The sequence below is a fragment of the Streptomyces sp. NPDC088817 genome, from assembly GCF_044750345.1.
GTDB lineage: Bacteria > Actinomycetota > Actinomycetes > Streptomycetales > Streptomycetaceae > Streptomyces.
In genome coordinates this window covers 114578-170509 of sequence record NZ_JBIVJN010000011.1, presented here as the reverse complement: position 1 = coordinate 170509, position 55932 = coordinate 114578, and the positions used below count along the sequence as shown (strand labels likewise).

Here is a 55932-nt window from a genome sequence, read left to right as displayed (position 1 = left end):
GTGTACGCCGTCGGCGGCAACCGGGGCGCCGGCTACATCAGGGAGGCGGGCGACGCCGACACCACCGGGGCCGTGCTCACGCTGGACGACGGAACGATCGCCGTGGTCTCCAACAGCCGCCACAACGCCCGCGGTTACGACGTCCGCATGGAGCTGCACGGCTTCGAGGACTCGATCGCCGTCGGCCTGGACGACAAGCTGCCGGTGCGCTCCGTCGAACCCGGGGTGACCTTCCCCGCCGGCACCCCGCACGACTTCTTCATGGACCGCTTCGCCGCCGCCTACCGCGCCGAACTCACCGCGTTCACCGAGGTCGTGGCCGGCCGGCTGCCCTCCCCGTGCACGGTCGCGGACGCCCTGGAGGCCGGCTGGATCGCCGAGGCGTGCACCCTGTCCCTCCACGAACACCGTCCGGTACGTATCGAGGAGGTACGAACCGTCTGACCCAGCGGGCCTCGACGCGACCCCGGGGCTACGGGACCTCGGGGCTACGGGCCCGTGCTCGTCAGGGCCGCGCGTTCCCGGGCCGCGCGCACGGCCGCCGCGAGGGTGCTGATGTCGTAGGCGCCGTGGTGGCGGCGGCCGTTGACGAAGAAGGTCGGGGTGCCGGAGACGGCGCTGAGATCGGCCGACTCCACGTCGTCGGCCACCCGCTGCGCGCCCGCCCGCGCCCGCAGGTCCCGGCGGAAGCGGTCCACGTCGAGGCCGACCTGTCCGGCGTAGCGCAGGAGGTCCTTGGGGCTCAGGTCGCCCTGGTGGCTGATCAGGACGTCGTGCATCCGCCAGAAGCGGCCCTGGCGGGCGGCGGCCTCCGCGGCCTCGGCGGCGAGCTGCGCGTTCGGGTGGACGTCGGTCAGCGGCAGGTGCCGCCAGACATAGCGCACGTCGTCGCCGAAGTCGGTGAGCAGCTCCCGCACGACCGGCTCGGCGAGTCCGCAGTACGGGCACTCGTAGTCGCCGTACTCGACCAGCGTCACCGGGGCGTCGAGCGGCCCGCGGACGTGGTCGCGCTCGGGGTCGACGGGCTCACCGAGGTCGACGATGACCCGGCCGCGGCCCAGCAGCGCGCGGGCCCGGCTGCGCGGGGGCAGCAGGGAGAGGGCCCCGGTCACCAGCCAGGTGACGGCGAAGGAGCACAGGACGGTCGCCAGAATGCCGATCTTCGCCTCCTCCAACCGGGTCCCCCGGAAGGCGAGGGTGGCGATCAGCAGGGACACGGTGAAGCCCACCCCGGCCAGACCGCCGCCGGCGGCGATGGCGCCCCAGCCGATCGGCGGGCGCAGCCGGCCGCGGCTGAGCCGTACGGCGAGCCAGGTGGAGCCGGCGACGCCGATCGGCTTGCCGAGGACGTAGCCGAGCAGGATACCGAGGGTGACGGGTGAGGTGAAGGCGTCCGCGAGCCGGGCCGCGCCGAGCGGGAGACCGGCGTTGGCCAGCGCGAACAGCGGCACGATCAGATAGCTGGTCCAGGGGTGGAGCATGCGCTGGAGCCGCTCGTTGGGCGACAGCGCGGTGGCCAGGCCCCGGCGCAGGGTGCGTTCCAGCTCGGGTGTGGGCTGCTCGCGGAAGCGGCGGAAGAGCCGGCTGGCGCGTTCCAGGGCGTGCCGCCGGGCGGGGTGGGCGTAGGTGAGCAGGCCCATGACCAGCCCGCTGACCACCGGATCGACGCCGGAGCGCAGCAGCGCGCCCCACAGGACCAGGGCGACCAGCGCGTACACGGCGGAGATCCGTACGTCGGCCAGCCGCATCGCGATCAGCAGGGCGAGGACACCGAAGGCGGTGAGCAGGGCGGGCACGTAGAGGGTGCCGCTGTAGGCGAAGGCGATGACGGCGAGGGCGAGGAAGTCGTCGGCGACCGTGACGCCGAGCATGAAGACGCGCAGGCCGCCGGGGAGCCGGGAGCCGAAGACGGCGAGGATGCCGAGCGCGAACGCCGTGTCGGTGGACATGGCCGCGCCCCATCCCCGGGCGGTGACGTGGCCCGCGTTGAGGGCCAGGTAGATCGCCACGGGTACGGCCATGCCGCTGATCCCGGCGATCGCCGAGAGGGCGAGCCGTCTGCGCTCTCTCAGCTCCCCGATGTCGAACTCCCGGCGGGCCTCCAGGCCGACGACGAAGAAGAACAGCGCCATCAGCCCGCTGTTGATCCACTCCCGCAGTCCCAGGGAGACCCCGGTCGAGCCGACCATGAGGGACACGTGGGTGCGCCAGAACGACTCGTACGTGCCGGGTGCGGCGTTGGCCCACACCAGGGCCGCGACGGCGGCGGCGAGCAGTACCGCGGCGCTGCCGGTCTCGGTGCGCAGGAAGGCGCGCAGCGGGCCGTGCGCGCCGGCGCCGCAGGCGGTCTGCCCGCTCATGGGCGGTGGCGCCGTCGGTGTGGTCGGGTCCCGGGACACGTCGTCAGTTCCTGGAGTGGCCGGTCACCGGGCGGCCGCCCGGGGCGGCAGGTCGAAGACGTGCCCGGGGGTGACGATCTTCGTGATCGCCCGGCCGAGCAGGGCGCTGGGCTCGGTCCCCGTCTCGTCGATGTCGCTGTTGAGCAGGACGACGAGGGTCGTGCGCGCCGTGGGGAGGTGGACGGTGAGGGACTCGTAGCCCGGCAGGGAGCCGTTGTGGCCGATCCAGCCGCGCACGTCGAAGATGCCGAGACCGTATCCGGCGCCGGGGAACGAGGTCGGCTGTGTGGCGAGCCGCTGCTTCTGGGAGGCGGGGCTGATGAGCCTGGTGCCGTCGGGCAGGACGCCCGTGGCGACGGTGCGCGCCCAGACGCGCAGGTCGTCGAGGTTGGAGACCATCGCCCCGGCCGCCCAGGCCCAGGAGGGGTTCCAGTCGGCCGCGTCCCGCACCTCGCCGTTCGCGGTCTGGTTCGTGTAGCCCTGCGCGTGCGGGCGCGGGAAGCGCGCCCCGGCCGGGAAGAAGGTCTGGTCGAGTCCGGCCGGGCGCAGTACGTGGGTGGAGATGTAGTCCGCGAGCGGCCGGCCGCCGGCCTTTTCGACGACGAGGCCGAGCAGGACGAAGTTGGTGTTGCTGTAGTCGAACCTCCGGCCCGGCGGGAAGAGCGGGGGGTGTCTGAAGGCGTAAAAGAGCAGTTGCTGCGGGGTGACGTCCCGGCACGGATCGGAGGTCAGCGCCTTGCGGAAGTCCGCGTCCGCCGTGTAGTCGAACAGTCCGCTACGCATCCCGGCGAGCTGCCGCAGGGTGATCCTGTTCCCGTTCGGCACGCCGGTGACGTATTTGCCGACGGGGTCGTCCAGGCGCACCTTGTGCCGGTCCACGAGGTGCAGCAGCGCGGTCGCGGTGAAGGTCTTGGTCTCGCTGCCGATCCGCATGTACAGGTCGGGCGACATCTTCCGTCCGGTGCTCTTGTCGGCGACGCCGAAGGACTTGACGTACTCGCCCTGGTCCGGTGTCCACAGCCCCACGGTCACCCCGGGCACCCCCGCCTGCCGCATGACGCCCAGCACGGCCCGGTCGAGCTGCCGGACCACGTCGGGGCTCAGTCCGCGCACTCCGGTCGGTGACATGCCCGCGGGCGCGGTGGCCGTGACGGCGCCGGGGCGGGCGGCGGGACCGGCGGAGGCGGTCCCGCCGGCGAGCGGCACCACGAGGACTCCGACGGCGGTCGCGGTGACGACAGCCCGTCGCAGTCGTGGACACGCGTGGGTCATGCGCCGGCTCCAAGCGCCTGGGAACGAGCCGGCGGCCGTCCCGGACGAGCGGGGGGACGAGGGACACCGCCCTGCCTTCCACGGCGACCCACGCCGCCCCTCAGCTTAAAGGCGTCGCCACGGCCCCGCCTGTCGACCCCGCGGCACCCCCACGGCGCAGCCCTTCGGCAACGCGGCGAGGCGCGACCCCCGGGTCACGGGGCGCGACGCCGCCTGCCAGTGCTGCGACCGGAAAGGTTCACCGGCTCGCGACGCCCGGCACGGCACCGCCCTACGGTCACGAGGCAAGGCAGGACCCGCCGTCGTGGGTTACGCGCCGCGCCAGACGTTGGCGAAGGCCGCGTCCTCGATGGCTCGGCGCTGGCGGACGGCCTCCAGTTCCATCACGGCGTCGTGGACGGCGGCGAGGACGGTGAGGACGGCGTCGTCGGTGATGCCCGGCTCCGCCGCGGTCATCTCGTCACGGATGCCGACGGCCGCCGCGAGCGTGAGCAGCACCGGCTCGTCGGCCGCCCAGCGGTAGGACGCGCGGCGCCGTGCCCCGGTGTCGCTGAGGACCGTGCGGCCGCCACGGAAGGGCAGCCAGCGGCTGCGTTCCCAGGTGACCTGGCCCTCCCGTTCCAGAGTGGTCAGATAGGCCCTGGCCAGGCCGCGCCCGCGCCGCCAGAGCCAGTCCTCCAGGGTCTCGTACGGCACCTGGCGCACCAGCGACGAGGCGGCCTCCGCCAGCAGCGGGTCACCCACCTCCGGAAGGAGCCGCGGCACGATCCGGTCGCCGTCCAGCTCCAGCAGCTCGGCCCGCAGCAGGTCGTACGCCTCGGCGCCGGCCAGCGCCAGGGAGAGGTCCCCGCGCTCGGGCGGCCGGCTGGGTTCCACGTCCAGGGCGACGATCATCAGGTCACGCGCTGTGCTCATTACGCTCCCCGTCGAGGAGGTGCCCGCCCCCGCGCCACCGGCACGCAGAACGCGACGTTCCGTGCTTCCCGTACGCGCCGACTGTAGCGCGGCGCGCGAGGCGTACGGCGGGTGTCATCCGTACAGTGACGGGCGTTCGGGCAGCTCCACCGCCACCCGGCCGCCCCCGGTCAGGGAGCGGACGCCCGCCGCGCAGACCGCTGCGGCGGCGAAGCCGTCCCAGACGCCGGGGCCGGTGGGCGTGCCGTCGCGGACGGAGTCGACCCAGGTCTGCACCTCGCGGTCGTAGGCGTCCTCGAAGCGTTCGAGGTAGTCCTGGGCGATGGTGCCGCCCCAGCGGCCGTCCGCCTGGGTGACCATGGCGTGGCCGTCGCCGATGTGCGCCGTGCCGCGCTCGCAGACGGCCTCGGCCCGCACCTGGTAGCCGAAGCCGCAGTTGACGAAGACCTCCACGTCGGCGATGGCACCGCCGTCCGTTTCGAGGACGACGAACTGCGGGTCCTGGAGGCCACCGGCGTCGCGGGACGGGGCGGGGCGCAGGACCGTCACCGCGGTGATCTCCTGGCCGAGCAGCCAGCGGGTCGCGTCCACCTCGTGCGCGAGCGAGTCGCTGACGAGCAGGTCGCTGGTCCAGCCGGGCGGGGAGGCCACGTTGCGGTGGCGCTGGTGCAGCAGCAGCGGGCGGCCCAGCCGGCCGGTCCGCAGGAGCTGTTCGAGCCGGAGGTACTCGGCGTCGTAGCGCCGCATGAAGCCCACCTGGACGCGCCGCCGGCCGAGCCGCAGCTCGGCTTCGAGTACGCGCAGGGCGGAGGCCGGGTCGGGGGTGAGGGGCTTCTCGCACAGGACGGGCAGGTCGTGGGCGAGGGCGGCGAGCAGGGCCGCCTCGTGGGCCGGGCCGGGCGACGCCACGAGCACCGCGTCGACGTCGGTGGCGGCCAGCGCGGCGGCCGGGTCGGTGTACGCGGCGCAGTCGCCGGCGCGGGCCGCGACGGCCTCGGCGCGTTCCGCGTCGGCGTCCACGACGGCGCTCACCCTGGCGCCGCTGACGACCTCCTGGATCCGGCGCACATGGTCGGCGCCCATGCGGCCCACGCCGATGACGGCGACGTTCAGAGTCGCCGACCCCTGTGATCGGGCCATCGTGGTACTCCTCCTCGGCGTCCGGACGCCGTCCTTTCCAGGGCCTGGTGCCTGTCCCGGCGGGGTCAGGCGCCGCAGGACCGCAGGAACCGGCGTGTGCGCACCGCGATGGGCAGCGGCCTGTCCGGCTCGCACGGGTACATGTCCTGCTCGACGATCGCGAAGAGATCCACGCCGAGTCCCTGCGCGGCCGTCAGGACCGGTTCGAGGGCCGGTACTCCGGCCGGCGGCTCGCACATCACGCCCCGCTGGACCGCCGGCCCGAACGGCACCTCGTTCGCCACCACCTCGGCGAGGATCTCCGGGTCGACCTGCTTGAGGTGCAGGTAGCCGATGCGCTCGCCGTAGGTCTCGATGAGCTTGACGCTGTCGCCGCCGCAGTAGGCGTAGTGCCCGGTGTCCAGGCAGAGGTTGACGAGACCGGAGTCGGTGGAGTCGAGGAAGCGCTCGACGTGGGCCTCGGTGTCGATGTGGGTGTCGGCGTGCGGGTGGACGACGATGTCGAGGCCGTACGTCTCCCTGACCTGGCGGCCGAGCCGTTCCATGCCCCGGGTCAGGTGCGTCCACTGCTCGCCGGTCAGCTCCGGCGGCTCCAGGATCTCGGCGGTCTTGTCGTCGCGCCAGAAGGAGGGGATGACGACGAGGTGGCGTGCGCCGGTGGCCTGGGTGAGTCCGGCGACCTGGCTGACGTGTTCCCAGGTGGAGTCCCACACCGACGGACCGCGGTGCAGGCCGGTGAAGACGGTGCCCGCCGAGACCTTCAGGCCGCGCTCGGCCACCTCGTCGTTGAGCCGGGCCGGGTCGGTCGGCAGATACCCGTAGGGGCCGAGTTCGATCCAGGAGTAGCCGGCCTCGGCCACCTCGTCGAGGAAGCGTTCCCAGGGGACCTGCGCGGGGTCGTCGGGGAACCAGACACCCCAGGAGTCGGGGGCGGAGCCGACCCGGATGCGGTCCAGCACGGGGGCCATGTCATCAGTTCCCTTCGGTGGGTTCCGGTGCGGACGCGCTGGGCGCGGCGAGGGCCTCCGCCTCCGGGAGCTCCTCGGTGTCGACACCGCGGACCTGCGACAGTTCGTGCTTGAGGGCGGCGAGTTCGGTGCCGCCCGCCATGTGGTGGGTCAGTTGGTCGAGGCCGACCTCGCTACGGCCCGCGCTGAGTTCGAGGGTGCCCAGGCGCAGCACGCTGAAGTGGTCGCCGACCATGTAGGCGTGGTGGGGGTTGTGGGTGATGAAGATGACGCCGAGGCCGCGGTCGCGGGCGGCGGCGATGTACTTCAGCACGACACCGGACTGCTTGACGCCGAGGGCGGCGGTGGGCTCGTCCAGGATGAGGACGCGGGCCCCGAAGTGGACGGCGCGGGCGATGGCGACGCACTGGCGCTGGCCGCCGGAGAGCGTGCCGATGGGCTGTTCCAGGTCGTCCAGGACGATGCCCATGTTGCGCAGTTCCTCGTCCGCGGTCCGCTTCATCCGGGCGATGTCGAGGCGGCGTACGGGCCAGGGGCCCCGGGTCAGCTCGGAACCCAGGAAGAAGTTCCGCCACACGGGCATGAGCGGGACGGTCGCCAGGTCCTGGTAGACGGTGGCGATGCCCCGGGCGAGGGCGTCGCGCGGGCTGGAGAAGCGCACCGGCGCCCCGTCGACGAGGAACTCGCCCTCGGTGTGCTGGTGCAGCCCGGAGATGATCTTGATGAGGGTGGACTTGCCGGCGCCGTTGTCGCCGAGCACGCACGTGACGCGTCCGGGGTGGACGGCGAGGTCGACGCCGTGCAGGGCGCGGATGTTGCCGTAGGACTTGCCGGCGCCGCGCAGTTCGACGACGGGCCCGTCGTGCGCGGGCGGGGTGTCGGGGAGGACGGCTCCGTGGGCCGCCGCCTTGTCGCTGGTCATGTCGGTCACCTCCGGGTCGCCGTGCGCCGGACCCACAGATTGATGAGGACGGCGCCGAGCAGCATCACGCCGAGGAAGGCCTTGAACCAGTCGGGGTTCCAGCCCGCGTAGACGATGCCCTGGTTCACCATGCCGAACATGAAGGCGCCGAAGACGGGGCCGATGGCGGAACCGTAGCCGCCGGTGAGCAGGCAGCCGCCGATCACGGCGGCGGCGATGTAGATGAGCTCCTGGCCGACGCCCTCGCCGGACTGCACGGTGTTGAACGAGAACAGCTGGTGCATGCCCGCGAACCAGGCGCCGAAGCCGACCAGCATGAACAGGGTGATCTTGGTGAAGGTGACGGGCACGCCGACCGCGCGGGCGCTGTCCTTGTTGCCGCCGACCGCGAAGATCCAGTTGCCGTACTTGGTGCGCAGCAGGACCCAGGTGGCCAGTGCGGCGAAGACCAGCCACCACACCACGGTGATCTTCACCTGGACGCCGCCGACGTCGAAGGACGAGGCGAAGACGGCCCTGGCCTGTTCGAAGCCGTCCATGTCGCTGATGTCGTCGGTGGCCACGTTGCCGGTGACCAGTTTGGTGACGGCGAGGTTGACGCCCTGGAGGATCAGGAAGGTGCCGAGGGTGACCAGGAAGCTCGGCAGGCCGGTCTTCACCAGCAGCCAGCCGTTGAAGGCGCCGACGCCCAGGGACACCGCCAGGGCGACGATGACCCCCGCCCACACGTTCATGGTGAGCTGGTAGCTGAGCATGCTCGCGGTGAGCGCCGAGGTGATCACGGCGACACCGGAGGAGAGGTCGAACTCCCCGCCGATCATCAGCAGCGCCACCGGCAGGGCCATGATGCCGATGGTCGACGACTGGTAGAGGACCGTCGCCATGGAGCCGCCCTGGCGGACGGAGGGCGCGGCGACGAGGAAGAACACGAGCACGGCCACGGCGCCGAGGAAGACCCCGACCTCCGGGCGGGCCAGCAGCCGCAGCGCCAGCGGGCGCCGTACGGTGCGGCCGTCGGTCGGCCGGGAGCCGGGAGCCGGCGGTGCGCCCACCGCCGGCGCGGCCTGTGGGGACATGTCGCTCACCGGGTGCCCTTCGCGGCGAACCCCGCGATCTGCTCCACGTTGGACTTGTCGACGAAGGCCGGTCCGGTGAGCACCGGCTGCTCACCGCCGCCGCTGTAGTTGCCGTTGTTCTTGAACAGCCACAGGCCGTCCACGGCCAGGTAGCCCTGGAGGTAGGGCTGCTGGTCGACGGCGAACTCGATGTCGCCCTTCTTGACGGAGCCGGCCAGCTCCTTGTTGAGGTCGAAGGTGGCGACCTTGGCCTTGCTGCCCGCGTCGCCCACCGACTGCACCGCGGTCATCGCGACCGGGGCGCCGAGGGTGACGACGTGGTCGACGGAGCCGCTCTGCTTGAGCTTGGCGGTGATGGTGGACTTCACCGACGGCATGTCCGCGCCGTTGACGTAGAGGTTCTCGATGGAGCCCTGGAAGGTCTTCTTCACGCCGTCGCAGCGCTGGGTCAGGCCGACGTTGCCCTGCTCGTGGATCACGCAGACGGCCTTCTTGGCGCCGACCTCGTTCAGCTTCTTGCCGAAGGCCTCGCCCGCCACCGACTCGTCCTGGCCGAAGAACTCCAGCAGGTTGAGCTTCTTCCAGTCGTTCAGGCCGGAGTTGAGTCCGACCACGGGTATGCCGGCCTGCTCGGCCTTGGCCAGCACGCCCCGCATCGCGTCCGGCTTGGCGAGGGTGACGGCGATGCCGTCGACCTTCTGGTCGATCGCGTTCTGGACGAGGTTGGCCTGGCTGCCGGCGCTGGGGTCGGCGGAGTAGACGAGCTTGATGTTGTCCTTGGCGGCGGCCGCCTCCGCGCCCTTGCGGACGATGTCCCAGAAGGTGTCGCCGGGCGCCTGGTGGGTGACCAGCGCGACCGTCATCCGGGGCGTGTTGGCCTTGCCCGCGGCGCCGCTGCCGCCGTCACCGCCGTCCTCGGCCTTCTTTCCGCCCGAGCTGCTGGAGCAGCCGGCGAGGGCCAGGGCCGCCGCAGCGGTCACGGCCACAAGGGGGGCGACTCCGCGGAAGCGGCGAGAAGAGCGGTCCATCTTTCCTGCACCTCACTGTGGCTGGGGAAAAGCTCGGGTCGAACTCCTGGAACTCGTGGAAACCCGGGGGAAGTCCGACGTTGGTCCCGGATCCAATCCCCTGGCGGGCCCGCTGTCAATACTTTGTCAAGACATCTGTTCTACGACCTAGTCCGAATGTAAGAACAAAGCCTTGACAGTGCCGCCCTCCGGGTCCTACATCTGGGAGGGCGGCAGGCCAGGGGGATCCACGTCCCCGTCACAAGGTCCCTTGGGATCCGCACCCCAGCCCAGCTCGAGGAGCGTCGCGCATGGCAGAGCCCGTTGAGTCCGCTGAGTCCGCCCAGTCCTTCGACCTGATCACCATGGGACGCATCGGAGTCGATCTCTACCCCCTGCAGTCCGGCGTACCCCTGGCGCGCGTGGAGACCTTCGGCAAGTTCCTCGGCGGTTCCGCGGCCAACGTGGCCGTCGCCGCGGCCCGGCTCGGCCGCTCCAGCGCGGTGATCACCCGCACCGGGGACGACCCGTTCGGCGCGTATCTGCACGAGGCGCTGAAGGGCTTCGGCGTCGACGACCGCTGGGTCACTCCGGTCGCCGCGTACCCGACCCCGGTGACCTTCTGCGAGATCTTCCCGCCGGACGACTTCCCGCTGTACTTCTACCGCCGACCCAAGGCCCCCGACCTGGAGATCCACACCGGCGAACTGGACCTCGCGGCCATCCGCGCGGCCCGGATCTTCTGGATCACCGGCACCGGTCTGAGCCAGGAGCCGAGCCGTTCCGCCACGCTCGCCGCCCTGGCCGCGCGCGACAAGGCGGGCACCACCGTCTTCGACCTCGACTGGCGCCCGGCTCTCTGGAATGACACGGTCCGGCCGGATCCCGTCCAGGCCCGCCGGTACTACGCCGAGGCACTGCGGCACGCCACCGTGGCGGTCGGCAACGTCGACGAGTGCGAGATCGCCACCGGCGTGCGCGAACCGGAGGCGTGCGCCGAGGCGCTGCTGGCGGCCGGTGTGGAACTGGCCGTCGTCAAGCAGGGCCCCAAGGGCGTCCTCGCGGTGCACCGGGACGGCAGCCGGGCCGAGGTCCCGCCGGTACCCGTCGAGGTCGTCAACGGCCTCGGCGCGGGCGACGCGTTCGGCGGCTCGCTCTGCCACGGCCTGCTGTCCGGCTGGGACCTGACGACGACCGTGCGGCACGCCAACGCGGCCGGCGCCCTCGTCGCCTCCCGCCTCGCCTGCTCCTCCGCGATGCCCACCCGCGCGGAGGTCGACGACTTCCTCGCGCGAGCCACTGCCTGATCGGAGCCCCCTCTTGAGCCTCAGCATCCCCGACCTGACCGCGGTCCGCGCCCGGCACCCCGAGGCCGTCGCGGAGGCCGCCGCGCGCCGGGTGCGCCGCCCGCTGATCGGCGACAGCGGCCGGCTGATGATCGTGGCCGCCGACCATCCCGCGCGCGGCGCGCTCGGCGTCGGCGGCCGTGGACTCGCCATGGCCAACCGGGCCGAACTGCTCGAACGCCTGTGCGTCGCGTTGTCGCGGCCCGGCGTCGACGGGGTACTCGCCACCGCCGACGTCCTGGAGGACCTGCTGCTGCTCGGGGTGCTCGACGGCAAGGTCGTCATGGGCTCGATGAACCGCGGCGGCCTGTCCGGCGCCTCCTTCGAGATGGACGACCGCTTCACCGGGCACCGCCCCCGCGACATCGCCCGGCTCCGCTTCGACGCGGGCAAGCTGCTGCTGCGCATCGACTACGACGACCCCGGCTCACTGGCCACCATGGAGTCCACCGCCCGGGCCGTCGACGACATGGCGGAGCTGCGCCTGCCCGTCTTCGTCGAGCCGTTCATCGCGCGCCGCTCCGGCGGCAGGGTCGCCAACGACCTGTCCGCCGAGGCCGTCACCCGCTCCATCGCCATAGCGTCCGGCCTGGGCGGCACCTCCGCCTACACCTGGCTGAAACTTCCCGTCACCGAGGACCCGGACGACATGGCCGAGGTCCTGCGGACGTCCACGCTCCCGGCCGTACTGCTCGGCGGCGAGATCGGCGACGACCAGGAGGGCGCCTACGAACGCTGGCGCAAGGCGCTCAGGCTCCCCACCGTGCAGGGCATGGTCGTCGGCCGGTCGCTGCTGTACCCGGCCACGGGCAGTGTGGAGGACGCGGTCGACACGGCCGTGAGCCTGCTGTGACCGGTCCCCTCCGCAGCGGTCCCGCCCCTGCTCGTCCATGAATCCGCCGCGCTCCAGCCGCGACAAGGAGGCATTTCGTGACCAGCCCGCACCACCTCCCCGCCCGGAAGGCCGCAGGTGGGCCCTACGTGGTGGACGTGAGCCCGGAGTCCGCCGGCTGGGGCCACTCCGGTCTGCGCGTCCTGGAGCTGTCGCCGGGCGGCTCGCACACCTTCGACACCGGCGACAGCGAGTGGATCGTGCTGCCGCTGGCGGGCGGCTGCACGGTCGTGGCCGACTGCGACCTCGGCAGTGACACGTTCCGACTCACCGGCCGCGACAGCGTGTTCAGCGGCGTGAGCGACTTCGCGTACGTACCGCGCGACGCCCGCGCGACCGTCTCGTCCACCGGCGGCGGACGGTTCGCGCTCACCGGCGCCCGCTGCACCCGGCGCCTGCCCGCCCGCTACGGTCCGGCCTCCGGCGTACCGGTGGAGCTGCGCGGCACCGGCACCTGCTCCCGCCAGGTCAACAACTTCGGCGCGGCAGGCGTCTTCGAGTGCGACAGGCTGATCGCCGTGGAGGTGATCACCCCCGGCGGCAACTGGTCCTCCTTCCCGCCGCACAAGCACGACGAGCACCGGCCGGGCGAGGAATCGGTCCTGGAGGAGATCTACTACTTCGAGTTCGCCGCCCACGACGGCACTCCCGGCCTCGGCTACCAACGGGTCTCCCCGTCCGGTCCCGGCCGGGAGACGGACGTGCTGGCCGAGGTGCGCGGCGGCGACGTGGTCCTGATCCCGGACGGCTGGCACGGGCCGTCGATGGCCGTGCCCGGCCACCACATGTACTACCTCAACGTCATGGCAGGCCCGGACGACGAGCGCGCCTGGCTGATCTGCGACCACCCCGACCACGCGTGGATCCGCGGCACCTGGCCCGAGCAGCCCGTCGACCCCCGCCTGCCCCTGTACACCGCCCCTTCCCCGTGAGGTCACGATGAGCCACTCCACGATCCGCCTCACCGCGGCCCAGGCGCTGGTGCGGTTCCTCGCCGCCCAGTACACCGAGCGGGACGGCGTACGGCACCGGCTGATCGCCGGCACCTGGGGCATCTTCGGCCACGGCAACGTGGCCGGCCTCGGACAGGCCCTGATGGAGGCCGGCGAGGACGTCATGCCGTATCACCAGGGCCGCAACGAGCAGGCCATGGTGCACGCGGCGGTCGGGTACGCCCGGCAACGCGGCCGGCTCTCCACCCAGGCGGTCACGACGTCCATCGGCCCCGGCGCCACCAACCTCGTCACGGGTGCGGCCCTGGCCACGGTCAACCGTCTCCCGGTGCTCCTGCTCCCCGGCGACTACTTCGCCTCGCACTCCGCCGACCCGCTGCTCCAGCAGCTGGAGCACCCCGTCGAGGCGGACGTGTCGGTCAACGACACCCTGCGCCCGGTCTCCCGCTGGTTCGACCGGATCACCCGGCCCGAGGCCCTGATCCCCTCCGCCCTGAACGCCATGCGGGTGCTCACCGACCCGGCCGAGACCGGCGCGGTCACCCTCGCTCTGCCGCAGGACGTACAGGCGGAGGCCTTCGACTGGCCCGAGGAGTTCTTCGCCGAGCGGGTGTGGCGGGTACGGCGTCCCGCCCCCGACCCGGCCGAACTCGCCGACGCCGTACGGGCCGTGCGAGCCGCCCGGCGTCCGCTGGTCGTCGCGGGCGGCGGCGTCCACCACAGCGGGGCCGAGGACGCGCTGAAGGCGTTCGCCGACGCCACCGGCATCCCGGTCGCCTCCACCCAGGCGGGCAAGGGCTCGCTGCGCCACGACCACCCGGCCGACCTCGGCGGCATCGGCCACACCGGCACGGCCGTCAGTGACGACCTGGCCCGCGCCGCGGACCTGGTCATCGGCGTCGGCACCCGCTACACCGACTTCACCACGGCCTCCGGCACGCTCTTCCAGAACCCGGAGGTCCGTTTCGTCAACCTCAACGTGACCGCGTTCGACGCCCACAAGCTGGCGGCCACCACCCTCGTCTGCGACGCGCGCACCGGGCTCACGGCGCTCACCGAGGCACTGGCCGGCCACCGGGTGGACGCCGCGTACGAGGCCGCGTACCACGCCGGCAAGGAGCGCTGGGAACGGGTGGTCGAGGCGGCGTTCGGCGCCGGCGACGACAGCGTCGTACCCACCCAGAGCCAGGTGCTGGGCGCCCTGGACACGGTCGTGGGCGACGACGACGTGGTGATCAACGCGGCCGGCTCCCTCCCGGGCGACCTGCACAAACTGTGGCGGGCCCGCTCCCCGCGCCAGTACCACCTGGAGTACGGCTACTCCTGCATGGGCTACGAGATCCCGGCCGCGATCGGCGTGCAGCAGGCCGCGCCGGACACGCCGGTGTGGGCGCTGGTCGGCGACGGCACCTATCTGATGATGCCGACCGAGATCGTCACCGCCGTCCAGGAGGGCCTGCCCGTCAACGTGGTGCTGGTGCAGAACCACGGGTACGCCTCCATCGGCGGACTGTCGGAGTCGGTGGGCGCCGAGCGCTACGGCACCGCCTACCGCTACCGCGCCGCCGACGGCTCCTTCACCGGCGCTCCCCTTCCGGTGGACCTCGCCGCCAACGCCGCCAGCCTCGGCATGGAGGTGCTGCGCGCCAAGACGGTCGGCGAACTGCGCGCGGCACTCGCCGCGGCCCGTGCCTCCGACCGCCCGACGTGCGTCCACGTCGAGACCGACGTCGAGCGTGCCGCCCCGGCCGCTCCCCCGGCCGAGGCCTGGTGGGACGTGCCGGTGGCCGAGGTGGCCGCGCGCGAGCCCGCCGTCCGGGCCCGCGCGCGCTACGAGCGCGAGGCGGCCGCCCGCCGCCGTCATCTGTGACCGCGCTCGGCCGGTGCCGTACGCGCACGTGTCCCACCAGACCCGACCCGAAGGAGGTGACGCCGTGGCGACGACCGGTGACCGGTCACGTCCCGGGACCGTCTGCGCGCTCGATTCCCTGGACTTCGCCCTGGACCGGGGCAGTCCGGTGCCGCTGTACCACCAGTTCGCCCAGCAACTTGAGGCCGCGATCGAACGCGGACTGCTCACCCCGGGGAACCTCCTCGGCAACGAGATCGACCTGTCCGCCCGCCTGGGCCTGTCCCGCCCCACGGTCCGCCAGGCCATCCAGTCCCTGGTCGACAAGGGCCTGCTGGTGCGGCGGCGCGGGGTGGGCACCCAGGTGGTGCACAGCCGGGTCAGACGCCCCCTGGAGCTGAGCAGCCTCTACGACGACCTGGAGACGGCCGGGCAGGCCCCCAGCACGCTCGTACTGCGCAACGAGCGGGTGCCCGCGACCGCCGAGGTGGCCGCCGCCCTCGGGCTCGCGGAGGGCGCCGAGGTGACGGCGCTGGAACGGCTGCGGTTCACGCACGGCCGGCCGGTGGCGTACCTGTGCAACCACCTGCCGGCGGCCCTGCTCGAACCGGCCACCGCCCGGCTGGAGACGACGGGCCTGTACCGTGTGATGCGCTCGGCGGGCATCACCCTGCACAGCGCCCGCCAGACCATCGGCGCCCGCACGGCCACCACCGAGGAGGCCCCCCTCCTCGACGAACACCAGGGCGCCGCCCTCCTCACCATGCACCGCACGGCCTACGACGACACGGGCAGAGCGGTCGAATACGCCCACCACGTCTACCGCGCGTCCCGCTACACCTTCGACTTCGAGCTGCTGGCGCGGCCCTGAGCGAGCGATGGCCACCGAGGCGCACTCGTCGTCTACAGTGCGGTAGACAGTCCACGAGGTTGCAGTCGGCCATGGCGCGTGCCGGGCCGACCGCGGCAGGAGCGCACCGGAGATCGGAGGAGCATGCGCCGGAAGATCCTGGTCGTCGAAGACGACCACGCCCTGCGCGACGTCCTCCGCCGCAGCCTGTCCGACGAGGACTTCGACCCCGTCTGCGCCGCCGACGGCGCGACCGCCCTGCGCCTGGTCTCGGCGGACGTCTCGGCCGCCGTCCTCGACATCGGGCTGCCCGACGCCGACGGCCGGGACGTGTGCCAGGCGATGCGCGCCAACGGGTTCCGCGCCCCCATCGTCTTCCTCACCGCACGGCACCAGCTCACCGACCGGCTGGCCGGGTTCTCCGCCGGAGGCGACGACTACCTGCCCAAGCCGTTCCACCTCGCCGAGCTCGTCGCACGGCTGCGAGCGGCCCTGAAACGTGCCGGGCCGTCGACCTCCGTGACGGCCGGAGAGCTGGTCCTGGACCCGGTCGAGCACAGCGTGACCGTGCGTGGCGTCCACGCCGCCATGTCCCCGACCGAGTTCCGACTGCTCGCCGCGCTCGTCGCCGCGGACGGAAGCATCGTCCGCCGCCGTGATCTGGTCCGGGCGGCCTGGCCGGAAGGGGCGCAGGTCAGCGACAACACCCTGGACCAGTACCTGACCCGGTTGCGCCGCAAGCTGCGGACGGCCGGCAGCGGCCTGACCGTCGGCACGGCCCGCGGAATCGGGCACCGGCTGTCATGAAACGGCTTCCACGCCGTCCGGCTCCGCGCACGCTGCGCGGCCGGCTCTCGCTCGTGGCCCTGACCACCGCCGCGCTTCTGATGACCGTCCTGACCGTGGCCTTCAACGTGGTGACGGACCGGCATCTGGAACACCAGGCGGACCAGGAGCTGCGGTCCCGGGCGGCCGCCGTCGCCACGACCGTCGACACCAGTGGCCCGCGGATACGCGTCGTGGAATCCGCCAACGACGAGCTGCTCGACGCGAACGTGTGGATCTACGCCGGAACCCGGCTGCTCGAATGGCCGCCCTCCACCACGGCCCACAGCCCCCTGGCCAGAGCCGCCGTACGACTGGCGGCCGCGGGTGGACGCGCCTGCACGACCGTCCCGGTCCAGAACCAGCTGGACGTCCGGCTGTGCTCCCAGCCCGTATCCGGCCACCACGCCGCCGCCACCGTGGTCACCGCTCTGAACCTCGCCCCCTACCAGAGTTCCGCCGACACCCTGCTCCTGGCATCACTGGCCCTGGACGCCGTCATGCTCGCGTGCACCTACGGGCTGACACGCCTGGCCGTCGGCAGGGCGCTGCGCCCGGTGCGCACGATGACCGACCAGGCCACTCAGCGGAGCGCCGTCGCCTCCGACGAGCGCTTCGGCGTCGCGGAGCAGCCCGCCGAACTCGCCCGACTCGGTGCCTCGCTGGACGCGCTGCTGGACCGTATCCGCGCGGTGCTGCGCCATGAACGGCAGCTGACCGCGGAGCTGTCCCACGAGCTCCGCACCCCGCTCAGCCGCATCATCATGGAGCTGGACTGGTGGCGGTCCCGGCCGCGCTCCGCCGCCGAGACCCGGGCCACTCACGAGGTGATCGACGAGGCGGCCCAGTCCATGCGCACCATTTGCGACACCCTTCTGCACGAGGCCCGGGAGAACGCCGTGGCCCCCTCGGCGGTGCCGGGCACCGCCGAGGTCGTGCCTGTTCTGCGCTGCCTGGTCCAGGACCTCGGAACCGGGCCGGGAGTGAGGGCCTTCGTGGAAGCGACCGACCCGGACCTGAAGGCGGGGACCGCACCGGCCCTGCTCGAGCGGATCGTCAGTCCGCTGCTGGCCAACGCCGCTCGGTACGCGCACTCCCGCGTGACCGTCTCGGCGCGTCGCGAACAGGCAGCCGTACGCATCGACGTCACCGACGACGGCCCCGGCGTGCCCTCGGCCTTCGCGTCCCAGCTCTTCCAGCCCGGACGGCGCGCCGACCGTGCCGACGGACACGACGGCGCCGGACTGGGACTGCCGCTCGCCCGGCGCCTTGCCCGTGCCGTCGGCGGTGAGGTGTCCCACGACCCCGAGCACACGCCCGGGGCACGGTTCACCGTCAGCCTGCCGGCCGGCTGATCCCGCCCCCGGAGACTCCGGCGGCCGGCTCCGGCTGCTCGACCACGTCCCTGCGCGTCGCCGACAGGTACACCACCAGACCGAGGATGACCATCAGGAACAGCGCACTGGTCACGACGGTGCCCAGTCCGAGACCGCCGTCCGCGCTCGGCTGGGAGAGATAGTCCCCGATCGAGGCACCCAGTGGACGGGTCAGGATGTAGGCGATCCAGAAACTCCACACGGCGTTCAGGCCGAGCGCGAAGTGGGCGACGGCGACCGCGGCGATCGCCAGGGCGAACAGGGCGGCGGAGAGCCAGTAGCCGAGATCCATCCGCTCCGAGACGAGGTCGCCGGCGGCGGTGCCCAGGGCGAAGGTGAAGAGCACGGCCAGCCAGTAGAAGGCCTCACGGCTCCCGGTGTCGATGTGGTGGATGGACAGGGTCCGCTCACGCCGGTACCAGACGGCGAACACGACCGCCAGGGCGACGGCGAACACCGTGGTGCTCGTCTCCAGCGGAACTCCCATGTTGTCGGTGAGGTTGTCGCTGATCAACGTGCCGACGACACTGATCAGGGCCACCGCGAGCCAGTACACGCCGGCGCGATAGGCACGGGTGCGGAACTGCACCACCAGCACTACGGCCAGCAGGCCGCTCATCAGGACCGACACCCCGGTCAGGCCGAGACCGGCCTTCTCGTTCAGCAGGTCCGCCGCGGTCTCACCGACCGTCGTGCACAGCACCTTGATGATCCAGAAGTAGACGGTGACTTCGGGCACCTTGTTCCAGCGCGGGCGACGGCCGGGGGCGGCCGCCGGCGTCGCGGTGGTTTCGGAGGCTTCGTAGGTCATGGGGCCAAACCGTGCCACCGCTTCCCTGAACGCTTCCTTTACGCGCTGGGCCGGGGCGCCTCCCGGCACGCCGTGCGCGTCCGCCCTACTGGTTCCAGCTCTCGTCGTACGGGTCCTCCGGGGCCGGGACCGGCTTGGCGTCGACGACGTCGATGAACGGAATGATCCCGCCGCCGACCGGGTCCTTGGTCCGCTTGCCGGTGTAGGTGCCGGTGACCTGGAGCCAGGAGTCGGGTCGCAGGACGGGCGGCAGCTCGCCGGACAGGCCGATCTTGACCGGCTGGGCGTCGGCGGCACAGCAGTTGAGGGCCATGCGGACCAGATAGGGCGTGCCGCCGCGGTCGAGGGCGACGAACCCCGTGATCTCGACCTTCCGGTCGCCGAGGGTGCGTCCGTGCCCGTACGCGGCGCGTTCCGCGTAGTCCACCAGGGTGAGCTTGAGCGGATCGCCCGGCGGCAGGGCCGGATAGGCCAGGGGCGGCTGGAGGGCCGTTCCGGTGCGCATGGCGTCGTAGGAGCCGAGTGCGGGCGGGGCGGCCAGGATGAGGGCGAACAGGGGCAGTACGAGGAGCCAGGAGACCCGGGGCTCGCGGTGGCGGTCGCCGTCCCGGTGTCCGTCGCTCTCCTGCTGTCCTTCGTGCGTCTCCTCCGTGTGCCGCTGCCGGCCGGTGGTGGCCGGCCGGCGCAGTTCGTACCAGGCGGTGGCGGCGGCCGTGGCGATCAGGACGGCTCCGGCCGCGAGCAGCAGGGGCTGCAGCCCGGCTTTGACGTAGCGCAGGTAGAGGCTGGTGGTGGCGGTGTGCACCATCGCCCCGCCGATCAGGAACAGGAGGGCCGCCTGTGCCTGGCGGCTCACAGGAGCACCGCCCCGACCAGGACCGACACCAGGACGGCCAGTACGAAGGTGGCGGGAGCGAACCGCAGCGCGAAGGAGCGGCCGAAGGTGCCGGCCTGCATCGCGAACAGCTTCAGGTCGATCATCGGGCCGACCACGAGGAACGCCAGCCGGGCGGTGAGCGAGAACTGGGACAGCGACGCGGCGACGAACGCGTCCGCCTCCGAGCAGATCGACAGCAGCATCGCGAGGACCGAGAGCGCGAGGACGGCGACGGCCGGGTGGCCTGCCGCCGTCCGTAGCCAGCTCTCCGGTGCCACGGCCTTGAGCGTGGCCGCGGCCATGGCGCCGACGGCCAGGAACCCGCCGGCGTGCATCACGTCATGCCGTACGGAGCCCCAGAACGCCGCGCCTTTGCTCCTGCCCTCGTACGAGGCGCGGACCGGTGGCCGCAGCCAGTCGGCGCGGCCGAGACGCTGCCACAGCCAGCCCATCGCGCACGCCACGAGCAGGCTCGCCACGAAGCGGCCGAGGACCATCTCCGGGTTCCGCGGGAACGCGACGGCCGTGGCGGTCAGCACGATCGGGTTGATCGCGGGAGCGGACAGCAGGAAGGCCAGCGCCGCGGCGGGCGTGACCCCCCGGCGCACCAGCGCTCCGGCGACCGGCACCGAGGCGCATTCGCAACCGGGCAGGACCGCCCCGGCCACTCCGGCGACCGGCACCGCGAGGGTGGGCCGCTTCGGCAGCGCGCGGGCGAAGAACGACGGGGGGACGAACACCACGAGAGCCGCCGACAGCAGCACGCCGAGGACCAGGAAGGGAAGTGCCTGGACGACCACCGCGAGGAAGATGGTCATCCAGCTCTGCATCACCGGCGTGGCCAGCGCCCCGCGGATCGGGCCCTGCCCGACGACGAGCAGGAGCAGCAGCAGGGTCAGTCCCAGCGAGGAGTTGAGATTCCAGCCCTGAGGGGTCTCCTCGTCACTGCGGCCGTCGGCCGGGGCCGGAGGTGCTTTTACGGTCGTCACGGGCGAGGTTCCTCCGGGAGGTCGGGCGGCGCGGGTGGGTCCCCTCCCCTCCCCTACGTCGTGCCGCCTGCGGTGTCTCACCGCGGACCCGGGACTTTGCCGCTGTGTGACCCTTCCCCTACTGCTTCGGGGTGGCTTGGTGGGCGAGGAGCTTCCACGTGCCGTCCACCCGGGTCCACACTCCGAGCGAGCGATTGGCCAATTTCCTGCGTATTCCTCCCGCAGTCATTTCGATGTGGATTTCGCTGATGACCACCGCGGTACCACCGGCCACTTTCACACTCTCGATCACATGGTGGATTCGGTGGTACACGTAATGGTTGCTCTCGCACTTCTCGACAAACGAATCGAGCGTATCGAGGCTTCCGCTGGAGTGGGTGTAGGAGAGATCCGGGTGAGCGAGATCGGCGAAGCCGTCGATGTCGTGTTCCGCGATGCTGTCGAAACGGCGCCTCTCCAGATCACGGATGGTGTGCGCGTCGGTTGCAGTCACGTTCTTCCTCCGCATCGGGCCCGGCGTTGCGCCACATGCCGGTCTGCGTTGCCAGTGTGCAGGTGCGGCCGGCGGGAGTCGCGCCCATTTCGGACTAGTCAGATCTGCGGAGCACCCATCCCTCCAAACAGGCAGAAAAGACGAAGTCGTCAACCTTTCCCCCTCTCTACGATCCCGTAGCAGTAATGTGCTGGCTCTCGAAGGGAATCACCGGTGCTGAAGCGAGTCCTGCTTTCCGAGACCGATCTGCCCGACCGCTGGTACAACATCCTTCCCGATCTGCCCGCTCCCCTGCCGGGCCCGCTCAATCCGGTGACGATGGCACCGCTCCAGCCGGAGGATCTGGTCGACCTGCTCCCCCGGAAGGTGATCGAGCACGAGTTCACCCAGGACCGCTGGGTGGAGATCCCGGAGCGGGTGCGGGACGTCTACAAGATCTGGCGGCCTTCCCCGCTGGTCCGTGCGGAACGCCTGGAGCGCGCGCTCGACACACCGGCGCACATCTACTTCAAGTTCGAGGGCGTGTCCCCGTCGGGCTCCCACAAGCCGAACACCGCCGTCGTCCAGGCGTACTACGCCGCCGAGGAGGGCGTCCGCCGGCTGACCACGGAGACCGGGGCGGGCCAGTGGGGCTCCGCGCTGTCGTTCGCAGGTGCGCTGTTCGGGCTCGAAGTGAACGTCTACATGGTCCGCGCCTCCTTCGAGCAGAAGCCCTACCGCAAGTCGCTGATGCAGAGCTGGGGAGCCCAGGTCTATGCCTCTCCCACGCAGCGGACCGAAGCCGGGCGCCAGATCCTGGCCAAGGACCCGGACTCGCCCGGCAGCATCGGCATCGCCATCAGCGAGGCCGTCGCGGACGCGCTGAGCCGGGACGACACCAAGTTCGCGCTGGGCTCCATCATGAACAACGTGCTGCTGCACCAGACCGTGATCGGTCTGGAGGCGAAGAAGCAGATGGAGATCATGGGCGAGTACCCGGACGTGGTGATCGGCTGCGTCGGCGGCGGCTCCAACTACGCCGGGCTCGCCTACCCGTTCCTGCAGGACCGGCTCACCGGCGAACGCCCCGGGACCCGCTTCGTCGCTGCCGAGCCCGATGCCTGCCCGACCCTCACCCGGGGAAAGCTGGCGTACGACTACCCGGACACCACCGGCCTGACCCCGCCGCTGTACATGCACACCCTCGGGCACGACTTCATCCCCGGCTCGATCCACGCCGGCGGTCTGCGCTACCACGGTGACGCGCCCAGCCTGTGCCTGCTGAAGGAGCACGGTCTGGTCGAGGCCCGCGCCTTCCCGCAGACCGAGGTGTTCGACGCGGCGGTGCAGTTCGCGCGGAGCGAGGGCTTCGTCATCGCCCCCGAGTCGTCGCACGGGCTGAAGGCGGCGCTCGTCGAGGCGCTGGCCGCCCGTGAGGCGGGGGAGGAACGGGTCGTGCTGTTCAACATCTCCGGGCACGGCAACTTCGACCTGGCCGCCTTCGACTCCTTCTTGGCCGGGACGATGGAGAACCCGATGGTCACGGACGATCAGATCGCGGCGAGCCTGAGCGAACTCCCGTCGCCCGCCGCCTCGGCGTGAGGGGTGGTGACGACGCGCCCCGAGCTGCGGGGCACCTTCGGCGCGGTGTCCTCGACGCACTGGCTGGCCTCGGCGGCGGGCATGGCGACCCTGGACGCCGGCGGCAACGCCTTCGACGCCGCCGCCGCGACCGGCTTCGTCCTGCAGGTGGTCGAACCCCATCTGAACGGGCCCGGTGGTGATGTGCCGATCCTCTTCTTCGACGCCCCCGCGGGCCGCGCCCGGGTCATCTGCGGGCAGGGGCCGATGCCGCAGGCCGCGACGCCGGCAGCCTTCCGGGCCCTGGATCTGCCCCGGATCCCCGGCTCGGGACTGCTCCCGGCCACTGTGCCCGGGGCGTTCGGAGCCTGGCTGAGGCTGCTGGAAGAGCACGGCACGATGCGCCTCGGGCAGATCCTCCAGTACGCCATCGGCTACGCGGCGGACGGCTACCCGGTCCTGCCGAAGGCCGCCGAGGCCATCGGCGTCCTGACTGAGTTGTTCCGCGACGAGTGGGCGGAGTCCGGCCGCACGTACCTGGTGGACGGAGCGGCGCCCCGTCCCCGTTCCCGGCTGCGCAACCCGGCCCTGGCCGAGACCTTCCGGCGGATCCTCAAGGAGGCCGAGGCCGCGGGAGCCGACCGTGAGCAGCAGATACGCGCCGCTCACCGGGCCTTCTACGGCGGTTTCGTCGCCGAGGCCATCGACGCGCACCTGCGCACCGACATGCTGGATGCGACCGGACGCCGTCACCGGGGGCTGCTCACCGGCGACGACATGGCCCGCTGGGAGCCGCGTACGGAGGCCACGGCGAGCCGCGGCTACCGGGGCCTGGAAGTGCACAAGCCGGGCCCCTGGTCGCAGGGCCCGGTCTTCCTCCAGCAACTTGCGCTGCTGGAGGGATTCGACCTCGCGGCGATGGGACTGGACAGCGCCGACCACCTGCACACCGTGATCGAGTGCGCCAAGCTGGCGTACGCGGACAGGGAGGCCTGGTACGGAGACCCCGACTTCACGGACGTACCACTGGCCGCGCTGCTGTCCGACGGCTACGCCGCCGACCGCCGCCGACTGGTCGGCGAGTACGCCTCCGACACGCTGCGGCCCGGCACCCCGATGGTCCGACCACCGCGGATCCCACCGCTGGATCTGGCCGATCCGCCCGTCGGACCGTATTGGCAGGGGCAGTTGTACGACGGACTGCCCACGGTGGTCCCCCCGGTGGTGGCGGCGACCGAGGCGCGCGGCGACACCTGCTGTCTGACGGTCACCGACCGGCACGGCAACATGGTGGCCGCCACGCCCAGCGGCGGCTGGCTGAAGAGTTCCCCGGTGGTCCCCGGGCTCGGCTTCCCCCTGGGCACCCGGGGCCAGATGGCCTGGCTGGAGGAGGGCCACCCCAACTCCCTGGCACCGGGGAAGCGGCCCCGTACGACGCTGAGCCCCACCCTCGTCCTGGAGGAGGGCCGTGCGCGGCTCGCCTTCGGCACCCCGGGCGGAGACCAACAGGACCAGTGGACGCTGGGCTTCTTCCTGGCCCACGCCGATTTCGGACTCGACCTGCAACGCGCCACCGAGACGCTCGCCTTCCACTCCGAGCACGTCCCGTCCTCGTTCACGCCCCGCACGCACAGGCCGCTCGCCGTAAAGATCGAGAGCCGCTGCTCCGACACTGTCGCCTCGAACCTCGACCGTCGCGGGCACGTTCTCGTGTCCGTCCCGGACTGGTCACTGGGCAAGGTGTGCGCCGTGGGCATCGAACCGGGCGACGGCCTGCTGCTCGCCGCCGCCTCACCGCGCGGCGAGCAGGCCTATGCGGTCGCCCGATGAACCACCGGAAAGGATTCCCGAACCCGTGTCCCTCCCCGTGGACGAAACCATCCCGCCCGGCCGCGCCCCGCAGGTCGGACTGCACCACCTGGCGGTCGAGACGGCCGACCTGGACAACTGTGTCGCGTGGTACACCGAGTTCTTCGGCGGCGACGCCGCCTGGACCCTCGACACCTTCTCCGACCTGACCCGAGACCGCCTGCCCGGCATCACCCGGCTGACCGAGGTGGTGGCCGCCGGCACCCGGTTCCACGTATTCACCCGCTCGGCCCCCTATTCCCACCCGCATCCGGACACGCTCCAGTTCCAGCACGTGTGCATGACCGCCGCGACCGCCGAGGAGCTACGGCAGTGGCGGGACCGCTGGCAGCGGCTGTTCGCCTCCGGACGCTATGTCTTCGCCCGCCCCGAACCCCCGACGGAGATCGTCGTGGACTCCGACGGAGTGAGCAGCTTCTACGCCTACGACGTCAACGGGCTGGAGTACGAGTTCACCCACATACCGGCGGAGGCCGAGGGACGGTGAGCGCGCTGGACGGCAACTCGACCACCGGTCTGCTGGAAGCCGGCGTCGCCGAGTTCGGCGGCCGCGCCTACGGGCTCGAACCCCTGGTGCTGCCGCCCGCCCCGGTGCCCAGCAGCGGCGACGACCACCTGACGCGACGGTACGCGGAGCTCCTCGGCATGGGGCCCGGCACGGGTACCGAGCCCCCAGGTGCCCTGGGCGCCGCGGACTCCGCGGAGCAGTTGTTCTGGTTCCGGTGGATCACTGGTCACCAACTCAGCTTCATGCTCTGGCAGGAACTGGCGCGGCGGGCGGACGAGGCCGCGATCCCGGCGCCGCCGGACGAGGTGGCCGCGGCGGCCCGCCTGGTGCGCGGCTACTCGGCCATGCTGCTGTACACGGCGTCGTGCACCCGGGACGTCTACCACCGGATCATCAGGCCGAGCATGGCACTGCACCACCCGGCGTTCAGCGGAGCCTGGGCACGTGACTACGGCCCCGTACGGGGCCTGTTGCGCGGTCGGCTGCCCGCCGCCTGGGACGGCCGCGCCGACGCCCTGCTGGAGGAGTGCACGCTCAACGAGGTCGTGCACGAGGGTATCGCCGCGAAGCTGGTGCCCGACGCCCCCTCGTTGCTCCAGTCGGCGGCGGGCAACGGCCGCCCCCTGCCGCGCGATGTCCGGGCGGTCCTGTTCGACACGTACTTCCTCACTCTCCGGGCACCTTGCTCGCCCGCGGAGGTCGCCGCGCAACTCCTGCGCCGGGTACGGGTGGTGCGGGACGACTTGACGGTCAACGGCTTGTATCCGGCGACTACAACCAGCCGGGCCGAGAGGCCGGACGCGCTGCGGACCCCACGTGTCGAGGAGATCGAACGCGCTGTTCCACAGCTCCTCGGCAGCATCGCCCGGGACTCCGTACGGCGTTCCTCCTCGGAGTACCCCGGCCCTGTCCCGGCCCCCTCTCCGCCCCCCACCCGCGCTTTCGAGCACCCGTTGGAAGGAAGCGGCTCCCATGGCGCATGACGTGATCGTGGTCGGCGGCGGCATAGCGGGCTGTGCCGCCGCCGAGCGACTGGCCGGCCAGGGGCTGAGCGTACTGCTCCTGGAGCGCGGCGCACTGGCCGGCGGTGCCACCGGCCGCAACCAGGGCGGTCTGCTGCCGAGCCCGTTGCCCGCCTGCGCCGGCCTTTTCGCCGAGGCGGTCGGCTACTACGAGCGGAGCGAGCGGGAGAGCGAAGTACCCTTCCGGTTCCGTCCGCATGGCTATCTACTGGTCGCCGCGGACGCGGACGGCATGGACCGGGCCCGCAACCACGGTCACGCGCTGTCCCGGGCCGGGTTCCCGGCCCACGAGGTCGACCCGCGTGAACTGCGTGAACTGGAACCCGGCCTGGCCCCCGACCTGGCGGGCGCGGTGGTGGTCGAGGGGGCGTACGCCCTGCACCCGGTGCTGGCGGCCGCGGCGCTGGCCGGGCGGGCCGTCCGGGCGGGCGCCGAGATCCGCACGCACACCCCGGTCCGGGGGCTGACGACGGAGGGCGACCGGGTCACCGGTGTGGTGACGGACGGCGGGCCGCTGGCGGCGGGGGCAGTGGTGCTCGCGGCGGGGCCGTGGTCGCGGAGCCTGGCCCAGCAGGCCGGAAGCGATGTGCCGGTCTTCGGGGCGCGTGGCTGGCTGGTGCGCACGGCACCGGTCACGGGTGCGGTGTTCCGCCATACGCTCATGCAGTCCACCTGGCACGGTCCGGCCGGTCTCAAGCGCAACGGACCACCCCTGCTGGCCGACATCGCCGCTCCCGCGCCGGCGACGGACCCCCAGGTCGTCTTCTCGCTGCAGCCGTTGCCGAGCGGGGAGGTCGTGCTCGGTTCCAGCAGCGGCCCGGCGCTGCAACTCGACGACGTACGGAACGGCGAGGAGGCGGTGGCGCTGATCGCGGCAGCGGCTGCCCGGCATGCCCCGGTACTGGCCAAGACACCGGTGCGCGCGGCGTGGTCAGGGGTACGCCCGATGTCCCCCGACGGTCTGCCCGTCGTGGGCCCGGCGCCCGGTGCTCGGGGGCTGTGGCTGCTCACCGGGTTCGGCATAGACGGTATGCCGTTGGCACCGGGCACGGCCCGGCTGCTGGCGGAACACCTGGTGTCCGGCCACCACGCGGCGGACGCCGAGCCGTTCGCCCCGGAACGGTTCGACGAACGGGGGAACCGGGAGAGCTGACCGCGCGAGCACGCGAGAGGCGGTGTGGACCGGGAGTCCCGGTCCACACCGCCTCTCCTCGCGCGCCCACAAGCGGGCGGCCGGCTTCACCCGGCGGGGCGACAGGCCCGGATCACGAGGACAGTTCCTCAATCTTCGGGTTCACCAGCTCGACGAGTTGCGCGGCATCGATCCGTACGGTGCGGTCGGCGCGTCCGCTGCCGCAGTACACGATGCCCATGCGGGTCACCGACGCGTCGAAGACGATCACGACGCCCGGCAGGTCGCACACGGGGCTCGCTCCACCGGGTTCCATGCCCAGCAGGCTCAGCTCACCGGGTTCGGCCTGCCGGAGCTTGGCGCGGGACACGCCCGCCGCCCGGGCCAGCCGACCGTAGTTGACGCGTCCGGTGACGGGCAGGGCGGCGAGCACGAAGCCGCCGTCCGCGGTCCTGAACACCATGGTCTTCAGTAATTGCTCGGTGGCGAGGCCGAGTTTGGTCTCGGCGTCCTGTCGTCCCACGATCGGGACGTGGTCGAGGACGGTGAACGGTACTCCGGACTTGCGGAGCACCTCCTCGGGTGACAGGACACCGGTGGGCTCCGCGGGCTGCGACATCTCACTCCTCGTCGGATGCGTTCGGCCGAGAACGGCCGGCGTCCGTCACGCTACCGCTCGACGGCCACGCGGCGTACCGGCGCAACCCGTACAGCAGCGGGGCCCGTCCGGGTTCGGTGGCGACGCTGACCCGGAGCACCCGGCCGAAGACCACAGTGTGGTCCCCTATCCGCCGCACACCGTCGACCCGGCAGTCGCCCACGGCATGCGCGGCGTCCCGCAGGTGCGGGCCGGCCGCCGCGGTGTCGGGTAGATGCCAGGCCGTCCGCCGAAACCGGTCCGGGTCACCGGATGCGAACAGCTCCGCCACGTTCTGAGCGGAGTGGTGCAGCAGGTTGACGCTGAACGCCCTGGTGCATTCCAGCGCTTCCAGCGTGGGGCTGCCGCTGCGCAGACACACCAGGAGCGTCGGCGGGCTGAGGGAGACGCTGCACAGGGAGGAGCAGGTCATACCCCAGGGCCGACCGGCACCGTCCAAGGCCCCGAGTACCGCGACACCAGTGGGGAACAGGGACATCAGGGCTCGGAAGTCGCCCTGATCTGCGGTGGTTTCCTCAATGGCCGTGGTGGCCGCGTCAGGCCTCGTCATGGGACAGCTCCTCGGACGCGGGGTGAGGCGGGAAGTCGGTCTCGGTGCTTGTGCCGTGGCCGGTGGAGGGATACCGGTGGTCCACGGCCGACAACAGCGGGCCGGTGGCGGCCGTGGTCACCACCGCCATCAGCGCCAGGGCGAGAAAGAGCCCGGAAGAGAGGATCCCGGCCGACAGCCCGGCCTGCAGCACGGCGATCTCCGTCAGGCCACGGGTGTTCATCAGCACCCCGAAGCGCAGCGCCGTCCCGGTGGGCAGCCGCGCGGCACGTGCGCCGGCGTAGCCCCCGCCCAGTTTGGCGGCCGTGGCGAGCAACAGTACGAGGACGAGGGTCGCCCAGGAGAAGCCGTCCGCCCCGTCTGCGGACATCTGGAGGCCGGCCGTCACGAAGAACACCGGGACGAACAGCAGTCCGCACCGCTGCACGGTCCGTACGGTCCTGGTCCGCGGCCCCCATTCGCCGTCCTGGGGCACGGCGAGCCCGACCAGTACCGCACCGAAGATCGCTGTGAGCCCCGCCCGCTCCGTGGTCATGGCGGCCGCGACGGCGATCGCGCACAGCGCGATCGCGGCGGCGACCGGCCACCGGGCGCACAGCCTGCCAACGGCCGTCCTGCCGAGCAGCCACCGCAGGGTCAGGGCGGCCATCGCCCCGGCGATGATCACTGCGGCCGCGCGGACGAACCGTCCGCTGCCACTCGCGGCGGCGGCCAGTGCGGCGGTCAGGACCAGCCAGGTCAGGGCGTCGATGGTGACGGCGACGAGGAGAGACAGTCGGCCCTCGGTGGTGTCTGCGATGCCCCGGTCGGTGAGGATCCGCGCCAGCACCGGTACGGCAGTGACGGCGAACGCGGCGGCGAGCAGCAGCACCAGCGCCGCGGTGGGCGCCGTACCACGATCCCCCGGCTCGTCCCGCCACACCACCCAGCCGGAAACCAGCATTCCGGCGAGCAGCCCCGGCAGCAGTGAACCGGCGAGCAGCCAGCCGTACGAGCGCGGCGATACCTCGCTTCGGCGAGGCCGCGCGCTGTGCCCGACGCCTGTCAGGTACAGCGCGAGACCGGCCAGGCCGACGGTGTGCACATGGTCGGTCACCTCGGCGGGCAGAACCGTACCGACGAGGCCGGGGCCGGCCGCCGTGGTCAGGACGGGGACGACGATCAAACCGAGGGCGATCTCCCCGATGACGGGCGGCTGGCGTACCAGCGTCGCCGCCCGGCGGGCCGGCCGGGCCACGACGAGCACCACGGCCAGCACCGCCAGGGCGTGCAGGGCGAGCTCCATCAGCGCAGCCTCGAGAGGTACTCCACCTGGCTGGGCAGGGTGTCCACCAGCTTCTGCGCCTGTTCCCGGACGCGGGCCAGTTCCTGTCGGGCCGCGCGGGTGTCGACCAGGTCCAGTGCGGGCGGGTGGCGAAGCGGGATGCCGCCGAGGCCAAGGGCCATGCAGACGTAGCTGTAGGGCTCGAAGGCGTGGTAGTAGGGATAGGTGGTGTCGTTGTCGGGGAGTTTGCTCTGCCACTGCTCCAGGCGCGTCGCCATGGCGTCGGGTACCGCGCGCTTCTTGGCGTCGCGCCAGTAGTCGTTGTCCACTCGGGCGGCGCCCCGGTAGTGCAGGATCAGAAACTCCCGGACGCCCTCGATGGCCCTGGCCGTGCTGAGGTTGTACGTGTCGCGCAGCACCGGGTCCCGGTCCGTGCCGGGGAAGTACCTGACCAGTTGTTCGATCGCGTGCTGGATGAGGAAGATACCGGTCGACTGCAGTGGTTCGACGAAGCCGGCGGACAGCCCGATGCCCACACAGTTGTTGACCCAGGCCCGGTTGGAGCGGCCGATCCTCATCCGGATGTGGTTGGCCTCCAGGTCCGCGGCGGCGGGCCCGACGAAGTCGCGCAGGACCCGCTCGGCCTCCTCGGGCTCGCAGTAGTCGCCCGCGTAGACGTATCCGGTGCCGATCCTGTCGTACAACGGGATCGTCCAGATCCATCCGGCGTCCTGGGCGGTGGCGGTGGTGCACGGCCTGATGCCCTGCACGGCGGTGTCGACGGGGACCCGCAGCGCGACCGCACGGTCGTTGGGGAGGGCGTCCTGGAAGGAGATGAACGGCTCCTCCAGGGCGTCGCCGAGCAGCCGGCTGCGGAAGCCCGAGCAGTCGACGTAGATGTCGGCGGTCAGGTCTCCGTGCTCGCGGGTGCGCAGGCCGCCGATCCAGCCCTGCTCGTCGAGGTGTACGTCCACGACGTCGTCGATGATCCGGCGGACGCCCCGGTCGACGGCATAGCGGCACAGGAAGTCGGCGAGGAGGGAGGCGTCGAAGTGATACGCGTAGGGGAACTGGGTGTTCTGCTCGGCGAGCGTGGTCCTGTACAGCGGACGGCCGGGACTCTCGTCGAAGTCCTGCTCGAAGAGCCGGTGGTCCAGGTACCTGGGGGACGCCTTCGCGTCGCAGAGCCAGGGTATGAGGAAGCAGTCCCGGTCGAAGCGGTCCGTCTCACCGGCCTTCTGCCACCAGTCGGTGAGCGGCACGCCGTCCACGACGCGCATCCGTTCGAACGGGTGGTAGAAGTATGTGCCGGGCGCCCGCCAGTTCTCCAGCCGCACCGCCAATTTGTACGTGGCGTTGCATTCGGGCATCCAGTCGGCCTCGCTGAGACCGAGATAGTCGAAGAAGTGGCGGACCGTACTGAAGGTGGCCTCCCCCACCCCGATGGTGCCGATCCGCCGGGACTCCACCAGGGTGACGTCGACGCTGTCCGCGAAGGCCGCCCGCAGGTAGGAGGCGGTCATCCACCCAGCCGTTCCACCGCCCAGGATCACCACTCTCTGTGTCATGCCTGGTGACCCTAGGCGTGGTCGCGTGGCGTCGTCTTCGGCAGATCGGACGGACCACGGCTGCTCCCCGCGTCGAACGGACTAGGCCGAAGTGACCAGCCCCCTCCTTATGCACTTGCCAATGAAATGTGGCGAAAAAACACGCGCCCCGAGTCGCAGCCGTGAGACATGATGAGGTGCTGTTCGATTCTGTCCATCGCTGCAACTCGCGGCGCAGGGGGGCTCGTGAGCAAGGCTCGATCCGACCGGAATCCGACAGTGGAAGGCCTGGTCGACGGCGAGAAGCCGGGACCATTACGCGTTTTCCTCATCGACGACTCAAGCCTGGTGCATGCCGGGCTCGTCCATGTTCTGCGAGGCCATCCCGACCTCGTCCTCGTCGGCAGTGCCCGCGACAGCCCGACGGCACTCGAAGCCACTCTCGACTGCACGTTGGACGTGCTCGTGATCAACACGGCCTGTCGGTCCATCGACGTCGCGCACCTGATGCACCGGGCCGTCCAACACTCCGGTGCCGGAGTCTCGCGCATGCTGTTGCTGACCAACGACGCGAACGACCCCATCCGCACGGAGGCGGACAAACTGGGTGCCGGGGGCGTGGTGCTGGCCTGGGAGGAGCCTGACTTCCTGGTGTCCGCCATCAGGCTCGTCTCCGGGGGATATCGGATCAACGTAGCCGACCAGGGGGAGCCCGACCGCGCTCCGCCCCACAGGCAGCCCGTCCGCCGTTCGGCGCTGGACCTGCTCACTCTCCGCGAGCAGCAGGTCCTCAAGCTTCTGGCACGCGGTATGAAGAACGCCGAGATCGCCGGTGAACTGGTGGTCAGTGAGAGTACGGTCAAGACGCACGTACAGAACTTGCTGATCAAACTCGGCCTGCGGAACCGGGCCAGTGCGGTCGCGGTCGCGTACGAGTTGGGCATCACCGGCCGGCCGAGTGGGCGGGTCGACGTGGCCGAATGGGTGGGCTGAAGAGCCGTCCACACCGACCACGGCGGTCGCGTCGACCGCGCCGCCACCGGCCCCGACGACCGATGTCGTTCGACACTCCCTGGGGAACGCATGCGAATCCTGATTCTTGGCTTCTACCACGGCCTCGGACATGTGGTGCGATGTGCCCGGGTGGGCGCCGAACTCGCCGCTGCCGGGGGTGAGGTGCTGGTCGGTACGGCCGAACCCGCCCGGCAGATCGTCGCCGCGCGCGGGCTCGACTCCTTCGCGGTGAGCGAGTTACCTCCCTTTCCGCCCCGGCGGCCGGACGAGGAACCGCCGCCTCTGCCCCCCGACGGCCGGATCCGGCTCGCAGACCCCGACTACCTGCGGACAGCCCTGGCCGAAGAGCGGTCTGCCATAAGGGAGTTCGGGCCCGATCTGGTGATCGTCGACTTCCGTGTCACGGGCGCCGTCTCGGCGGCGCTGGAGGGCGTACCGGCCGCCTGGATGGTGAACACCGGCTTCTTCTCGATTCCTTTTCCGCAAGTTGTCCGGGATGTCGTACCGGAGCTGGAGAGACTCGGTGTGCCGCCGAAGACCGCGCGTCGATTCCTCGGCGACGTCCTGTACATCCCCGACTGGTCGCGGTTCGATCCGCTGTCGGGCATCGACTCCGCCGAATCCAGCGCGGCCCTGCGGGAGTTGAGCGAGATCCGGCACGTCGGTCCGGTACTGAAGGAGTCGCCCGCCCGGATGCCTTCCCGGGCCGAGGCCCGCAAGCGGCTGGGGGTGGAGGGGGACGCTCCCCTGGTGTACATCAGCCTCGGCGGTACGGCTCAGGGGTTCGCCACGCTCTGCGAAATCGCCCCTCGACTGGACCGGCTGCCTGCCCGTACGGTGCTGGTCACCGGCCCCAACATTCCCCTGGAACGGCTGCCGGACCAGACCGCTGACCTGGCCGTCGGTTACACGGAGGACAGCATGCTCTGGACCAGGGCGGCCGACCTCTTCGTCACCCACGCCGGACACACTTCCACCATGGAAGCACTCTGTCTGGGCACTCCGCTGCTGGCAGTCCCGGGCCATGCGGAACAGGAGTGGAACGCCTCGCGGGCGGTCGCGCTCGGCGCCGGCGAGATCCTTCCGGCACACGCCGTGGTCGACGATTTCCTGCCCACTGTGGAACGTCTGCTGTCCGACCGGTTCCTCGCCGACCGGGCACGAGACGTCGCCGCCGTACTCGGCGCCCACGACGGTGCCACCGCCATGGCCGCCCACGCCCTGGACTTCGCCGCTCTGGCCGCACTGGAGCGGGGGCCGAGGTGACGAGACCTTCATCCGCGAAGCCGTCCACGCCGCCGGAGAACGCGGCGGTGCCAAGGAGTTCCACGGTGCCGGAGCTGACCGTCGTCGTCATTGCCAGGGACGACACCGCCGCCGTGCGCCGACTTGTCGAGTCCCTCGGCCGCGGCCGGCAGGACACTGATGCACCGTACGAGGTCGTCGTCGTGGACGACGGATCCGCAGTCCCTCTGGCGCCGGGCGTCGACGACCTGTCCGACGACGTGCGGCTGCTCGTCGTGCGCCGGGACGGCACCGGCAACCGGGCGGCGGCAAGGTCGGCGGGGGCTGCGCGGGCCCGGGGCCGGTTCCTGGCCTTTCTCGACGCGGACCAGGAGGTGCCCGCCCATTGGGTTGCCGAGCACCTGCACTGGCAGCGCGCGCTCCCGGCCGCCGTGGTCGTCGGCCACCGACGGCACCGCGTGGAACCTGACTCACCGCTGTGGACACCCGAGGTGCGCACGCGTGTCACGGCCGAGTTCTCCGAGAACTACAGCCGCATCGCCGCTGCCTGGTACCTGCCCTTCAGCTGCAATCTGTCCGTCCCGGCGGCCGTGTACGACAAACTCGGCGGCTACAGCGACGAGTTCACCGGCTGGGGCTTCGAGGACCACGACTTCGGCTACCGGGCCTGGGCCGCCGGTGTGCCCACCGTCCACAATCCTCGCGCGTGGAGCTGGGACTTCCACCATGTCGTTCGCACCGATGCCGCCCGCATCGCCGAATGGGAGGCCAACCGCCGCACGTTCCTGGCCAGGCATCCCGAACCTCACGCCCGGGCCGCCGGCCTGATCGACAACTACCCCTCCGGCAGGCGTTCCTCTCCCGGCCAGGAGTGGCTTGACTCCTTCCGCCGCTTCGACGACGAACTCCGCCGGATCGACTCCCTGCCCGCCCTCGTGCCCCCCATACGCACCCTGACCGTACTCTCACCGGCCGACGCCGAGCACGTACGACGACTGCTGCAGGACGGGGAACCACTGCGGATCGTCGACGGACTGCGTGACTCCGGCCTCGCCCTGGAGATCCACCGCGACGCCCTCACCCACATCGAGTACCGCACCGTGACCGCCTGACAGCACCGCATCCGCTGGGACTTGATGTCTGCCATGAGTCGTCTGTTGCGCTCGCCGTACGGCCTGTGCCTGCTGTTCGTGTCCACCATGACCGGCCTGATCAGCGTCGGCTACCCGGTCGCCCTGCAGGCGGCCGGGTTCGCCAAGGGCGACATCGCCGTCTTCTTCGTCGTCGATTCCGTGACCGCGTTCGCGCTGGCGCTCACGGCCTCTCGTCCCGCGCCACTGCGGCACGCGCGCCCGCTGCTGGTCGCGGCGCTCCTCGTCGGCGCGGGCGGGCTCCTCCTGGTCGGCGGCCGGTCACTGCCCCTGGTGTGCATGGGAGGAGCGCTGTCGATGGCGGCCGCGGTGACGATGCCGTTGATCCTCCGCCAGATCCAGACCGCGTCGAGGACCGCCGCGCTCTCCGACGCCGTGCTCGCTGCGGGTACCCGCTGGATCGGGGTCGCCGGGTATCTGGCGGGGGTCGCCGGCTTCGGCGCCTCCGCTTCCCTGACCCCGCTGTGGCCGGACTGGACCCCGGTCCACGCGGCGGTCCCTCTGCTGCTCGCGGCCGCCGCAGTGGCCGCGGTGGGCTCCCGCTCGGACGCCGCCGCCACCCGGACGGCCCCCGCCAGAAGCGGGCCCGAGGCGCCGGTGACGCCGACGCCCGGTCTTCTCCTGGTTGTCGGGGTGACCTCGATCGTCCTGCTCAAGGCCGCCGACAGTGTACGGCTGATCTACCTGCCGCTGTTCGTGGTCGCCTCCGGCCGGGACGAACGGCTGATCAGCGTGCTCTTCCTCGCCACCGCGGCGGTCGAACTCCTCGTCCTGCCGCTGCTCGGCCGGCTCGGCGAGCGCCGGTCCGCGCCGCTGCTGCTCGGCGCGGCAGCCGTGATCGGCGTCCTTTCCTTCACCGTCAGCGCGGCCTTCTCCTCCGTCGGTTCACTACTGACGTCACAGCTGCTGTACGCCCCGTTCACGGCCGCCCTGCAGGCGCTCGGCCCGCTGCTCCTCGGCCGCCTCCTGACGGGCGGCCTGCCGGCCGGTGCCGGGCTCTTCGCCGCGCTGATGCAACTCGGCTCCCTGATCGGCATCCTCGCCCCGCTCGCTGTTCCCGGTTACAGCCCCGGTCTGTTCTGGGTCGCGGCCGCCTTCTGCACAGTGGCGGCGGCCGTACTGCTCCACGTGCGCTCCACGCCCTCCCTCTTACCTCGCCCCGCAGGAGGAACAGATGACGCCAGTGCGCCGGCTTCCCTCTGACGCCCGCCGCCGTATCTCCGACGAGCCCCTCCACCGCGTCACCCCGGGCCGCCTGGTCCAGCCCGTCGACGTCGATCTGGCCCTCCCCGAGCACGCGCGGGCAGCGGTCGACGCGTTACCCGGCTGGTACGCCCATGGCCGCGCGGCCGCCGTCGAACGGGTGCGAAGAGGTCGCCGCCTCGGTATCGAGGAGTTCGTGGTGCGGATCACCGACTCCCGGCCCGGCGCGTGGCGGGACCGCATCGACGCGCACGCCGCCGCCACAGCCCTGCTCGTCCGGGAGACACCGCCCGGCACCCGGTGCACGGTCGACCCGTTCGCCCTCGCCCTGAATCCCGACGGATCGTGGGGCGTCCGCGCCCACGGCGGGGGCATCGACGTCCCCGCCACTTACGCGCTCATACAGGACACCGCCGCGGCGGTCGCCACGGTCGGCGCCCACGGCATCGTCACCCTCGGCCGGTTGCCCCGCGAGGTCGAGTACACCAGGTCGGGCATCGCGTCGGTCGACGGCTCGACCCGTATCTACTCGTTCTCCCAGAACAGCGAGACGAGCACGGCATACGTGTATCTGTCTCCCGAGCACCGCGACACCGGGCAGAAGATCCTCCCCGGGAACCTGCCCGAGATGACCCTCTGGGCGCTCCTCGATGTCTTCCAGGGCACCCAGGTCTCGGTGACCAAGCCGCTGGAGAGCTTCCACGTCACCCTCGACCTTGTCCGCCACATCCAGCACCGAGAACTCCTCGACCGGCTCCTCCGAACCTCGATCGGCCGTCTCGTCGCACCGCCCCGCCCAGCAGAGCCTCCCCAACCGCCGGAAGACGCCCTGCAGTTGCTCGACGCTTTGCTGGCCGACCTGGACACACTGGTGAAGCGGCTCGGCCGACTCGAACTGTACGGCTACACGGTCTCGGGCTCGACCCGCGCCCTCGCCCACCTGGCCGGTGCGGACGGTACGGCTCTCGCCCGTGCCCGGCTGCTGGAGTCCTGGACGAACTGGCTCGCCGCCGCCGACGACCCCGGCAGCCGGATCATCGACCGCAACGCCATCGACTATCTGGCCGGCGGAATTCTCGGCGCCTGACCGTCAGTGTCAGGTCTCCTGCGCATGCCGGTGTGCGCCTCAGCCTGTCTCAGTCCCGTCCGCTGAACGCCAGACGGACACCCAGGCCGATCATCACGACGCCCGACCCTCCACCGATCCACGACAGCCGACGCGGCGACCTGGCAAGCCAGTTGCGGGCCGTTCCGGCAAGGAGGCCCCAAGTGGCGTCGGACACCAACGCGATCAGGACACAGATCATGCCCAGCAGCAACAGCTGCACCTGGGGCTTTCCCGCCGAAGGATCGACGAACTGCGGCAGCACCGCACCGAAGATCAGCAGGCCCTTGGGGTTGCTCACCCCGACAATGAAACCTTCCCGGAAGATCCGGCCCGGACGGCTCACCTCCGGCGCGGTCTGTTCCTCCACCATCAACAGCTTGCGGTGCCGCCAGGCCTGGACACCGAGGTGGACGAGGTAGAGAGAGCCGGCGAACTTCAGGATCGAGAACACCAGGAAGGACCGGGCGAGCACCTCCCCCAGCCCGAACGCCACCAGCGTCACCTGGACGAGCAGACCCGCCTCGTTTCCCACCGCAGTCGACACAGCGGCTCGTCGGCCCAGCGCCACCCCTCGGCTCACCACGAACAGGACGCTCGGCCCCGGCACAGCGATCAGCACGGTCACCACGGTCAGGAAGACAGTCAGACGCTCTAATCCGATCACCCGCACAGGATAGGCACCACGACTCCAGCGCCCCGCCGTTTCGGCCAACCCAGTGAACCGTGCCGACTTGCGGTCCTCAGCACCTACCGGATCCATAAGAACTTCTGTTCTTACGTAGTGTACTTTTGTTCTTATGGATGGGATGGGAACCCCCGACGAACTGGAGACAGCAGACGGCCGGGGGCGGCGCGCACGGCGCCACGATCCGCAGCGCAGGGAGCGGATCCTGGACGCCGCGCTGGAGGTACTCGTCGCGGACGGGGTGGCCGGCATCACGCACCGCAAGGTTGCCTCCCGTGCCGACGTGCCGTTGGGCTCGGTCACGTACCACTTCGCGAGCCTGGCCGAGCTGCGGACTCAGGCGTTCGCCTGGTACGTCGAACAACGGACCGCCGAGTACGAAGCCCTCTTCACCGAGGTGACCACGCGCGAGGAGCTGATCGATGTCCTGGTGGACATGGTCCGGGGAGGACCGTCCCGGCACCGCAGTGCGGTCCTCGGCTTCGAGCTGCACCTGGCCGCGCTGCGCGATCCCGGCCTGCGCGCACTGACACATGAGTGGACCAGGGCCAGCCGTGCCGTGCTGGCCCGCTTCACCGGTCCGGAGACCGCCGCACGCCTGGACGCCCTGCTGGAAGGGATGATCATGCATGCGTTGCTGTCGACGGACCGGGAACCGCGGGAGACGACGCGGACGGCCATCGCGCAGGCCCTCGGCTACTGCTGATCGCGGTCGGCGGCGTGCTGGTGCTGCCACTGGCCGGGCCCGTCGTCGCACGCGTCGGGCCACGACGGGCCGTCACCGTGGTGGCCCTGCTCGTCGGTGTCGGTCTGCGCGGTGGCGTTCGGCCTCGCCCTCTGGCCGCCGCTGCTGTTCATCGGGCTCTTCTACGCGAGGAAGCGGCCGACGCCGCCTCCGACGCGCACGCACGCTCAGCACACCGAGGAGAACACCTTGCCGACCCGCACACCCTTGATCAAGGTCAGTGACACGGAACTGGACGACCTCCGCGCCCGGCTGCGGTCCACACGATGGCCCGAGCCCTGGCCGGTCGACGGCTGGGACGCCGGAACCGACATCGAGGAACTCCGCCGCCTCGTCGCCCACTGGGCCTCCGGCTACGACTGGCGGACCCACGAGGCCGCCATCAACGCGCTGCCGTCCCACCTCGTCGACCTCGACGGCATCCCGTTGCACTACCTCCGCTACGACGGCGAACACTCCGACGCCCTGCCGATCGTGCTCACCCACGGCTGGCCCAGCACCTTCCTGGAACTCACCGCCCTCGCCGAACGGCTGGCCACCCCCTCCCGCCACGGAGGAGACGCGGCGGACGCCTTCACCGTGATCGTCCCCTCACTGCCCGGCTTCGCCTTCTCCCCCCAGCGCCCCGCCCTCAGCCGATCCGAACAGACCCATGACCTCTGGCACCGGCTGATGCACGACCACCTCGGCTTCCGGCGCTACGCGGCACACGGCGGAGACCTGGGCGCCGGCATCACCTCACGGCTCGCCGAGGCCCACCCCGAGGCAGTCGTCGGCATCCACCTGCTCGCCGCCGCGGCCCCGGCCGACCACGACCCGGCCGGACTCACCCCGGAGGAGGAGGCCCACCTCGCCTCCGTCTCGGCCTGGCAGGCAGAGGAAGGCGGCTACATGCACCAGCAGAGCACCCGCCCCCTCACGCTCGCCCCCGCCCTGACCGACTCACCCGCCGGGCTACTGGCCTGGATCACGGAGAAGTACCGTGCGTGGAGCGACTGCGGAGGCGACCTGTCCACCCGCTTCAGCGACGACTTCCTCCTCACCCAGGCGTCCCTCTACTGGTTCACCGGCACGATCTCCACCTCGTTCCGGCCCTACTACGAGTACGCGCACAACCTGACCCGGCGCGTGCGACGGGTGGACGTACCCACCGCTCTCGCACTCTTCCCCGCCGACCTGAGCCGGCCGCCGCGCAGTTGGGCCGAGCGCACGTACCACATCACCCGTTACACCCGCATGCCCCGCGGCGGACACTTCGCCGCCCACGAGGAACCCGGCCTGCTCGCCCACGACATCACCGAATTCTTCCGCGCCCTCCGCCCACCGCGGCCCGCGGCTCCGCGCGCAGGTTGCGGGCGCGGGCGTCGATCGCCGACGGCGCCAGGACGGCGCTTTCGGTGAGCATGAGCGTCGCGGCGTTGATCCAGCGGCCGAAGTATCCGTCGTCCAGGTAGGCGGCACGGTCCAGGCGCTCCAGTGCGTGCCGGAAGGCGTCCGGGTTGACGCCGCCCGACGCGACGCGGCTGGACAGAATCGCCAGCGCGAACGCACGGCCCTGCCAGGGCTCCTCGAAGACCGGTTCGCCCTTTCTCGGCGGATGCATGGGCCCCCACCCCAGGGTGCCCCCCATATCGGCAATACCGTCCACCGCATGGCCTCTCATATGAGTGCAATGGCACCATGTTTACGCATATCGGGCCCGGCCCGCCATTTGGTCCACGCCGCCGGAACACGTGAATCTCCGGCCTCTGTTCGATGCCGGTCGGTCACAGGGCCGGCGGCCGCACGGGTCGCCGAGCCGGCCGGCCTGCCAGTTGACTTCAGTGGTGCCCAGGATGGATGGAAGACACTGCTTGGTTGCCGTGCCACCACCTCACCGAGGCGGGTTGCGATGATTCGGATGCGTCAGTTCACCGCGTGGTTGCGTCGCCGGGATCCGGGCCTCGCCGCCATGCGGCGGGCGGCCAGGACCGCGGTGGTGATGCCGTCCCTCTTCGCGCTGTGCACCCAGGTCTTCCACGCGCCGGTCACGGGCACCTACGCCGCGTTCGGCGCGTTCGCGATGCTCCTGCTGGTCGAGTACACCGGCCCTGTGATGCAGCGGCTGCGCGCGCATGCGGCGCTCGGCGCGGCCTGGCTGGTGCTGGTCTCACTGGGCACCCTCGCGTCGCGGTCGGTCTGGGTCGCGACCGCGGCAACGCTGGTGGTGGGCTTCGTCGTGCTCTTCTCGGGCGTGGTCAGCTCGGTCCTGGCCGGCGCCTCGACTTCGCTGCTGCTGGCGTTCATCCTGCCGGTGTCCTCGCCCGCCCCCCTGACCCAGCTGCCCGACCGGCTGATCGGCGTGGTGCTGGCGGCCGGGACGTCCATGATCGCGCTCTGGCTGTTGGGGGCGAGGACGCAGGCCGATCCGCTCAGCGCCCCGGCGGCTCGGGTCTGCCGCGCCGCGGCGGTGCAGTTGCGCACCGACGCGGACTACTTCACGGGCCGTGCCGCCGGCCCCGCCTTCGGGGAGTGCCGTGCCTGCGCCCAGGAGACCAGGTCGAGCACACAGAACCTGCGGCAGGCGTTCACCGCCACCCCCTACCGGCCCACCAGCCTGTCCACCGGGTCCCGGGCACTGGTCCGCCTGATCGACGAGCTGACCTGGCTGAGCGCGATCCTCGTGGAGGCCGCCCCCGCCGTCGAGGACCGTTCGTCGGGCACCCGGCAGTCCTCAGTGGTGCGCGGGGCCGCCGCCACCGTTCTGGAACGGGCGGCGGAGATGCTCGATGATCCGCGCGTCACGCCGGACCGCCTGCGCGCCGGGGTGGAGCAGCTCCGTCATGCGTTGACCACGCTGGAGGACGGGGCGGTCGAGCGGCTGCCGATACCGGACGGCGGCTCCGGCGGCAGGCGTGGCCTCGGCACCCTGGTCGACAGCCTCGACGTCACCTTTCGGGCTCAGGAGGTGGGCTTCGTCGTCCTGCAGATCGCCTCGAACGTCGACATCGCCCGGACCGCCGATCACCGCAGCTGGCCGGACCGCCTGCTCGGCCGCGAGCCCGGCTCCACGGCCGGCAGCCTGGCCAGCGCCGCGGAACGCGCCGCCGCACATGTCGAGCCGCACTCGATATGGCTGCACAACAGCATCCGTGGCGCCATCGGCCTGGGCGTCGGCATCGCACTGGCCAACGTGACCGGCGTCCAGCACGGCTTCTGGATCACGCTGGGCACCCTGTCGGTGCTGCGTTCCAACGCTCTCAGCACCGGGCAGAAGGTCTTCCGCGCCCTCGGCGGCACCCTGGCCGGCTCGCTCCTGGGCGCCGGTCTGCTCCAGCTCATCGGACACGACACGACCGTGCTGTGGATCCTGCTGCCCGTCGCGGTGATGGCCGCGGGCGTCGTCCCGGCCGCGATCTCGTTCGCCGCCGGGCAGGCGGCCTTCACGCTCACCCTGGTCATCCTGTTCGACATCGCCAAGCCGGCGGACCTGTCGGTCGTCCTGTTCCGTATCGAGGACATCGCGCTCGGCTGTGCGGTGAGCCTGGTCGTCGGCCTGCTGTTCTGGCCGCGCGGCGCGTCCGTCGCCCTCGCCGGGGCATTGGCGGAGGCGTATGTCGCCAGCGCGCGCTATGTGCTCGGGGCGGTGGGCTACGCGGTGTCCTGCTGCACTTTCAGGCCCGAGACCGTCGAGCGCCCGCAGGAGGGCCGCCGGGCGGCGGCCGCGGCACGCCGACTGGACGACGCCTTCAGGACCTACCTGGCCGAGCGCGGAGCGAAGGACGTCTCGTTGTGCGAGACCACGACTCTGATCACCGGTGTCGTAGGGCTCCGTCTGGCCGCCGACGCGGTCCTGGAGCTGTGGCGGCGGGCCCCGGGCGGCCGACCGCTCGAGGACCGCGCCGCCGCGCAGAGAGCGCTGCTGGGCATGGCGGAACGGGTCTTCCAGTGGTACGAGAGCCTGGCCGAGGGGCTCGAGAACGAAGGGCCGGTGCCGGAGCCGCTGGAGTCCGACCGGGAGCACAGCGCCCGGCTGGTCCAGGCGGTTCGCCGTGAGCTGCGTGATGCGGACGCGCGGGCGGCGGGGACCGGTATCCGCCTCATCTGGACCGGCGACCATCTGGAAGCGGTGCGGCGGCTCCAGTCGCCCATCGCGGCGGCAGCCGGCCACGCCGACGCGCGCGTTGCGTGACGGGATCAGTGGGACTCGGTCCCCAGCTGTTCCCAAGAATGATCAAGGGCCGGTTTCGGATGTCTCCGAAACCGGCCCTGACCTGCGACTGTCTCCAGTCGCGACGACAGGATTTGAACCTGCGCCCCCTTGACCCCCAGGAGTAGGCGGCAAGGGCGTTTTCCGGATATGGCCGATTGAAATGGACGACACCTCGGTCGGCGATGGTGAATCGCAGCTCGGACGCTCCCAGGCGACCTTCGGCGGCGAGGAAGCAACGCCGTGGCCGCCACCACGGCGAAGATCTGCGCCATGCGCTCCGCCGAGTGCAGGTCCTTGAGGAGGACGGCAAAGATCACCTGGTCCGCCAGGGCCAGCACTCCGGTCAGTGCGGTCAGCCGCAAGCGGAACGACAACAAGGCCACGCGTCACGTACCACCGCCGGCGGCGACTGTGCCGGGCGCTCACCGATGCCTCCGTGCACGCAGGTCCAGGTCTCCCTGCAGGGCGAGGCCGAGGGCCAGACCGGCCGCGCCCAGGACCAGAACCAGCAGGAATGCCCAGAAGCCGCCGAAGTAACCTGCGAAGCCCAGGGCCATACCGGCCGCGAGGCCCGTCGTCGCTGTGTTCATCATTCACTCACCCGTCTCGCGGGCGTCGTCCCTGTGCTCACCGCTCACTCCGGTGGAGCGCGGGATCACGCCGGATCACCTCACGCGGCCCTCATCGGGCCCTGGCTCTTCCTCCTCGTCGGGGAGGTGGACGTCGTCGACGGCGATGTTCACCTCGACGACCTCCAATCCGGTCATCCGCTCCACAGCACTGATCACGTTGGTGCGCACGTCGCCGGCGACAGCGACGATGGAGACGCCGTACTCGACGACGACGTCCAGGTCCACGGCGGCCTGGCGCTCGCCGACCTCGACCTTCACCCCTCGTGTGACGCTCCCGCCTGCGCCGGGGACACGCTCCCGCATCGCGCCGAAAGCACGGGCCATCCCCGCTCCCAGGTTGTAGATGCCCGGTACCTCACGGGCAGCCATGCCCGCGATCTTGGCCACCACGCTGTCCGCGATGGTGGTCTTGCCCCGTGTCTCCGCCGGGGCCCCCGCCCCAGTAGGGCCCTTGAGTGCGTGTGCGCCTCCGTCGGGCCGGCTGTCCCGGCCGATGCTGATGCTGTTGTCCGTCATGGGGGTCGCCTCGATCGGTCGGACGGACACCGGTGTGATGCCCGCCGGAGGGTTGGACATGTCGGACCATCCACTCCTCACACCCGCGAGATGTGAGATGCATCACATCAATGGGCCCGGGTGCACGCCCGTTCCAAGCCCTGAGCAGGAGCGTCATGAGCGAACCGACCGGCCTCCCGCCGCCGGAATGCGACCTGCCGGACAGGTTGCTGGCCGTGCGGGCGGCCGAGGGGGACGAGGACTCCTTCGCTGTTCTCGTCCGGCGGCACAGCGGACCCCTCCTGGCCATGGCCTACTGCATGCTCGGCAGCGTCCAGGACGCCGAGGACGCCGTACAGGAGGCCTTCGTCAGCGCCTGGCGGCGACTACCGGAATACCGTCACAGTGCCGAGTTCCGTACCTGGATGTACCGCATCACCGTCAACCGCTGACTGACCGTGCGACGCCGCCGGCTGCCGCCCCTCCCCCTGGACGCCGTGCCCGACTCGGCTACGAGTGACGAGTCGAGCTCACCCGCCCGAACCGCCGAGCAGGAGGCGGCCACGGCCGCCCTGGCCCGCGCCCTCGGTGAGCTGGACGCCGGACAGCGGGTCTGCTGGATCCTGCGGGAACTGCAGGGACTGCCGTACAAGGAGATCGCCGCCGTGACACACACCAGAGAGCAGGCGGTGCGCGGCAGACTGTTCAATCAGTTTCTACCGGTGGCGCCAGCCGTGACCGGACCCGGGGACCGTCACCGGCTTCCCTCGGAAGCATCCGATCGAGTACGGATACTCGCCGTTGAGGTGGTAGTGATACATGACGACTTTGTGGCCGTCCCACATGATCGCGTGCGTGTGGCCGTGGCAGACGTCCAGGTCCTTGTTCCTGACGACCTTTCCGTCCTCACCGCGCGGCCCGTAGATCCCGAAGCCGTCGATGGCGTACCCCACGAGTGGCGAGTGTCGGGTACGGGCATGCGCCGGCCCCTTGGAAGCCTTGCCGAAGCAGGTCTGCGAGGGGCCGTGGTAGTGGTACTGCGTCTCGTAGGGATGCCCCCAGCAGCGATCGAGGGGCAGGGCCGCGTTCGGGTCGACCGGGCGGTCCTGCGCATCGGTGGCCACCTCCAGATGGAAGGTGCCGCCCGCCAGAGCCATCCCTGTCGTCAACTGGTCGATGCACGTGGGCTTGGCTGAGACGGACGGATTACGCGGGACGGTGACGTCGAGGTTCCACGCCTTGATGGGGATCGCAGCGGCATTGGGATACCCGTGCGCGGGAATCTCCGCGTAGTACTTGTAGGCGGGGGTGCCCTTTCGGACGGGGAAGTGCCCGGTGGAATGGTCAGGGAGCCCGTTGCCCTTGAAGTGCCTCACGGTCCCGGTCGTCGTCACCCGCAGTCTGGCGCGCCAGTGCATGGTCCCCGACACGAAAGGTCGCTTGAGCACGTCGATCACGCCGTGCGCGTCGATCCACGGGCGATCGGGCCGGGTGAGCGTTCCCCCACGACAGGCGTAGAGGGTGTTGCGCCCGGGTGACGCGATCGACGTACCGGTAGGCGGTGTGTACAGGCGCATGATCGGGGTGTTCCCACCCTCGTTCCACAAACCCGCGCCCGCCCGTACGGGATGAGGCACAGCAGCGGAGCCGGCCGGAGCCATCGACGGACCCAGCAACATGCAGACCGCACCGGCTGTCACCGCAACAGGCTTGAACAGGCCGTGCATGAAAGCTCCTCATCTCGACAAGGACCGGAAGACCTCACCTCGGCGACCCACCGCCCCGCCGCCCGCCCACCTCACCATGTGCGCATGCCGCAGTCCCACCGACACGAACGGGCAACCGAGTGAGCACTCGGCCTGGCTCCATCGCAAGGTCCGGGTGGACGGCGGCGGCCGCTGGCACCCCGCCTCGGCGTGCAAATCACCCAACGCGTCCCTGGGCCGTGAGAGTCCGCTCCGCGGCCCAAGCACTGGACTGGGTTCCGACCTGCCCGAAGATCTTTCGCAGGTTGTGGCATGCGGCGAGTAGCCGCCATTCGGCGCAGGCGCCTGCTTCGCCGCGTAGCAGGCGCCCGCGGCCGCCTCGGCAGGTCATGATCTGCCCGAAGACGGGTTCGACGACGAACGCCCGGAAGGTCTTCTTCACCGCCACCGTCGGCGCGATCTCCGGCTTCACCACCGTCGCCGGATCCACCTCGAACAGGCCATCCCCACCAGACATACCGGGACTCTCCCGTATGGAAGATCACGAACAGGAGGCAGCGTCGGGCTCATCGCCTGATCGACTGCCAAGATCCGCGGACAGCGCCGCGTAGATGTACTCGCTGCCCCAGCGATCCCCGTCGAGGTCGTTCTCGACCAGGTGCGCCTCCCGGCGCATCCCGAGGCGCTCACAAACCCGCACAGACCCGGTGTTCTCCACATCCAGCCGTGCGTAGAGCCGGTGCACGCCCAGCGTGTCGAAGGCAAACCCGGCCAGCGCCGCGGCCGCCTCGGTCGCGTAGCCGTGCCCCTGGTGACCTGGGTCGAGAGTCCAGCCGATCTCGGCCTGGGCGGCGCGGGCATCGGCCAGGGTGAGGCTCACCTCGCCAAGGACGCCGGGCTCATCGCGTCGGCAGACAGCGAGCGCCAGCTTGTCCCCGTCGCCGCGCCAGGCCGTCTGCGACGCGCGCTCGGCGGCGACCTGCTCGCTGCGCTCACGCGTGTGCGCCGGCCGGTACAAGTAGCGCGCCACGCTCGGCAGGCTCTGGTAGGCGTACAGGTCGTCGGCGTCGCCGGGAGTGAACAGACGCAGCGACAACCGGGACGTGGTCAACGGCAGCAGCGAGGCGACGTCCATGCGGACCTCCGGGACGCGGATGTGGATCAAGTTGCGGACGGATTGTCGCATCACGACTGCCCGGCAGCCACGCCTTTTCCAGAGCATCAGTCGGCAGCCGCACTTCACCACGAGGCGTGGCATTCCAGGAGTTGTTCACTGACCCACGCTCCTAGTGCTGCGACCAGGAGTAAGTGAGTCAAATCCGGTGCCGATGAGTTGGGCGGCGCGTCGGACGTCTGCGCTGACCGCGTCGTGCTTCCTCGGGGGTTTGGGGCAAGGTTCAGGTGCTTCCGGCGCCCTGGTAGCCCTTGTCGGCCCAGCCGTTGACGACAGCCTCGGCAAACGCGTCGATGATGCCGTGCTCGCGGGCTGCGCGGACGTCGTGGATGGCCCCGGGCAGGGCAGGCGAGGCCCACAGGGGTCGGCCGGCGGGATCTGCGATCACCTGCACGTTCATCCCGTCTTTCGACGATGCCGCCCGGACCGCCTCTGCGAGCGTCGGGGCGAGGGTGACCGGGACCTTGACCGCTTCGGCGATGTAGCGGTAGGCGGTCGTGGTGCCCACGCCGAATCCGGCTGCGAGCTGCGCATACGGATGGCCGTTGCGGAGATGGGCGAGGGTGAGCAGAGCCTGCCGACCCGCGCTCAGGCGCCGCCATCGGGTGCCGAGTCCGCGGCGGTGTTCGCGCAGGCGAGCGGAGAGGAAGCGGAGGGCGGAAGTGGACACGTCCAGCCCGGAGGGGTAAACAAGCACGTGAAGCCTCTGGTAGTGCCGGATTTCTTGGTCGAAAACCCATCTACCAGGGGCTTCACCCCTGCGCCAGGCCAACTGGCAGGATTCCTGGGCAGGTTGAAAACGCTCACCGGCCGCCGGTGTGGTATATCCAACCCCGACCAGCGTGGTCAGCTGGATTCCCTGACCGGTGCACTGCTGCTCCCGCGGTGTCGACCGCTGAGCTCGGCGTCGAGTGTCTCCTGAGCTACGCGCATGGCCTCGGCGTACACGGGGTCCTGCAGCCGCTTCCACATCTCGTCCTCAGAGACGTCCTCAACCCGGCTGACCACCCACCAGATGTTGCCGAAGGGGTCTTTGACACGCCCTCCGCGCTGTCCGAAGGCGTCGCCCGCCACAGCAGTGACGACCCGGCCGCCGGCAGCGACAGCTTGTGAAAACGCTTTGTCCGCGTCGGCTACGAACACGCGCAGCAGGCTCGGCATGGTCGGCCAGTCCGCGTGTCGGTCGAAGGCCAGCACGACGGTATCGCCCACTCGGATCTCACCGTGGCCGATCAAACCGTCCTCGGTCGATACCCGCCCCAGTTCCTCACCCCCGAACGCCTGGGAGACGAAGTCGAGGAAAGCCCCCGTGTCGTCGGTGACGACCCAGGGTGCAACGCTGGTGTAACCCGCCGGCGCGGCGCTGATCTGCTCGGGCATCGCGGTCCTCTCGACAATGTCGGCTGTCAGCAGCGACCATAGGCGCCATATAGGTCTGATTCCGTCCTAGACGTCGGGCGAACGTAGGCCGCAGTGGCTTTATCGAGCAGTAGGGAAGTCACTTGTCGATGGGTCCGGGAGGCGCTCGGATCCACGGATGGGTGATGTCGACGAGTTTGGGAGGCGCTGGACCCCTATCTCGCGGGGTGGCGGATGCGTGTGGTCCCCGCCCTGGGTCACCTCGCGGTGCGGATGATCACCAATGGCGTCGTCGACCGCACCGGTACAGAATTGGATCGCCGACGAGCACAGCCGATCGACGGTGAAGAACACCATCGCCGTCCTGGTCCGCGTCATGGAGCAGGCAGTCCGTGACGGCATCATCAAGGTCAATCCCGCCCGGGTGACCGGCTGGCAGAAGCTCTACAAGCAGGCCCAGGACGAACTTCTCGACCCACGCGCGCTGGCTCTGCCCGACTGGGAGACCCTTGCCGCACTGGCCGACGCGCCCGTGGCCGCCTCCCACGACCACTACGGGGGCTGGGGAGAGTGGTCGTCTTCGCCGCCTGCATCGCCGCGCGGATCGGCGAGGTCTCAGGCTGCCGCACAGGTGACATCGACACCACCCAGTGGATCTGGACCGTGCGGCGTCAGACCACACCCGCGCCCGGCGGGCTGACCGACAAGGGCACCAAGGGCAAGCGGGCCCGAAAGGTCCCCATCGTCCAGGAGATCCGCCCCCTCATCGCCCAGCGCATCCTGTCCGCCGGTCCCAATCCCGACGCCCGCCCGTTCACCGGCCCGCGCGGCGGACGCATCTCCACCGCCGTCCTGCGCGACGCCACCCACTGGGACGACGTGGTCACCAAGCTCGGCTACGAACACCTGCGCCGCCACGACCTCCGGCACACCGGACTGACCTGGTTCGCCGACGCAGGAGTCCAAGTCCACGTCTTGCGACGGATCGCCGGCCATGGCTCGCTGACCACCACCCAGCGCTATCCGCACCCGGACATCCACAAGATCACGGCCGTCGGCGCGGCACTATCCGCATACTTCAGCGCGCGCCGCGCCCCCTGCCGAGCCCGATCGTCATGACCCGCCGACCCCGGTCAAGCACGCCGGTCCCCAACTGGTCCCCAAGAACGATCAAGGGACGGTTTCGGATACCTCCGAAACCGGCCCTGACCTGCGACTGTCTCCAGTCGGGACGACAGGATTTGAACCTGCGACCCCTTGACCCCCAGTCAAGTGCGCTACCAAGCTGCGCCACGTCCCGATGCGCGTTCGTGCGGTGGACCGCTTGATCGCGTGAACGTCACTTTACCGCACCTCGGGGGTCGCGCCGAAAAGGGGCGCGGGGTCGGGGAGAATCGGTGTATGAGCGGCACTTCCTCGGGCAGCACATCCTCCGGCGGTACTCCTTCCGGCGGGCCGGCGGGCGCGCGGGACCGGGACGGTGAGGGGCGGGCGCGCAACGCGCGGCCACGGGACGGGCTCGGGAGACCCCTGCCGTACGGCGCCGACGGGGTGCCGCGGCAGCCCGAGGGCGTGGCGCGCACCCCGCCGGAGACGGTCGCCGAGGCGCAGGCGCTGCTGGACGCGGGCAAGCCGTTCCACGCGCACGAGGTCTTCGAGGACGCCTGGAAGTCCGGGCCGCAGCGGGAGCGCGCCCTGTGGCGTGGCCTTGCCCAGCTCGCGGTGGGGCTCACCCACGCGGCCCGCGGCAACGTCACGGGCGGCGCCCGGCTGCTGCGGCGCGGCGCGGGGGCCGTCGAGGAGTGGGTGGTGGACACCGGGGAACGGGCTCCGTACGGCATGGACGCGCCCGGGGTGGTGACGTGGGCGCGGGAGCTGGCGGACGGCGTCGAGAACGGGGCGGCGGGTGTCGTCGACGCGGCGGAGCGGGCGCCCCGGCTGCGCCGCGCCGGCGCGTAGCGCTGCCGGTAGCGGTCGGTGTGGCACCGGTGGACGCGTTGTCAGTGCCGTGCGGCAGACTCGGGGTGTGCGAAAGATTCATGTGATCGGCATCGGCGCGGGCGACCCCGACCAGCTCACCCTTCAGGCGGTCAGGGCGCTGCGCGACACGGACGTCTTCTTCGTCCTCGACAAGGGCGAGGCGAAGTCGGACCTCGTGGAGCTTCGCCGGGACATGCTGCGCACGCACATACCGGAGGGGACGTACCGCGTGGTGGAGGCCCGCGACCCGGAGCGGGACCGGACGGCGGGCGGCGCCGGCTACTCCCCCGCGGTCGGTGACTGGCGCAGCGCACGCGCGGACATCTACGAGCGGCTGATCACCGGGGAACTGGGCGAGGACGAGACCGGCGCGTTCCTGGTGTGGGGCGATCCGGCGCTCTACGACAGCACGCTCGGCATCCTCCAGGAGGTGCTGGCGCGCGGCACCGTGGACTTCGCGTACGACGTGGTGCCCGGCATCAGCAGCGTCTCGGCCCTGGTCGCCCGGCACCGCACGGGACTCAACCGGGTCGCCCGGCCGGTGCAGATCACCACCGGGCGGCGGCTGGCCGAGGGGTTCCCGGAGGGGGTGGACGACGTGGTGGTGATGCTCGACGCCCACCAGGCTTTCCGGCACTGCGCCGACCAGGACATCGACATCTACTGGGGCGCCTACATAGGCACCCCGGACGAGATCCTCGTGTCCGGCCCGATCGCCGAGGCCGCGCCGCGCATCGAGCGGCTGCGGGCCGAGGCCCGCGAGCGCAAGGGATGGATCATGGACACGTATCTGCTGCGCCGCCGTCCGGGGGGCGGGGCGGAGTAGGCGGGGCTGCCCGGCCGAGGCGTTCCAGTACGGCCGTTACGTCCGGTACGGCGGTCAGCTCCGGCGGCAGCGGCGGACGGCGTACGACGACGACCGGCAGCCCGAGCTCCCGCGCGGCCGAGAGCTTGGCCGCGGTGGCCGCTCCCCCGCTGTCCTTGGTGACCAGCACGTCGATGCGGTGCGCCCTGAGCAGTTCCTTCTCGCCGGGCACGGTGAACGGCCCGCGGGCGAGCACGACCCGTGTGTCCGGTGGCATCGGAGGCTCGGGCGGCTCGACCGACCGTACGACGAAGTGCGTCCCGGTCAGGTGGGCGAAGGAGGCCAGGCCCAGCCGTCCGGTGGTCAGGAACGCCCGGCGCCCGAGCCGCGGCAGCAGTTCCGCCGCGGCGTGCAGCGAGTCGACCGGGTGCCAGCGGTCCCCGGGTACCGGCCGCCATCCGGGCCTGCGCAGCACCACCACGGGCACGCCGGTCGCCGCCCCGGCCCGCGCCGCGTTCCGCGTGATCGCCTCGGCGAAGGGGTGGGTGGCGTCGACGACGGCGTCCACGCGGTGCTCGCGCAGCCAGGAGGCCAGCCCCTCCGCCCCACCGAATCCGCCGACCCGCACGTCCCCGTCCAGCGCCCCCGGCCGCGTCACCCGCCCCGCCAGCGAACTGGTCACCCGCACCCCGTCCCGCGCCGCGAGCACCGCGGCCAGCTCACGGGCCTCCGCGGTACCACCGAGGACCAGGATGTGCGAGGACATGGCGTTGAGCGTAGGGGGTGAAGGGCAGGGGCCCGGCGGGAGGGGGTCGGCGAGCGGGACTCAATAACGCACGGGGGTCAGAGCGCTCGGGTTCGGGGCAGTCCGTGGTCGGCGAGCGGGCCCACCGACCAGCCGGCCTCGTGGCAGGTGCCGATCAGGTCGGGCAGCGCGCCGAGGGTGGCCTTCCAGGAGTCGGGGGCGGAGGCCCGGTCGGTGTCGTGGAGGAGGATCGTGCCGCCGCCGCGCAGGTCCGCGGTGACGGTCGCGCGGACGGAGGCGGGGGTCGCGTCCGCCGTCCAGTCGCGGCCCCAGGCGGTCCACAGCACGGGCCGCAGGCCGGCGCGCCGGGCGGCGGCCCAGCGCCCCGCGGTGAGGATGCCGTAGGGCGGGCGGTACCACCGCGGCAGGCTGCCCGTGGTGTCGTGCACGACGAGGGCCGCCCGCTCGGTCTCCCGGGCGTCCCGGGCCGGGGCCGGCAGCCAGGGGCGGCTGTGGGTCCAGCCGTGCACGGCGAGTTCGTGTCCCCGGTCCGCGATGTGCCGGGTGAGATGGGGGTGGCGGGTCACGCTCTCGCCCAGGACGAAGAAGGTGGCGCGTACGGCGAGCCGGTCCAGTTCGTCCAGGAAGAGCGGTGTGGAGACCGGGTCCGGGCCGTCGTCGAAGGTCAGTGCGACGTGGTCGGGGCGGCCGGTTCCGGCGAGGCCGGGGAAGCACAGGGCACGGAAACGGGGCAGCCAGGTGGCCGCCGGGACGATGTGCGCGGCCGCGACGGCGGCCACCGGCGCGAGGACCGCCGACGCGGTGCGCGCGTGACGGCTTCCGGGGCCTGCCACCGTCCGCCGGGTCCCTCTCGTAGCCGCTCCGCCTGCCAACTGACGCCTCCTCCTCACGTACCCACACGTCCTCACGGGTGCTCCGCCTGCGCCCTTCCCGGGCCGGAAGCCGCGCCGACCGCCGGTTCCGCGTCCCACTTGCCCGACACCGCGGGGGAACGGGACAGACCGACCGTGCCCGCCGCGAGGAGACCGATACCGACCGCCTCGGGCACCAGCCGGACGCCCAGGGCGATGTGCTCCCCGAACAGCGCCCAGCCCAGCGCCACACTCGTCAGGGCGTCGCCGAGGGTGAGGGCGGGCTGGGAGGCGACGAGCGTGCCCGCCCTCAGGGCGCACTGCAGCAGCCCGAAGGCGGCCAGTCCGGTGATCGCCGTGGCGTACGGCGTCCAGTTCGTCGCCAGCGTGGCCAGGCCCTGCTGGTAGAGGCCCGTCACCTCCTTGAGGAGGGCGGCCGTCGCCGCGAACAGCACGGCCGAGGCCAGACCGAGCACGGCGGCCCGGGGCGGGCCCTTGACCAGCCGCGCCACACCGATCAGTACGAGGACCAGGCACACCACGGCGACGCCGACCGGGATCCAGCGTGACCCCTCGGCCGTGGCGCGTCCGGCGGACGGCGCGGCGGCGCCGAGGAAGACGGCCAGTCCGACGGCCAGAGCAAGGAACGACAGCCAGGTGATCCGGGCCGGCCTCCGGCGGAAGACGATGCTGCCCATCGCCAGCGTGAACAGCAGTTCGGTCGCGAGGAGGGGCTGGACGAGTGACAGGCTCCCGACGGCCAGCGCGGCGGCCTGGAGGACCGCCGACACGGCCAGCATGGCCGCCCCGCACAACCAGAACCGCCGCCGCCTGACCTTGACGGCGTGCGGCGAGCGGACAGCGGCCGGACCGTTTCCGCCCTCGGCCGTCCGGGTGGCGGGGCCACCTCGGCCGCCCTCGCCGCGCCGGTCCGGCATCGCGCCCGTCGTACCGATCGTTCGCCGGTCACCGTCTCCCCCGCCGTCCAGCGCCCCGCCCGCGGCACCGCTGGTGCGCTCGTCCGGCACATTGCCCGCCGTACCGCTCGGGCGCCGACCGCTGCCCCCGCCCTCCGGTGTCTCCGTCGCCGCGCGCCTCATCAGGACCGAGGCGGCGGCGTTGGCGCACGCGGCGAACAGTGCGAGGACGATGGTGAGCGCGTTCACCCCGAGCGTCACCCGAACCGTGCGGCGAGGCGGCGGTACAGAGCGGGCGCGGCGCCGCGCACCCGGCCGGGCAGGCGGGTCCAGCCGGGGACGTACACCTCGTCCCGGCCGCGCGACACCGCCTCCCACACCGCGTCGGCGACCCGGCTCGCCGGGACGGGCCGGGGCCGGGAGCGCCGGTAGGGCACCCCGCGGCGGTCGAAGAACGGCGTGTCGACCACTCCGGGCACCACATGGCTGATGCCCACCCCCGTACCGCGCAGTTCGTAGCGCACGGCGTCGGCGAAGGCGCCCAGCGCGGCCTTGGCGGCGGAGTAGACGGCCTCGTCGCGGACGCCGACCGTGCCGGCCAGGGAGCCGATGATGACCACGCGGCCCGTGCCCTGCCTGATCATCTGGGGCAGCAGCAGCCGGACCAGGCGCAGCGTCGCCAGTACGTTGACTTCGAACAGCTCGTCGATGGCGGGCTGCGGCATGGTGCTGAACGGTCCGGCCCACCCGATGCCCGCGCCCGCCACCAGCAGGTCCACGCGGCCGACGCTGTCGAGTGCGAAATCCGCCAGCCGCCGTTCGGCGCCCTGGCCGGACAGGTCCGCCGGGTAGGCAAGGGCCGAGGTGCCCCGGGCGACCTCCTCCAGCCGGGTGCGGTCGCGTCCGTTGAGGACCAGGCGCCAGCCGCCCTCCGCGGCCAGCCGCCGTGCCACGGCCGCGCCGATCCCGGACGAGGCGCCGGTCACCAGTGCGCCCCCGCCCGGCGCCGCGGCACCGCCGGTCCGGCCGGGCGCGGCGCTCGGCCCCGCCGGGGCCTCGACCGGCGTGCCGGAGCCGGACCGTACGCGGGAGGGGGCGTGGGACATCGGGACGCACCTCGAGGATCGGACGGACCGCGGGCCGCCGGTGCGGCCCCGGCGGTACGGGACGGCCTCCGGGGTGGTGAAGTATCCCGGAGGCTGTGCCCGAAACGTGGGACGGGCGGAAGGGTGTGCCCGTTCGTTTGACTGCGGTGGGTGAGGGTTACTCACATCCAGTGTCGTCCGAATCGTCCGTGCCGCCACCGCTGCCCGCCACCGAACAGCCCGGAGCGTGCCACGTGCCCGCCCGGCCGGCCCCGGCGTCCCCGACCGAGGCGCGGCGGCTGCTCCTGGTGAGCGCGAGCATGGGGTCGGGCCATGACACGGTGGCCGCCGAGCTGGTCCGCCGAGCCCGCGCCGCGGGCAAGGAGGCGCAGGTCGTCGACGTACTGGCCCTGCTGCCCGGCGGCCTGGGAAGCGGTCTGCGCGGCTTCTACCGGACCGTCGTCCGTGAGGCCCCCTGGGTCTACTCCGGCATCTACGACCTGTTCCTCGCGCCCGGCCCCCGGCCGCGCCCGAGCGGTACTCCGCTGGCCCGGCTGGCCGGTGGGCGTCTGCTGGGCCTGGTGGGTGAGTGGCGGCCCGATGTGGTGGTGCCGGTGTTCCATCTGGCGGCCCAGCTCACCGGTCATCTCCGGGCGCGGGGCGCGCTGCGGGTGCCCAGCGCGGTGGTCGTCGTCGACTTCGCGGCGCACCGGCAGTGGCTGCACCCGGGCAACGACCTGCATGTGTGCCTCACGGACGAGACCGCCGGGGAGGTACGGCGGGGCACCGGGCGGGCGGCGGAGGCGACCGGTCCGGTCGTGGCACCGGAGTTCTTCGCGGCGGGTCCTGGCACCGCCGTATGGCGGCGCCGGCTGGAGCGGTACGGCGGTGGGCGGCCCGCCGTGCTGGTCTCCGCGGGTGCCTGGGGAGCGGGCACGCGCCTGGCCGACACGGCCCGGCTGCTCGCCGCGCACGGCTTCCTGCCGGTCGTGCTCTGCGGCCGCAACGAACGGCTGCGCCGGGCCCTGTCCGGCGTGCCGGGTGTCCTCACCCCCGGTTGGGTGACGGACATGCCGGAGCTGCTGCACGCGTGTGCCGCCCTGGTGGACAACGCGGCCGGGCAGACAGCCGTGCAGGCGCTCGCCGCGGGCCTGCCCGTCGTCGGTCACCGCCCGCTGCCCGGACACGGGGCGGAGGGGGTACGCCGCATGGCGGCCCTCGGCGTCTGCGACCACGCACCCGGTCCGGACGCCCTGCTGCGCTCCCTGACCCGTCTCGCGGCGCCGGGCGCGCCCCGTGAGGAGCGGATCGCGGCCGGGCGCGCCCTCTTCCGAAGGGACCCGCTCGACCTGGTGGTACGGGCCGTGGGGGCTAGCCGCCCTTCCTAGGGTCTGTCACCCCTGGTCTCGTCCCGCCGGAGGTCCAGGCGCCCCACGCGGGCGACGTTCTCGCGGTCCTCGGTGTCCTCGCTCGGCGCGGCGGCGAACCAGGCGTCGAGGATCTCCTTGAGGAGCGGTTCGGAGGTCAGCCGCAGGCCGAGCGCCAGCACATTGGCGTCGTTCCAGCGGCGGGCGCCGTCCGCCGTGTAGGCGTCGGTGCACAGAGCGGCCCGTACGCCCGGCACCTTGTTCGCGGCGATGGACGCGCCCGTGCCGGTCCAGCAGCAGACGACGGCCTGGTCGGAGCGGCCCTCGGCGACATCACGGGCCGCGGCGGCCGAGCACGCCGCCCACTGGGGGTCGTCCCCGG

General features: G+C 71.6%; 55 protein-coding genes, 1 tRNA gene and 3 pseudogenes (2 of these 59 only partly in view). 27 read left to right on the top strand and 32 right to left on the bottom strand.

The window, feature by feature from the left end; genetic code table 11:
- Positions 1–444, top strand: partial view of a Gfo/Idh/MocA family oxidoreductase gene (locus ACIP4X_RS21595; protein WP_391454670.1) — the end only. Its footprint begins 561 nt before the window's first position; only the last 444 of its 1005 coding nucleotides appear in the window; its start codon lies beyond the left edge, outside the window; the stop codon is at positions 442–444.
- A 44-nt stretch (positions 445–488) separates the two neighbouring features.
- On the opposite strand, the gene nhaA is transcribed toward ACIP4X_RS21595, so the two are convergent.
- The 8 genes from nhaA to ACIP4X_RS21555 all read right to left on the bottom strand — a co-directional run bounded on the left by nhaA (position 489) and on the right by ACIP4X_RS21555 (position 9720).
- Positions 489–2360, bottom strand: coding sequence for a Na+/H+ antiporter NhaA (nhaA, locus tag ACIP4X_RS21590; protein WP_358730549.1), 1872 nt, complete (start codon positions 2358–2360; stop codon positions 489–491).
- Positions 2361–2423: 63 nt separating this feature from the next.
- Complete coding sequence (locus ACIP4X_RS21585) at positions 2424–3671, bottom strand: serine hydrolase domain-containing protein (RefSeq protein WP_358730547.1); 1248 nt, start codon at positions 3669–3671, stop codon at positions 2424–2426.
- A 309-nt stretch (positions 3672–3980) separates the two neighbouring features.
- A complete protein-coding gene (locus ACIP4X_RS21580; RefSeq protein ID WP_358730545.1) occupies positions 3981–4586 on the bottom strand; it encodes a GPP34 family phosphoprotein in 606 nt (201 codons plus the stop codon).
- Positions 4587–4700: 114 nt separating this feature from the next.
- A complete protein-coding gene (locus ACIP4X_RS21575; protein WP_358730543.1) occupies positions 4701–5726 on the bottom strand; it encodes a Gfo/Idh/MocA family oxidoreductase in 1026 nt (341 codons plus the stop codon).
- A 65-nt stretch (positions 5727–5791) separates the two neighbouring features.
- Positions 5792–6694, bottom strand: coding sequence for a sugar phosphate isomerase/epimerase (locus ACIP4X_RS21570; RefSeq protein WP_358730541.1), 903 nt, complete (start codon positions 6692–6694; stop codon positions 5792–5794).
- A 4-nt stretch (positions 6695–6698) separates the two neighbouring features.
- Positions 6699–7616: an ATP-binding cassette domain-containing protein gene (locus tag ACIP4X_RS21565; RefSeq protein ID WP_391454671.1), complete on the bottom strand. Its 918-nt coding sequence runs from the start codon at positions 7614–7616 to the stop codon at positions 6699–6701.
- A gap of 5 nt (positions 7617–7621) precedes the next feature.
- Positions 7622–8692, bottom strand: a complete 1071-nt coding sequence (locus tag ACIP4X_RS21560; RefSeq protein ID WP_358730647.1) for an ABC transporter permease — start codon at positions 8690–8692, stop codon at positions 7622–7624.
- A gap of 5 nt (positions 8693–8697) precedes the next feature.
- On the bottom strand, positions 8698–9720 hold the full coding sequence (locus ACIP4X_RS21555; RefSeq protein WP_391454672.1) for a substrate-binding domain-containing protein: 1023 nt from the start codon (positions 9718–9720) through the stop codon (positions 8698–8700).
- A gap of 290 nt (positions 9721–10010) precedes the next feature.
- Between ACIP4X_RS21555 and iolC the strand changes: the two genes are divergently transcribed.
- From iolC to ACIP4X_RS21520, 7 genes are all read left to right on the top strand, one after another.
- Entirely contained in the window at positions 10011–11006 is a 996-nt protein-coding gene (gene iolC, locus ACIP4X_RS21550) for a 5-dehydro-2-deoxygluconokinase (protein WP_391454673.1), read from the top strand.
- A 13-nt stretch (positions 11007–11019) separates the two neighbouring features.
- The gene (locus tag ACIP4X_RS21545; RefSeq protein ID WP_358730533.1) at positions 11020–11898 is read left to right on the top strand and encodes a deoxyribose-phosphate aldolase; all 879 of its coding nucleotides are present in this window, start codon (positions 11020–11022) and stop codon (positions 11896–11898) included.
- A 77-nt stretch (positions 11899–11975) separates the two neighbouring features.
- Complete coding sequence (gene iolB, locus ACIP4X_RS21540) at positions 11976–12869, top strand: 5-deoxy-glucuronate isomerase (protein ID WP_391454674.1); 894 nt, start codon at positions 11976–11978, stop codon at positions 12867–12869.
- A gap of 7 nt (positions 12870–12876) precedes the next feature.
- A complete protein-coding gene (gene iolD, locus ACIP4X_RS21535; RefSeq protein WP_391454675.1) occupies positions 12877–14760 on the top strand; it encodes a 3D-(3,5/4)-trihydroxycyclohexane-1,2-dione acylhydrolase (decyclizing) in 1884 nt (627 codons plus the stop codon).
- A gap of 64 nt (positions 14761–14824) precedes the next feature.
- Positions 14825–15610 (top strand): GntR family transcriptional regulator, encoded by a 786-nt coding sequence (locus ACIP4X_RS21530; protein WP_358730527.1) that lies wholly within the window; start codon positions 14825–14827, stop codon positions 15608–15610.
- 123 nt (positions 15611–15733) lie between these two features.
- A complete protein-coding gene (locus ACIP4X_RS21525) occupies positions 15734–16396 on the top strand; it encodes a response regulator transcription factor (RefSeq protein WP_358730525.1) in 663 nt (220 codons plus the stop codon).
- Positions 16393–17769 (top strand): ATP-binding protein, encoded by a 1377-nt coding sequence (locus ACIP4X_RS21520; protein ID WP_391454676.1) that lies wholly within the window; start codon positions 16393–16395, stop codon positions 17767–17769. Before ACIP4X_RS21525 ends, ACIP4X_RS21520 begins: the two co-directional genes overlap by 4 nt.
- On the opposite strand, the gene ACIP4X_RS21515 is transcribed toward ACIP4X_RS21520, so the two are convergent.
- From ACIP4X_RS21515 to ACIP4X_RS21500, 4 genes are all read right to left on the bottom strand, one after another.
- Positions 17750–18601 (bottom strand): hypothetical protein, encoded by an 852-nt coding sequence (locus tag ACIP4X_RS21515; RefSeq protein ID WP_358730521.1) that lies wholly within the window; start codon positions 18599–18601, stop codon positions 17750–17752. The genes ACIP4X_RS21520 and ACIP4X_RS21515 overlap by 20 nt on opposite strands.
- 85 nt (positions 18602–18686) lie before the next feature.
- Positions 18687–19457 carry a TIGR03943 family putative permease subunit gene (locus tag ACIP4X_RS21510; RefSeq protein ID WP_391454677.1) on the bottom strand — a complete coding sequence of 257 codons (771 nt, stop codon included), beginning with the start codon at positions 19455–19457 and terminating at the stop codon, positions 18687–18689.
- Complete coding sequence (locus ACIP4X_RS21505) at positions 19454–20467, bottom strand: permease (RefSeq protein WP_358730518.1); 1014 nt, start codon at positions 20465–20467, stop codon at positions 19454–19456. The genes ACIP4X_RS21510 and ACIP4X_RS21505 overlap by 4 nt, the downstream gene beginning before the upstream one ends.
- 118 nt (positions 20468–20585) lie before the next feature.
- A complete protein-coding gene (locus tag ACIP4X_RS21500) occupies positions 20586–20960 on the bottom strand; it encodes a nuclear transport factor 2 family protein (protein ID WP_358730516.1) in 375 nt (124 codons plus the stop codon).
- A 213-nt stretch (positions 20961–21173) separates the two neighbouring features.
- Here ACIP4X_RS21500 and ACIP4X_RS21495 point away from each other — a divergent pair, with 213 nt between their 5' ends.
- Genes ACIP4X_RS21495 through ACIP4X_RS21475 form a run of 5 tightly spaced genes read left to right on the top strand, consistent with a single transcriptional unit; the run spans position 21174 to position 27072 of the window.
- Positions 21174–22541, top strand: a complete 1368-nt coding sequence (locus ACIP4X_RS21495; protein WP_358730515.1) for a TrpB-like pyridoxal phosphate-dependent enzyme — start codon at positions 21174–21176, stop codon at positions 22539–22541.
- Positions 22542–22547: 6 nt separating this feature from the next.
- On the top strand, positions 22548–24350 hold the full coding sequence (locus tag ACIP4X_RS21490; protein ID WP_391454678.1) for a gamma-glutamyltransferase: 1803 nt from the start codon (positions 22548–22550) through the stop codon (positions 24348–24350).
- Between the two features lie 25 nt (positions 24351–24375).
- The gene (locus ACIP4X_RS21485) at positions 24376–24876 is read left to right on the top strand and encodes a VOC family protein (protein WP_391454679.1); all 501 of its coding nucleotides are present in this window, start codon (positions 24376–24378) and stop codon (positions 24874–24876) included.
- Positions 24873–25880: an L-tyrosine 3-hydroxylase gene (locus ACIP4X_RS21480; protein ID WP_391454680.1), complete on the top strand. Its 1008-nt coding sequence runs from the start codon at positions 24873–24875 to the stop codon at positions 25878–25880. Before ACIP4X_RS21485 ends, ACIP4X_RS21480 begins: the two co-directional genes overlap by 4 nt.
- On the top strand, positions 25870–27072 hold the full coding sequence (locus ACIP4X_RS21475; protein ID WP_391454681.1) for an FAD-dependent oxidoreductase: 1203 nt from the start codon (positions 25870–25872) through the stop codon (positions 27070–27072). Before ACIP4X_RS21480 ends, ACIP4X_RS21475 begins: the two co-directional genes overlap by 11 nt.
- A gap of 112 nt (positions 27073–27184) precedes the next feature.
- On the opposite strand, the gene ACIP4X_RS21470 is transcribed toward ACIP4X_RS21475, so the two are convergent.
- Genes ACIP4X_RS21470 through ACIP4X_RS21455 form a run of 4 tightly spaced genes read right to left on the bottom strand, consistent with a single transcriptional unit; the run spans position 27185 to position 31091 of the window.
- Complete coding sequence (locus ACIP4X_RS21470; RefSeq protein WP_391454682.1) at positions 27185–27670, bottom strand: YbaK/EbsC family protein; 486 nt, start codon at positions 27668–27670, stop codon at positions 27185–27187.
- A gap of 1 nt (position 27671) precedes the next feature.
- On the bottom strand, positions 27672–28259 hold the full coding sequence (locus ACIP4X_RS21465) for a flavin reductase (protein WP_391454683.1): 588 nt from the start codon (positions 28257–28259) through the stop codon (positions 27672–27674).
- Positions 28246–29544 carry a cation:proton antiporter gene (locus ACIP4X_RS21460; RefSeq protein ID WP_391454684.1) on the bottom strand — a complete coding sequence of 433 codons (1299 nt, stop codon included), beginning with the start codon at positions 29542–29544 and terminating at the stop codon, positions 28246–28248. The genes ACIP4X_RS21465 and ACIP4X_RS21460 overlap by 14 nt, the downstream gene beginning before the upstream one ends.
- Complete coding sequence (locus ACIP4X_RS21455) at positions 29544–31091, bottom strand: FAD-dependent oxidoreductase (protein WP_391454685.1); 1548 nt, start codon at positions 31089–31091, stop codon at positions 29544–29546. The genes ACIP4X_RS21460 and ACIP4X_RS21455 overlap by 1 nt, the downstream gene beginning before the upstream one ends.
- A 225-nt stretch (positions 31092–31316) precedes the next feature.
- Between ACIP4X_RS21455 and ACIP4X_RS21450 the strand changes: the two genes are divergently transcribed.
- From ACIP4X_RS21450 to ACIP4X_RS21430, 5 genes are all read left to right on the top strand, one after another.
- Positions 31317–32063: a LuxR C-terminal-related transcriptional regulator gene (locus ACIP4X_RS21450; RefSeq protein WP_391454686.1), complete on the top strand. Its 747-nt coding sequence runs from the start codon at positions 31317–31319 to the stop codon at positions 32061–32063.
- Between the two features lie 90 nt (positions 32064–32153).
- Positions 32154–33350 carry a glycosyltransferase gene (locus ACIP4X_RS21445; protein ID WP_391454687.1) on the top strand — a complete coding sequence of 399 codons (1197 nt, stop codon included), beginning with the start codon at positions 32154–32156 and terminating at the stop codon, positions 33348–33350.
- A gap of 65 nt (positions 33351–33415) precedes the next feature.
- Positions 33416–34441, top strand: coding sequence for a glycosyltransferase (locus ACIP4X_RS21440; RefSeq protein ID WP_391454688.1), 1026 nt, complete (start codon positions 33416–33418; stop codon positions 34439–34441).
- Between the two features lie 33 nt (positions 34442–34474).
- Entirely contained in the window at positions 34475–35683 is a 1209-nt protein-coding gene (locus ACIP4X_RS21435) for a hypothetical protein (protein ID WP_391454689.1), read from the top strand.
- Positions 35655–36770: a hypothetical protein gene (locus tag ACIP4X_RS21430; protein WP_391454690.1), complete on the top strand. Its 1116-nt coding sequence runs from the start codon at positions 35655–35657 to the stop codon at positions 36768–36770. Before ACIP4X_RS21435 ends, ACIP4X_RS21430 begins: the two co-directional genes overlap by 29 nt.
- Before the next feature lie 49 nt (positions 36771–36819).
- On the opposite strand, the gene ACIP4X_RS21425 is transcribed toward ACIP4X_RS21430, so the two are convergent.
- Positions 36820–37455, bottom strand: coding sequence for a LysE family transporter (locus tag ACIP4X_RS21425; RefSeq protein ID WP_391454691.1), 636 nt, complete (start codon positions 37453–37455; stop codon positions 36820–36822).
- Between the two features lie 142 nt (positions 37456–37597).
- On the opposite strand from ACIP4X_RS21425, the gene ACIP4X_RS21420 reads away from it, so the two are divergent.
- On the top strand, positions 37598–38182 hold the full coding sequence (locus ACIP4X_RS21420; RefSeq protein WP_391454692.1) for a TetR family transcriptional regulator: 585 nt from the start codon (positions 37598–37600) through the stop codon (positions 38180–38182).
- Here ACIP4X_RS21420 and ACIP4X_RS21415 read toward each other — a convergent pair.
- Entirely contained in the window at positions 38173–38334 is a 162-nt protein-coding gene (locus ACIP4X_RS21415) for a hypothetical protein (RefSeq protein ID WP_358730511.1), read from the bottom strand. The two genes, ACIP4X_RS21420 and ACIP4X_RS21415, sit on opposite strands and share 10 nt — an antisense overlap.
- Before the next feature lie 76 nt (positions 38335–38410).
- Here ACIP4X_RS21415 and ACIP4X_RS21410 point away from each other — a divergent pair, with 76 nt between their 5' ends.
- Positions 38411–39622: an epoxide hydrolase family protein gene (locus tag ACIP4X_RS21410; RefSeq protein WP_358730509.1), complete on the top strand. Its 1212-nt coding sequence runs from the start codon at positions 38411–38413 to the stop codon at positions 39620–39622.
- Here the strand turns inward: ACIP4X_RS21410 and ACIP4X_RS21405 are convergent.
- Positions 39516–39824, bottom strand: a complete 309-nt coding sequence (locus ACIP4X_RS21405; protein ID WP_358730507.1) for a hypothetical protein — start codon at positions 39822–39824, stop codon at positions 39516–39518. The two genes, ACIP4X_RS21410 and ACIP4X_RS21405, sit on opposite strands and share 107 nt — an antisense overlap.
- A 297-nt stretch (positions 39825–40121) precedes the next feature.
- On the opposite strand from ACIP4X_RS21405, the gene ACIP4X_RS21400 reads away from it, so the two are divergent.
- On the top strand, positions 40122–42392 hold the full coding sequence (locus ACIP4X_RS21400; RefSeq protein ID WP_391454693.1) for an FUSC family protein: 2271 nt from the start codon (positions 40122–40124) through the stop codon (positions 42390–42392).
- A gap of 443 nt (positions 42393–42835) precedes the next feature.
- On the opposite strand, the gene ACIP4X_RS21395 is transcribed toward ACIP4X_RS21400, so the two are convergent.
- On the bottom strand, positions 42836–43003 hold the full coding sequence (locus ACIP4X_RS21395; protein ID WP_401349984.1) for a hypothetical protein: 168 nt from the start codon (positions 43001–43003) through the stop codon (positions 42836–42838).
- Positions 43004–43078: 75 nt separating this feature from the next.
- Positions 43079–43561 carry an Asp23/Gls24 family envelope stress response protein gene (locus ACIP4X_RS21390; protein WP_391454694.1) on the bottom strand — a complete coding sequence of 161 codons (483 nt, stop codon included), beginning with the start codon at positions 43559–43561 and terminating at the stop codon, positions 43079–43081.
- Positions 43562–43716: 155 nt separating this feature from the next.
- On the opposite strand from ACIP4X_RS21390, the pseudogene ACIP4X_RS21385 reads away from it, so the two are divergent.
- A pseudogene (locus ACIP4X_RS21385) lies at positions 43717–44247 on the top strand (RNA polymerase sigma factor); the annotation flags it as partial.
- 9 nt (positions 44248–44256) lie between these two features.
- Here the strand turns inward: ACIP4X_RS21385 and ACIP4X_RS21380 are convergent.
- The 5 genes and pseudogenes from ACIP4X_RS21380 to ACIP4X_RS21360 all read right to left on the bottom strand — a co-directional run bounded on the left by ACIP4X_RS21380 (position 44257) and on the right by ACIP4X_RS21360 (position 47800).
- Positions 44257–45267: a YHYH protein gene (locus ACIP4X_RS21380; protein ID WP_391454695.1), complete on the bottom strand. Its 1011-nt coding sequence runs from the start codon at positions 45265–45267 to the stop codon at positions 44257–44259.
- A gap of 196 nt (positions 45268–45463) precedes the next feature.
- A pseudogene (locus ACIP4X_RS21375) lies at positions 45464–45673 on the bottom strand (hypothetical protein); the annotation flags it as partial.
- 114 nt (positions 45674–45787) lie between these two features.
- Positions 45788–46381, bottom strand: a complete 594-nt coding sequence (locus tag ACIP4X_RS21370) for a GNAT family N-acetyltransferase (RefSeq protein ID WP_391454696.1) — start codon at positions 46379–46381, stop codon at positions 45788–45790.
- Positions 46382–46646: 265 nt separating this feature from the next.
- A pseudogene (locus tag ACIP4X_RS21365) lies at positions 46647–47117 on the bottom strand (transposase family protein); the annotation flags it as partial.
- Between the two features lie 149 nt (positions 47118–47266).
- Entirely contained in the window at positions 47267–47800 is a 534-nt protein-coding gene (locus ACIP4X_RS21360) for a VOC family protein (RefSeq protein ID WP_358730498.1), read from the bottom strand.
- Between the two features lie 262 nt (positions 47801–48062).
- On the opposite strand from ACIP4X_RS21360, the gene ACIP4X_RS21355 reads away from it, so the two are divergent.
- The gene (locus ACIP4X_RS21355; RefSeq protein WP_391454747.1) at positions 48063–48479 is read left to right on the top strand and encodes a hypothetical protein; all 417 of its coding nucleotides are present in this window, start codon (positions 48063–48065) and stop codon (positions 48477–48479) included.
- Positions 48371–48898: a tyrosine-type recombinase/integrase gene (locus tag ACIP4X_RS21350; protein ID WP_401350120.1), complete on the top strand. Its 528-nt coding sequence runs from the start codon at positions 48371–48373 to the stop codon at positions 48896–48898. Before ACIP4X_RS21355 ends, ACIP4X_RS21350 begins: the two co-directional genes overlap by 109 nt.
- 107 nt (positions 48899–49005) lie before the next feature.
- Here ACIP4X_RS21350 and ACIP4X_RS21345 read toward each other — a convergent pair.
- A tRNA-Pro gene (locus tag ACIP4X_RS21345) sits at positions 49006–49079 on the bottom strand.
- Between the two features lie 101 nt (positions 49080–49180).
- On the opposite strand from ACIP4X_RS21345, the gene ACIP4X_RS21340 reads away from it, so the two are divergent.
- Positions 49181–49738 carry a DUF309 domain-containing protein gene (locus ACIP4X_RS21340; RefSeq protein WP_391454697.1) on the top strand — a complete coding sequence of 186 codons (558 nt, stop codon included), beginning with the start codon at positions 49181–49183 and terminating at the stop codon, positions 49736–49738.
- 67 nt (positions 49739–49805) lie between these two features.
- Positions 49806–50585, top strand: a complete 780-nt coding sequence (gene cobF / locus ACIP4X_RS21335) for a precorrin-6A synthase (deacetylating) (RefSeq protein WP_391454698.1) — start codon at positions 49806–49808, stop codon at positions 50583–50585.
- Here cobF and ACIP4X_RS21330 read toward each other — a convergent pair.
- The 4 genes from ACIP4X_RS21330 to ACIP4X_RS21315 form a co-directional block, all read right to left on the bottom strand.
- Positions 50536–51330, bottom strand: coding sequence for a cobalt-precorrin-6A reductase (locus ACIP4X_RS21330; RefSeq protein WP_391454699.1), 795 nt, complete (start codon positions 51328–51330; stop codon positions 50536–50538). The two genes, cobF and ACIP4X_RS21330, sit on opposite strands and share 50 nt — an antisense overlap.
- Before the next feature lie 77 nt (positions 51331–51407).
- Complete coding sequence (locus ACIP4X_RS21325) at positions 51408–52163, bottom strand: polysaccharide deacetylase family protein (RefSeq protein ID WP_391454700.1); 756 nt, start codon at positions 52161–52163, stop codon at positions 51408–51410.
- Positions 52164–52234: 71 nt separating this feature from the next.
- Positions 52235–53347 (bottom strand): DMT family transporter, encoded by a 1113-nt coding sequence (locus ACIP4X_RS21320; RefSeq protein WP_391454701.1) that lies wholly within the window; start codon positions 53345–53347, stop codon positions 52235–52237.
- 8 nt (positions 53348–53355) lie between these two features.
- The gene (locus ACIP4X_RS21315; RefSeq protein WP_391454702.1) at positions 53356–54204 is read right to left on the bottom strand and encodes an SDR family NAD(P)-dependent oxidoreductase; all 849 of its coding nucleotides are present in this window, start codon (positions 54202–54204) and stop codon (positions 53356–53358) included.
- Between the two features lie 299 nt (positions 54205–54503).
- Here ACIP4X_RS21315 and ACIP4X_RS21310 point away from each other — a divergent pair, with 299 nt between their 5' ends.
- Entirely contained in the window at positions 54504–55571 is a 1068-nt protein-coding gene (locus ACIP4X_RS21310) for an MGDG synthase family glycosyltransferase (RefSeq protein ID WP_358730643.1), read from the top strand.
- Here ACIP4X_RS21310 and ACIP4X_RS21305 read toward each other — a convergent pair.
- Positions 55568–55932, bottom strand: partial view of an RpiB/LacA/LacB family sugar-phosphate isomerase gene (locus ACIP4X_RS21305; RefSeq protein ID WP_358730485.1) — the 3' portion only. 106 nt of this gene lie beyond the right edge of the window; the window shows 365 of its 471 coding nt (coding positions 107–471); its start codon lies off the right edge, out of view; it ends in the stop codon at positions 55568–55570. The genes ACIP4X_RS21310 and ACIP4X_RS21305 overlap by 4 nt on opposite strands.

Bases quoted from the DNA above. Each gene is read 5' to 3' on its own strand.
- nhaA (WP_358730549.1), bottom strand. From the start codon at position 2,360: ATGAGCGGGCAGACCGCCTGCGGCGCCGGCGCGCACGGCCCGCTGCGC.
- ACIP4X_RS21585 (WP_358730547.1), bottom strand. From the start codon at position 3,671: ATGACCCACGCGTGTCCACGACTGCGACGGGCTGTCGTCACCGCGACC.
- ACIP4X_RS21580 (WP_358730545.1), bottom strand. From the start codon at position 4,586: ATGAGCACAGCGCGTGACCTGATGATCGTCGCCCTGGACGTGGAACCC.
- ACIP4X_RS21575 (WP_358730543.1), bottom strand. From the start codon at position 5,726: ATGGCCCGATCACAGGGGTCGGCGACTCTGAACGTCGCCGTCATCGGC.
- ACIP4X_RS21570 (WP_358730541.1), bottom strand. From the start codon at position 6,694: ATGGCCCCCGTGCTGGACCGCATCCGGGTCGGCTCCGCCCCCGACTCC.
- ACIP4X_RS21565 (WP_391454671.1), bottom strand. From the start codon at position 7,616: ATGACCAGCGACAAGGCGGCGGCCCACGGAGCCGTCCTCCCCGACACC.
- ACIP4X_RS21560 (WP_358730647.1), bottom strand. From the start codon at position 8,692: ATGTCCCCACAGGCCGCGCCGGCGGTGGGCGCACCGCCGGCTCCCGGC.
- ACIP4X_RS21555 (WP_391454672.1), bottom strand. From the start codon at position 9,720: ATGGACCGCTCTTCTCGCCGCTTCCGCGGAGTCGCCCCCCTTGTGGCC.
- iolC (WP_391454673.1), top strand. From the start codon at position 10,011: ATGGCAGAGCCCGTTGAGTCCGCTGAGTCCGCCCAGTCCTTCGACCTG.
- iolD (WP_391454675.1), top strand. From the start codon at position 12,877: ATGAGCCACTCCACGATCCGCCTCACCGCGGCCCAGGCGCTGGTGCGG.
- ACIP4X_RS21525 (WP_358730525.1), top strand. From the start codon at position 15,734: ATGCGCCGGAAGATCCTGGTCGTCGAAGACGACCACGCCCTGCGCGAC.
- ACIP4X_RS21520 (WP_391454676.1), top strand. From the start codon at position 16,393: ATGAAACGGCTTCCACGCCGTCCGGCTCCGCGCACGCTGCGCGGCCGG.
- ACIP4X_RS21515 (WP_358730521.1), bottom strand. From the start codon at position 18,601: ATGACCTACGAAGCCTCCGAAACCACCGCGACGCCGGCGGCCGCCCCC.
- ACIP4X_RS21475 (WP_391454681.1), top strand. From the start codon at position 25,870: ATGGCGCATGACGTGATCGTGGTCGGCGGCGGCATAGCGGGCTGTGCC.
- ACIP4X_RS21470 (WP_391454682.1), bottom strand. From the start codon at position 27,670: ATGTCGCAGCCCGCGGAGCCCACCGGTGTCCTGTCACCCGAGGAGGTG.
- ACIP4X_RS21465 (WP_391454683.1), bottom strand. From the start codon at position 28,259: ATGACGAGGCCTGACGCGGCCACCACGGCCATTGAGGAAACCACCGCA.
- ACIP4X_RS21460 (WP_391454684.1), bottom strand. From the start codon at position 29,544: ATGGAGCTCGCCCTGCACGCCCTGGCGGTGCTGGCCGTGGTGCTCGTC.
- ACIP4X_RS21455 (WP_391454685.1), bottom strand. From the start codon at position 31,091: ATGACACAGAGAGTGGTGATCCTGGGCGGTGGAACGGCTGGGTGGATG.
- ACIP4X_RS21445 (WP_391454687.1), top strand. From the start codon at position 32,154: ATGCGAATCCTGATTCTTGGCTTCTACCACGGCCTCGGACATGTGGTG.
- ACIP4X_RS21435 (WP_391454689.1), top strand. From the start codon at position 34,475: ATGAGTCGTCTGTTGCGCTCGCCGTACGGCCTGTGCCTGCTGTTCGTG.
- ACIP4X_RS21430 (WP_391454690.1), top strand. From the start codon at position 35,655: ATGACGCCAGTGCGCCGGCTTCCCTCTGACGCCCGCCGCCGTATCTCC.
- ACIP4X_RS21420 (WP_391454692.1), top strand. From the start codon at position 37,598: ATGGGAACCCCCGACGAACTGGAGACAGCAGACGGCCGGGGGCGGCGC.
- ACIP4X_RS21415 (WP_358730511.1), bottom strand. From the start codon at position 38,334: ATGAACAGCAGCGGCGGCCAGAGGGCGAGGCCGAACGCCACCGCGCAG.
- ACIP4X_RS21405 (WP_358730507.1), bottom strand. From the start codon at position 39,824: ATGCATCCGCCGAGAAAGGGCGAACCGGTCTTCGAGGAGCCCTGGCAG.
- ACIP4X_RS21400 (WP_391454693.1), top strand. From the start codon at position 40,122: ATGCGTCAGTTCACCGCGTGGTTGCGTCGCCGGGATCCGGGCCTCGCC.
- ACIP4X_RS21395 (WP_401349984.1), bottom strand. From the start codon at position 43,003: ATGAACACAGCGACGACGGGCCTCGCGGCCGGTATGGCCCTGGGCTTC.
- ACIP4X_RS21390 (WP_391454694.1), bottom strand. From the start codon at position 43,561: ATGACGGACAACAGCATCAGCATCGGCCGGGACAGCCGGCCCGACGGA.
- ACIP4X_RS21380 (WP_391454695.1), bottom strand. From the start codon at position 45,267: ATGCACGGCCTGTTCAAGCCTGTTGCGGTGACAGCCGGTGCGGTCTGC.
- ACIP4X_RS21370 (WP_391454696.1), bottom strand. From the start codon at position 46,381: ATGGACGTCGCCTCGCTGCTGCCGTTGACCACGTCCCGGTTGTCGCTG.
- ACIP4X_RS21360 (WP_358730498.1), bottom strand. From the start codon at position 47,800: ATGCCCGAGCAGATCAGCGCCGCGCCGGCGGGTTACACCAGCGTTGCA.
- ACIP4X_RS21355 (WP_391454747.1), top strand. From the start codon at position 48,063: ATGGCGTCGTCGACCGCACCGGTACAGAATTGGATCGCCGACGAGCAC.
- ACIP4X_RS21340 (WP_391454697.1), top strand. From the start codon at position 49,181: ATGAGCGGCACTTCCTCGGGCAGCACATCCTCCGGCGGTACTCCTTCC.
- ACIP4X_RS21330 (WP_391454699.1), bottom strand. From the start codon at position 51,330: ATGTCCTCGCACATCCTGGTCCTCGGTGGTACCGCGGAGGCCCGTGAG.
- ACIP4X_RS21315 (WP_391454702.1), bottom strand. From the start codon at position 54,204: ATGTCCCACGCCCCCTCCCGCGTACGGTCCGGCTCCGGCACGCCGGTC.
- ACIP4X_RS21310 (WP_358730643.1), top strand. From the start codon at position 54,504: ATGGGGTCGGGCCATGACACGGTGGCCGCCGAGCTGGTCCGCCGAGCC.